Source organism: Cupriavidus taiwanensis, from assembly GCF_900250075.1.
Lineage (GTDB): Bacteria > Pseudomonadota > Gammaproteobacteria > Burkholderiales > Burkholderiaceae > Cupriavidus > Cupriavidus taiwanensis_C.
Map to the genome: position 1 here is coordinate 2,973,755 of NZ_LT977070.1, position 55,499 is coordinate 3,029,253.

Genomic DNA, 55,499 nt, shown 5'->3' on the forward strand with positions numbered 1-55,499 from the left:
GCCAAAGTCGGTGCCATACACGGTGGCGCGCCACGATGCCTCGATGCCCTGCACCTTGGCCTTGTTGACGTTCTGCGCCAGGAACATGCCGCTGGGCTGCTGCGCCGACACGATCAGGTCGTGGTAGCGCGTCTCGAACGCGGTCAGGCGCAGCAGGCCGGCACTGGCGGTGGCGTACTGCACGCCGGCCTCGACCGACTTGGCACGTTCCGGCTGCAGGTTGGGCTGGCCGAAGTTGGGGTAGTACAGCTCGTTGAAGGTCGGCGCGCGGAAGGCATTGCTGACGCTGGCGATCAGCTTGAGCGCGTCGGTCACGTAGTAGCCGTAGCCGGCGCGGAAGCTGCCCTGGTTGCCGAAGTCGGAATAGTGGTCGTTGCGCGCGTTGAGCTGCAGCTGGTGCTTGCCGATGCGCCCGTCATAGCCGCCGAACACCGAGAACACATTGCGCGTGGGCGCACCATAGGCGCTGGAGTCCAGCTCCTGCTGCAGGTAGTCGGTGCCGAACAGCAGCGTGTGGTTGGCGGCCAGCGCATACTCGTTCTGCCAGTTGAACTGGCGGTTGCGGGTATTGAAGGTGCCGTTGGGCCTGCCGTTGAGGAAGGTGTCGCTGCGGTCCTCGCTCTGCGACAGCTTGAAATGCGTGGTCCAGTCCGCGCCCAGCTTGCCGTTGACGAAGGCCGACAGCGTGTACAGCTCGCTGTTGGTGCGGTTTTCGTCAGTGGGACGGCCGAAGGCGCTGTCGAACGACAGCTTGCTCTTCGAGTAGTAGCCGGTGATGCCGGCATCCCAGTTGGGCGTGAAGCGGTGCTTCACCTGCCCCGACACGCTCTGGTTCTCGTACGGGTTGTCGTTGGGGTTGGCGCGCGGCGCCTGCTTGGTATTGATCGACGAGAAGCCGTCGGTCTTGAACGCCGAGCCGGTCAGGTTGAACGAGGTGTCGCCGACCTGGCCGCCATAGCCGACCGTGCCCTGGCGCGTATTGTTGCTGCCGTACTCCACCGCCGCGTTGACCGCCGGCGCCTGGCCCGCGCCGCTCTTGGTGAAGATCTGCACCACGCCGCCGATCGCGTCCGAGCCGTACAGCGCCGAGACGTTGCCGCGCACCACCTCGATGCGGTCGATCTGGTCGGGCAGGATATTGGCAAGCTGCGCGGTGCCGCTGCTGGCCGACGACACCCGTACGCCGTCGATCAGGATCAGGGTCTGGTTGGAGTTGGCGCCGCGCATGAACAGCGAGGTATTGCTGCCCATGCCGCCGTTGGTCGCGAACTCGACGCCGGCCTGGCTGCGCAGCAGCGTGCGCAGGTCCGGCGCCTGCGCATTGGCGATGTCCTGCTGCGTGACCACCGTGGTATGCGGCAGCGCCTCGGTGATCGACTGCGCGGTGCGGGTGGAAGTGACCACCACCGGCGCGAGCAGCGCGGTGCGGCTGTCCGCCGCCTGTGCGGAAGCGGTACCGGGAACCAGGGTGAACGAGGCCATGGCCGCCAGGATGGCGGGCACGGACGGACGCACCGCCGGGCTTGCCGGGCGGGTCGACCTGTGAAGCGATGAACGCATGATGCAGGACTGGATAGGAACGGCCGGGCCCGTTCCCCCGCGGGCCATATGGCGATGAGGCGTGCCGCGCACGGGCGGCAGCCCGCGTTCAGGCCGGTATCCGGGCTGGCGACACGGAACCGGCGCCTTCCCGAACCTGCGGTTCAGTGGCGTGTGGCCGGTCCTGCGGGCATGTGGCCTGGCATCCGATGACGGATCGGGCCTTGCCAGCGATGTGGCTGGCGCATGCGCACCGCGGTCGCTTACCGTTGCGGGGGCAGCACAGGTTGGCCTGTCCGGCGCGCAGCCGGCCCGGCTCCCTGTTTCCCGTTGAACTGCCCCTTCGCCAGGGACGAAAAGGGCGAGCACCTGGAACGTGCGCGAGTCTATGGCGTTTCGCCCCCCGCGTCAACGCGACGACCCCACTGCCGCCATGGCCCGCCTGGTAGCGTTTTGTCACACTCTCGCGGCGTCTTGGGTGCAGAAGCCTGCAACTTCCATGCGGGCGGCCGGTCACAAACCTTTCCTCCGCATTGTGCATGCCGGCGCATCGGCTAGAATCGCGATACCTGACACTACTCCCATCATGACAGGCCCTATGCTCACCGAACTCGAACAACTGGCCGCCAAGATCGGGCGCGTGCTGCATCATGCGGACACCCTGGCGGCGGAGAACCAGCGGCTGCGCGACGAAATCGCGCGGCTGGAGGGCGAAGCCGCGCAGTTGCGCGGCGAGCGCGAGGCCATGGCCGCCGACCGCGAACTGCTCAATATCAAGATCGAGGAAGCGCAGCTGCGCATCCAGTCCATCCTTGACAAGCTGCCGACCGCCAGCGACACGCGCCAGCTCGACCTGCTCGGCGAAGAGGCCGTGGCGCAGGGCGCCGAAGCGCACAAGGCCCCCGGAGAACACGCATGAGCAACAAGCAAGTCGAAGTCAACATCGCCGGCCAGGCCTACCGCTTCGCCATCGCGCCCGAGAACGAGGCCGCACTGCTCGAGGCCGTGGCCCTGGTCGACACGCAGATGAACAAGCTGCGCAGCGGCAGCGCGGCCAAGGGTGTCGAGCGCGTGGCGGTGATGGCCGCGATCAGCATCGCCTCGGACCTGCTGTCGCTGCAGCGCAAGCAGCAGGCGGAGGGCGCGATCCCGGTCGACGCCATCCGCGCGCGCATCCGCGAACTGAACGACCGCGCCGACGAAGCGCTGCGGCAATATGCCCACGTGGGCACCGGTACGCGCGGCTGAGCAGCACGGGTGGGATGTGCTGCGGATGCCGCGCTGCCGCGCAAAATGTAACGACACGCGCGAGCGCACTTGGTATGGCCTGCAACGCGGTGTATAGTGTAGCCAGACTGCACGAGGCACCACAGAAGTGCAGCTGACAGGTCAGGTTATCGCGCCTGGCCGCCGTTTTCATCCCATCCTTGTTAGAAACGGCAAACGTCTGACATCCGGCACGTGGACAGTCAGACGTTTGACAGTTTCCCTGCCTGGTTCGTGAGGGTCATAAACTCCTTGAACCGATATGCATTGCATGGTGCGGGATTATGTCGCGTGGGCGAGCGCGTCGTCGCATTCATAGTCCGGGCCTGGCCTGGACTCCCTGAGTGGATGATGTACCCGAAATGCGACTTCCGCAGCCACTCTGAACCTCACTTGGGTTCAGGATGCCGACCCAGCGGCCGAGGCGGGGACCCCCTAAAAAGGCGGTGGTTTTCTGAACCATCGCCTTTTTTCTTGCCTGCATGCTTGCCCGTGTTTTCCCGCGCGGGCCTTCCTTTCCTGAGCAGCGCCGTGAGCCCTAACCAGAACCAACGCGCCCGCCAGTACTGGCTGATGAAATCGGAACCCGACGAGGCCAGCATCGACGACTTGGCCCGCGAACGGACGCTGCCGTGGACCGGCGTGCGCAACTACCAGGCGCGCAACTTCATGCGCGACGCCATGCAGGTAGGAGACGGCGTGCTGTTCTACCACTCGTCGTGCCCCGAGCCCGGCATCGCCGGAGTGGCCGAGGTCTGCTCCGCGCCCTATCCCGACCCCACGCAGTTCGACCGCAAGAGCCCGTATTTCGACGCCGCCTCCAAGGCCGACGCACCGCGCTGGCTGCTGGTCGACGTGCGCTTCGAACGCAAGAGCCGCCTGATCCCGCTGGCCGAGCTGCGCGAGCATGAAGCGCTGGCCGACATGGTGGTGCTCCGGCGCGGCAACCGGCTCTCGATCACGCCGGTGACGCCGGCGGAATGGCGCTATATCACCGGCAAGCTGATGGGCTGACGGGCCTGGCGTTGCCACGCCGCACCAGGCCTTGCGCGGCAAGGCTGACGACAATAACAACCACCTTGCTGACACGATGCCGTTCGACAACCTGCCGGTGCTGATCCCCGCCCTGCTCGCACTGGGCGCCTTCACCGGCTTCTGCGCCGGCCTGCTCGGCGTGGGCGGCGGCATGATGATGGTGCCGTTCCTGACGCTGCTGTTCACCAGCCTGGGCTTTGCCGGCGAAGCCATCGTCCATATGGCGATCGCCACCTCGATGGGCACCATCCTGTTCACCTCGCTGTCGTCCGTGCGCGCGCACCACAAGCGCGGCGCGGTGTGCTGGCCGATCGTGCTGGCGCTGGCGCCCGGCATCGTGATCGGCGGCATGGTCGGCGGCGGCAAGGTCTTCGCGGCGCTGAAGACCAGCTGGCTGTCGCTGGCGTTCGCGGGCTTCGTCGGCTTCTCGGCGCTGCAGATGCTGCGCAACCGCCGGCCCAAGCCGGGGCGCCAGCTCCCGGGCTTCGCCGGCATGGCCGGCGCGGGCGGCGTGATCGGCTTCCTGTCTAGCCTGGTGGGCGCGGGCGGCGCCTTTGTCTCGGTGCCGTTCATGACCTGGTGCAATGTGCCGATCCACAACGCGGTGGCGACCTCGGCCGCGCTCGGCTTCCCGATCGCCATGGCCAGCGTGGCGGGCTACATCTGGAGCGGCTGGCACGCGCCCGGACTGCCGGCGGCCTCGCTCGGCTATCTCTACCTGCCCGCGCTGCTGGTTATCGCCGCGGCCAGCGTGCTGACCGCGCCGCTGGGCGCGCGCACCGCGCACCGCATGGATGTGGGCCAGCTGCGCAAGGTCTTCGCCGTGCTGCTGCTGTGCCTGGCCACGTATATGTTGTGGAAGGCCTGGCAGGCATTCTGACGATCCGCTTCCCCCGCACGGGGGAAGCAAGACCACTCGCGCGACGCCACCGCAACAATCGTTTGCAATGTCGCGGAACGATCGCCCTCGCGGCCACGTCTGATACCCATCACGTTTTGATTGGGAGAACCACATGAAGCAATGGCTCGCCGCCACCCTCCTCGGCACCACCGCCGTCGTCGCCTCGGCCCACGGCGGTCCCACCGAAACGCCGTCGGGCGTGCTGTCGCTGACCGCGCAGGCCGTCACCGAGGTGCCGACCGATATCGTGCACCTGACGCTGGCCGCGGAGCAGGAAGGCGCGGAACCGGCCGCGATCTCCTCGGGCCTGTCGACCCGGACCCAGGCCGTCATCACGCAGGCGCGCCGCGTGCAGGGCGTGACCGCCGAATCCGGCGGCTTCACCATCCACCCCAGCACCGACCGCAACGGCCGCATCAGCACCTGGCGCGGACGCTCCGAGGTCATCCTGAAATCGCGCGATTTCTCGGCGGTTTCCAAGCTCGCGGGCGAGCTGGCGAGCCAGATGCAGGTGCAGAACATCGCCTTCTCGCTGTCGCGCGAAGCACGCGAGGCCGCCGAGGCCAAGCTCGCCGAGCAGGCCATCGCCTCGTTCCGCAACAAGGCGCAGGCCACCACCAAACTGTTCGGCTACAACAGCTACACCATCCGTGAAGTCAACGTGAACGAGACCGGCATGGTGCCGCCGGTGCCGCGCATGTACGGCGCCGCCAAGGCCATGATGGCCGACGCCGCGGTACCGGTGCCGGTTGAGGGCGGCAAGACGCAGGTGACGGTGTCGGTGAACGGGTCAGTGCAGATGCTGAAGTAAGCTCTCATTCGATCGACCGCTGGTGTGCTCCCCTCTCCCGCAAGCGGGAGAGGAAGCAAACCCGCCGGCGTTTCGCTACCTTCCTCACAGCGCCGCAAACTTCTCCCGCAGCACGTTCTTCTGCACCTTGCCCATAGTGTTGCGCGGCAGCTCGTCCACCACGTGCACGCGCTTGGGCACCTTGAAATTGGCGATGCGGCCCTTGAGCGTGCCGATCAGCGCGCCCTCGTCGATGTCGGCACCGGGCTTGCGCACCACCACCGCCACCACCGCCTCACCGAAATCCGCGTGCGGCACGCCGATCACGGCGCTCTCGGCCACGCCCGGCATCTCGTCGATAAAGCTCTCGATTTCCTTCGGGTAGACGTTGTAGCCGCCCGAGATGATCAGGTCCTTGCTGCGCCCGACGATGGTCAGGTAGTGGTCCGGCACGGCGCGCTCGCCGGCCTGGCTGACGATGGCGCCGCCGAAGCGGCCGACGTCGCCGGTCTTGAACCAGCCATCGTCGGTGAACTCTTCGCGGGTCTTTTCCGGCATGCGCCAGTAGCCCTGGAACACGTTCGGGCCCTGCACCTCGACGTTGCCGATCTCGCCTGGCGCGCAGCGCTTGCCGTCGCCGTCGACCACGCGCACCGACACCCCCGGCAGCGGCATGCCGACGGTGCCGCCGATGCGCTCGCCCAGCGCCGGGTCATAGGGGTTGGACACCAGCATCACGGTCTCGCTCATGCCGTAGCGTTCCAGGATGGTATGGCCGGTGCGCTCGCGGAAGGCGTCGAAGGTTTCCAGCAGCAGCGGCGCCGAACCCGACACGAACAGGCGCATGCGGCGGCAGGTGTCGTCGTCGAAGCGCGGCTCCTGCAGCATGCGCACGTAGTAGGTCGGCACGCCCATCATCACGGTGCAGCGCGGCAGGAATTTCAGCACTTGCGCCATGTCGAGCCTGGGCGCCCAGATCATCTTGGCGCCGGCCAGCAGCGCGCCATGCGAGGCGACGAACAGGCCGTGCACATGGAAGATCGGCAGCATGTGCAGCAGCACGTCGTCGCTGCGCCAGCCCCAGAACTCGTGCAGCGTCTGCGCATTGGAGGCCAGGTTGCGATGGCTCAGCATCGCGCCCTTGCTGCGGCCGGTGGTGCCCGATGTATAGAGGATGGCGGCGAGGTCATCGTCGGCGCGCGCCACCGTCTCGAAGGTGTCGGCCTTGCCCGCCGCGCGCGACAGCAGCGAGCCGCTGCGATCGTCGTCCAGCGTAAACACATGGTTCACGCCGTGGCGGAACGCCACCTTGGAGACCCAGCCGAAGTTCTTGCTGCTGCAGACCACCACCGACGGCTCGGCATTGCCGACGAAGTAGTCGATCTCGGCCTCCTGGTAGGCCGTGTTCAGCGGCAGGTAGACATAGCCGGCGCGCAGCGTGGCCAGGTACAGGAACAGCGCTTCGGGCGATTTTTCCACCTGCACCGCCACGCGCGCGCCTTCGGGCAGGTGCAGCGAGGCCAGCAGGTTGGCCAGCTTGGCGGTGGCGCGGTCAAGGTCGTCCCAGCTGTAGTACAGGCCGTCGTGCGTCTCGATGCAGCAGGCGGTACGGTCAGCGGGGAAGCGGGATTCGAACAGGGCGAACAGGTTGGCGTTCATGGCAGGGAGCGAACCAAAGACTGAGGAAGCAAAGACAACGAGGATAGGAAGCAGTGGGGAAGCAGTGCCGACGGCGCGCCCTACTCCCCGCGAAAATGTGGTGGCCGGCGCGCCAGGAAGGCGGCGACGCCTTCGGCGTGGTCCGCGCCTTCGGCATAGGCGAAATGCGCGTCCAGGTCGGCCGGCGACAGCGGTGCCGGCGACGGCGCCAGCCGGTGGATGGTGGCCTTGTTGATGCGTGCCGCGGCGGGCGCGCCGGCGGCGATGCGGCGCACCGTGGCGTCGACTTCCGCGGCCAGCGCGGCAGGCTCGACCACGCGGGTCAGCAGGCCTTTTTCACGCGCCTCGGCGGCATCGAAGACGCGGCCCTCGAGCAGGATCTCCAGCGTCGCGGCGCGACCCGCCAGCGCCAGCAGGCCTTGCAGCTCGCCAGGCGCCATCGGGAAGCCGAGCCGATTGATCGGCACGCCGAAGCGGCTGTCCGAAGCGGCGATACGCAGGTCGCAATGGCAGGCGATTTCCAGCCCGCCGCCCACGCACACGCCTTCGATCATCGCCACGGTGGGATGCGTGCATTGCGCCACCGCCGCCAGCGCGGGCGCGATGGTGGCCATGTGGTAGTGGCGCACGGCGGCCTCGTCGCCGCGCTCGGCGGGAAACTCGGCAATGTCGGCGCCGGCGGCAAAGTTGCCGTCGGCACCGCGCACCACCACGCAGCGCAGCGAGTTATCCGCCGACAGGCGCGCAAACCCCGCCGCCAGCTCGCGCCACATCTGCGCGGAAATGGCGTTGAGCTTGCCCGCGTGCGCAAGCGTTACGGTGGCGGTGGTGCCCTGCGCGGCAAATCGCACGGTGCCGCTCATGGGCGCATCCCCCGGCTTCGGATCGGCATGGGCATGGGCATGGCGTCAGTCCATCTTGGCGCCGGACTGCTGCACCACCTGGGCCCAGCGGCGGATCTCGGCGTGCTGGAACTGGCCGAACTGCTCCGGCGTGAACGCCGGCGTTTCCGAGCCGTTGTTCAGCCAGACCTGCTTCAGCTCCGGCGTGTTCAGCGCCTTCTCGGTTTCGGCGTAGAGGCGGTCGACAATGTCTTTCGGCGTGCCCTTGGGCACCCACATCGCGTACCACGTCGACACCTCGTAGTTGGGCACCCCAGCCTCGGCCGCGGTCGGCACGTTGGGGAAGGCGGGCGAGCGCTTGTTCGACGCCACCGCCAGCGCCTTGATGCGGCCCGCGCGGATATGCTGCGCCGACGAGCCGAGCCCGTCGAACATCAGGTCGACCTGGCCCGCGATCAGGTCGGACAGTGCCGGGCCGGCGCCCTTGTACGGGATATGGGTGATAAAGGTCTTGGTCTGGATCTTGAACAGCTCGCCCGCCAGGTGATGCGACGAGCCGTTGCCGGCCGAGCCGTAGTTGAGCTTGCCGGGGTTGGCGCGGGCGTAGGCGATCAGCTCCTGCAGCGTACTGGCCTTGACGCGATTGGGATTGACCACCACCACCTGCGGCGGCTGCGCGATCACCGTGACCGGAATGAAGTCCTTCTCGATGTCGTAGTCCAGCTTCTTGTAGAACGACGGCGCGATGGCGTGGTGGGCGCCGCCGATAAACACGGTGTAGCCGTCCGGCGCAGCCTTGGACGCGAGGCTGGCGCCGACCGTGCCGCCGGCGCCGCCGCGGTTGTCGATCACGAACTGCTTGCCCAGCTGCTTGGACAGCTGCGCGGTGAGCGGGCGCGCGAAGGCGTCGGTGCCGCCGCCGGCGGGGAACGGCACGATCACGGTGACCGGCTTGGACGGCCAGGTATCTGCGTGCGCGGGGGCGGCAAGCATGGCGCCGGCACCGATGCCGGCCACGCCAAGGACCAGGCTCGCTGCGCGCGCGCAGGCGGCCAGGCTGAACTGACGACGATTCATCTTTGTCTCCTCTCTCTTCTGGAAAGTCAATCTGATGGCCGCGCGCGCCCGCATGGGCACTGCGCGGCTGGCTTTGCTGCTACGACATGGCTCCCGACAAAACGTCGCGGCGCGCCAGGCGCCGCGGGTGCAAGGGCAAGGACAATCCCCGTGACCGGACCAGGATCACAGCAGCTTGCCGACGCTGCGGCTGATGCGCGGGTTGCCTGCGCCCAGGCGTGCCAGATTGTCATCCAGCGCCTCGGGCACGTAAAGGTAATTGACCATCATGCCGCAGCTCTGGCTGCGGCCCTTGCGCGACAGGTCGGCGCCCCAGTTGAGCCGTTCCACGCAGGCGCCGTTGCCGAGGTGGAAACGCGCCACCGGGTCGGCCGGCATCGACTGGTTGCGTTCGCGCACCAGGAAATGCGCGGCCAGGGTCAGCGCGGTGTCGCGCACCACGGCATCGGTGGCATCCGGCGCCAGCGCCTCCAGCCAGGCCGCGCCGTCGGCGGGCGCGTTGCCGTGGCGTTCGCTCCAGCGCGCCAGCCGCTTGTCGCCCAGCACGCGCGCCACGGCCTCGCCGTCCTGCTTGCGCAGCCAGTCCGCGAACCCGGGGATCGGCGACAGCGTGGCGAACTGCTTCACCTTGGGGAATTCGCGCTGCACTTCCTCGATCACGCGCTTGAGCAGGAAGTTGCCGAAGCTGACGCCGCGCAGCCCCGCCTGGGTGTTGCTGATCGAATAGAAGATCGCCCACTTGACGCGGCGCAGGTCTTCCAGCGGCGCGGCTTCGTCCAGCAGGGTATGGACGTCGGCGGCCATCTCGGGGGCAAAGGCCACCTCGACGAAGATCAGCGGCTCGCGCGGGATGCGCGGGTGGAAGAAGGCGTAGCAGCGGCGGTCGGAATCGAGCCGGTTGCGCAGGTCGGTCCACGAGGCGATCTCGTGCACGGCCTCGTAGCGGATCAGCTTTTCCAGCAGCGACGCGGGCGAGTCCCAGGTGATCGGCTGCAGCTCGAGCAGGCCGACGTCGAACCAGTTGGAGAACAAGCCCTCGAGGTCGTCGTCGAGGGGTCGCAGCCCGGGCATGCGGCGCTGCCAGCGCAGCATGTCGGCGCGCAGCTGGATCAGGAAATGCAACCCGCAGGCGCTGTTGCCGCGCTGGCCATGCAGCGCGGCCAGCCGCTTGAAGAAACGGATGCGGGCGTTGGACTGGACCTGGCCCGCGCGCGCGCCCTTGTCGCCATCGGCCGCGGCCTCTTCGCTGCCGTTGCTGGCCACTTCGGCCAGCACCGCCAGCATGCCGCGCCGCGTGGCCTCGCCGGCGGCTTCGTATTCGGCCTGCCAGGCCTGCGCGGCGGCATTGGCGGCGCCGTCGGTCAGGCGCGCATCGAAGCACAGGCGCAATTGCTCGCGCTGGCGGCGCACCACCCGCGCCGGCAGCGGCGCCTCGCCATCGGCCGGCGTGGCGGCCCTGGCATCGCCATTGGCCTTGGCGTCGGCCTCGCCCTTGCGCCCCCACCAGCGGCCCAGCCGCGACAGGATATTGGAGCTGGACGGCTCGTTCTCGCCCAGCGGCGCGCTGATCTTCTGGTCACCCGTATCGAAGGAGTTCATGCGGTACCTGCCTTTGATGCATCGATGTGAACGTGGGGGAAACTGTGGCTGGCGTGGCGGTGCGCGGGAGTCAGTCTTCGGCGCCCGCCACGCGCAAGGCCGGCGGGGCGCGCACGGCCGTCTTTACCTCGGCTAGGTCGGTGACGTCCTGCGTCATTGCGGCGCCGCCGGCATCGAGCGCCTGCAGCGCGCCGCGCTGGCGCAGCAAGTGGGTCTTCATCATGGCTTCGGCGCCTTCCGGGTCGCGCGCCTTGAGCGCGGCAAACACGCTCAGGTGCTCGGCGCAGGATTCATGGATCCGCCCCGGCAGCTTAAGGCTCTTGTGGCGCGACAGCCGCAGCACCTTGCGCAGGTCGCTGATCAGCCCGCTCAGCCAGCGGTTGCCCGCCAGCCGCTGGATCGCTTCATGGATCTGGGCGTTGGTCTCGTAGTAGGCGTCGATATCGCCGGCCTGGGCATAGCGCGCCAGGTCGGCGTGCAGGCCGTCGAGCGCGTCGAGGTCGGCGCGGGTGGCGTTGCGCGCGGCCTCATAGGCGCAACGCCCTTCGAGCAGCGCCATCAGCGGGAAGATCTCGTCGAGGTCCTGCTCGGACAGTTCATTGACGAAACAGCCACGGCGCGGCTCCAGCCGCACCAGGCCTTCGGCGGCAAGCACCTTGAGCGCCTCGCGCAGCGGCGTGCGCGAGATGCCCAGCGTTTCCGCCATCGCGCTTTCGTCGATCCATGCGCCCGGCACCAGCGTATGCGCGTCGATCATGGCGCGCAGCCGGTCTGCCACTTCCAGGTACAGCGCCTGCTGGACGATGCGCATGCCATCTCCTGTATCGCACGGGGAATCCAATGGCGTGTGCATCGGATCCCATAATTCATAATTATGGATTAGGGCGCGAGCGATACAAGGACTTTCGATGGTGCACTGCAAGGTCGTGCGTGCAGGTCCAGCGGGAAATGATGTGGTGAGGTGCGGCGGGCGTCCCTTGCCTCCCCGCAAGGAAACGCCCGCGCCTGAAAAGAACTGCTGAACTGCGTGATTCATCGCTGGCGGATACGAATGCATCCGTCGCGTGGGTCCATGGATTGACCTGGCGCTGGCCCCGCGCCACCCCTGTTGCAAACGCGCCAAAGCGCGTGGATTTTCCCGTGCCCTTTGATCCGTGCAGCGCGGCTAGCGTAACTCTCGACCCGAAGAGCCGTACTCCCCCCTGGCACTGCCGTTGGCGGCTGTGGCTCGCCGCTCATCTTGTAACAGTAGTACTAGCGATTTACGTGCCAGTCGGGCTAAGCCCTTGATTTTATGGATGGCACCCAACCGCAACTTGTTACAGGATGAGATCAGTGTAACAGGATGTTTCCAAAGTGTTACGAGGGTTTTCCATGGTGAGGACGATACGGCATGGGCTGGCGGCGCGCGGCCATACAAATTGTGCCGTCGGCGATATTTATCAGTGTCAGAATGTGAGGCCGTCGCCGCAATCGCCTCGCCTGGCATCGTTGCGTTTTTGAAACAGGCGCCGGCCGCGGCGGATATCCCCCGCCGGTTTCTGTAGTCATCGCACATCACCCTGGAGGTCATGCCATGCAAGCTGGCAGCAGCGATTTCACCCTGGCCGCCACCCCGGCCGAACCGGCATCGCCCGCCGGCCCTGGCGCCGCCGCGCTGCGGCCGCTGGGCCTGAGCTTCACCGGGTCGGGCTCGGAATATTTCCGAATCTGGATCGTCAATGCGCTGCTGACCATCGTCACCCTGGGCATCTATTCCGCCTGGGCCAAGGTGCGCACGCTGCAGTACTTCTACCGCAATACGCGGCTGGACGGCGCCAGCTTCGACTATCACGGCAAGCCGTCGGCAATCCTGAAAGGCCGGGCCATCGTGTTCGGGCTGGTGCTGGCGTTCCAGTTCGCGTCGACCTTCTCGCCGTTCCTGGCGCTGGCGATGCTGCTGGTGCTGCTGGCGGTGTTTCCGTTGCTGCTGGTGCGTTCGCTGCGCTTCCGCATGGCCAACTCCAGCTACCGCGGCCTGCGCTTCGGCTTCACCGGCGGCGATGCCGAGGCCTACCGGGTGTTCGTGCTGTGGCCGCTGGCCGCGGTGGCCACGCTGGGCCTGCTGGGGCCGCTGGCGCACCAGCGCTTCAAGCGCTACCAGCACAACCACACCCGCTTCGGCACGGCACCGTTCGGCTTCCACGCCGGCGCGGGCGATTTCTACCGGGCCTACCTGCGCGCCTTCGGCGTGGTGCTGGCGGGCACGCTGGTGATGGCCGCGGCCGGCTTCCTGATGGCGCCGGGGATCGGCAATTTCGGCGCGGCGGCGCTGCTTGGCTTCGGCATCGCCGGCTTCTACCTGGGCATGCTGTCGGTCAGCCCTTACCTGATGGCGCGGCTGCAGAATGTGGTGTGGAGCCACACCACGCTGGCGCCGCACGCGTTCCGCAGCCAGGTCAGCGCCGCGCGCATGGTCTTTATCTTTGTCACCAACCTGATTGCGATCGCACTGACGCTCGGCCTGTTCCTGCCGTTCGCGCGCGTGCGCGCCACGCGCTACCGGCTGCAATGCGTGACCATGCTAGCGGCCGGTCCGCTCGACAGCTTCGTCGCCGGCGAAGCGCAGCAGGTGGGCGCGCTGGGCGACGCGGCGGTAGACTGGTACGACATCGACATCGCGCTCTGACGCGCCATGATCCCGGTCACCTTCTTCGACGGCCGCTCGTCGCGCGCGCATCCTGCCACGCTGGCCGTGGAGGCGCAGCAGGCCGTGCTGCGCGACGCAGACGGCACCGAATTGCGGCGCGCGCCGCTGTCGCAGCTGCGCGTGTCTGAGCGCGTGCGCCGCGCGCCGCGGCTGGTCACCTTCGTCGACGGCGCCTTCTGCGAGGTCACCGACCATGCCGCCTTCGACCGGTTGCTGGCCTCCACAGGCCACCGCGACGGCCTGGTGACGCGCGCGCAGAACAGCTGGCGCCTCGCCGGCCTGGCCGTGGCGGCGCTGGTGGCGGTGCTGGTGCTGGGCTACTACGTCTTGCTGCCGTGGGGTGCGGGCATGATGGCACGCGCGGTGCCGGCCGAACTGGAGGCCCGGCTCGGCCAGCTGACGCTGGAGAGCCTGGACCACGGCATGCTCGCGCCGACGCAGCTGCCGGCCGCCGAGCAGGCCCGCATCCGCGCCGGCTTCGCGGCGCTGCGGCGCCCGCGCGACGCCGCGCACGACTACCAGGTGGTGTTCCGCCAGGGCGGCGAAATCGGTGCCAATGCGCTGGCCCTGCCGGGGGGCATCATCATCGTCACCGACGAGCTGGTCGGCCTGGCGGGCAGCGGCGCCGGCCTGATGGGCGTGCTGGCCCACGAGGCAGGCCACGTGGCGCGCCGCCACGGGCTGCAGCAAGTGATCCAGGGCTCGGCCCTGGCCGCGCTGTCGGCCTACCTGTTCGGCGATATCTCGTCGGTGCTGGCGGGCGTGCCGGCCGCCATGCTGACCTTGCGCTATTCGCGCGACCACGAGCGCGAGGCCGACGCCTATGCCATCGACGTGATGCAGCGCAACGGCCTGCCGCCGGCGGCGCTGGCCGACGTGCTGGTGGCGCTGGAGCAGCGCGAGGGCAAGCCCGACGAAGCGCAGGCCGGGCGTGGCGAAGACTTCCTGTCGACGCACCCGCACACGCAGGCGCGCATCGACGCGCTGCGCCGTGCCGGCCGCTAGCGCGCGCTGGGCAGGCGGGGCTCAGGCCGCCGGCTGCGGGGCGCCGGCGCCGGGCTGGCGGCGGTAGGCCCAGATCACCATGGCGATGCCCGCCAGGATCATCGGCAGGCTCAGCCACTGGCCCATCGACAGCTTCAGCGCCAGCAGGCCCAGGAAGGTGTCGGGCTCGCGCGCGAATTCCGCGGCGAAGCGGAACGCGCCATAGCCGATCAGAAACACGCCCGAGACCGCGCCCATCGGCCGCGGCTTGCGCGCGAACAGCCACAGGATGACGAACAGCGCCACGCCCTCGCCGGCAAACTGGTAGAGCTGCGACGGATGGCGCGGGATGTTGTCGCCGGCCTGCGGGAAGATCATGCCCCACGGCAGGTCGGTGGCGCGCCCCCACAGCTCGCCGTTGATGAAGTTGCCGATGCGTCCGGCGGCCAGCCCGCAGGGAATCATCGGCGCGATGAAGTCGGTCACTTCCATCCAGTGGCGCCGGCGCAGCCGGCCGAACAGCCACATCGCCACCACCACGCCAAGGAAGCCGCCATGGAAGGCCATGCCGCCCTCCCACACCTTGAAGATCTCGATCGGATGCGCCAGGTAGTACGTCGGCTTGTAGAACAGCACGTAGCCCAGCCGCCCGCCCAGGATCACGCCCAGCACGCCGAAGAACAGCATGTCGTCCAGGTCGCGCGTGGTCCAGCCCTTGGCGGCGATATGCGGCTGGCGGATGCGCAGGCGCCCGAACCACAGGAACATGACGAAGCCGGCCAGGTACATCAGCCCGTACCAGCGGATCGCAAGCGGGCCCAGGTGGATGGCAACCGGGTCGAACTGGGGATGAATCAGCATGTTGGCGTGAATGGTGGTTGTGGGGCAGCGGCGACGCCGGCCGTGCGGCGCCAGGTATGACGCGCGGGTGCGGCGAAGGTTGCACGGCAATGCCAACGCGTGGCCCGCGCACGCATCGTAGCCCGTAATGATGTCACAAATCCCCGCGGCGCCCCGCTAGGCGGGCGGCGCACTCCGGCGCCCCAACAATCCATTTGACACGCCAAAACGCACGCGTCATTCTTGCCCCATCGCAGCGCCCGCCGCGCGCGCGGCGGCATAGAACAAGGATTCCGGAGACCCCCACCATGGCATTCAACAAGCGCTCCCGGCACATCACGCAAGGCGTGGCGCGCTCCCCCAACCGCTCGATGTACTACGCGCTCGGCTACCAGAAGGAGGACTTCGACAAGCCGATGGTGGGCATCGCCAACGGGCATTCGACCATCACGCCGTGCAATGCCGGCCTGCAGCGCCTGGCCGATGCGGCCATCGACGCGATCCGGGCCGCCGGCGCCAACCCGCAGGTGTTCGGCACGCCCACCATCTCCGACGGCATGTCGATGGGCACCGAGGGCATGAAGTACTCGCTGATTTCGCGCGAGGTCATCGCCGACTGCATCGAGACCGCGGCCCAGGGCCAGTGGATGGACGGCGTGGTGGTGATCGGCGGCTGCGACAAGAACATGCCGGGCGGCATGATCGCGCTGGCGCGCACCAACGTGCCGGGCATCTACGTCTACGGCGGAACCATCAAGCCCGGCCACTGGAAGGGCAAGGACCTGACCATCGTGTCGTCGTTCGAGGCGGTCGGCGAGTTCACCGCCGGGCGCATGAGCGAGGAAGACTTCGAAGGGGTGGAACGGAACGCATGCCCGTCCACCGGCTCGTGCGGCGGCATGTACACCGCCAACACCATGAGCAGCTCGTTCGAGGCGCTGGGCATGTCGCTGCTGTACTCGTCGACCATGGCCAACCCGGACCAGGAAAAGGTCGACAGCGCCGCCGAATCGGCGCGCGTGCTGGTCGAGGCCGTCAAGCGCGACCTCAAGCCGCGCGACATCATCACGCGCGAGTCGATCGAGAACGCGGTGGCGCTGATCATGGCCACCGGCGGCTCCACCAACGCGGTGCTGCACTACCTGGCGATCGCGCATGCCGCCGAGGTGGAATGGACCATCGACGACTTCGAGCGCATCCGCCGCAAGGTGCCGGTACTCTGCAACCTCAAGCCGTCGGGCCAGTACGTGGCAACCGACCTGCACCGCGCCGGCGGCATCCCGCAGGTGATGAAGATCCTGCTCAAGGCCGGACTGCTGCACGGCGACTGCATCACCATCACCGGCCGCACCCTGGCCGAGGAACTCGAACACGTGCCCGACGCCCCGCGCGCCGACCAGGACGTGATCCTGCCGATCGAGCGCGCGCTCTACGCCGAGGGCCACCTGGCCATCCTCAAGGGCAACCTCGCCGAGGAAGGCGCGGTCGCCAAGATCACCGGCCTGAAGAACCCGGTCATCACCGGCCCGGCGCGCGTGTTCGAGGACGAGCAGAGCGCGATGGACGCGATCCTGGCCGACCGCATCAACCCCGGCGACATCCTGGTGCTGCGCTACCTGGGGCCCAAGGGCGGCCCCGGCATGCCGGAAATGCTGGCCCCGACCTCGGCCATCATCGGCAAGGGCCTGGGCGAGTCGGTCGGCTTTATCACCGACGGCCGCTTCTCGGGCGGCACCTGGGGCATGGTGGTCGGCCACGTCGCGCCGGAGGCGTACGTCGGCGGCACCATCGCGCTGGTGCAGGAGGGCGACTCGATCACCATCGACGCGCACCAGTTGCTGCTGCAGCTGAACGTAGCGGAAGAAGAACTGGCCCGGCGCCGCGCCCACTGGAAGGCACCGGCGCCGCGCTATACGCGCGGGGTGCTGGCGAAGTTCGCGCGGCTGGCATCGACGGCGAGCAAGGGGGCGGTGACGGACTGAGAGCGGTCCGGTGGATGGCAAAAAGCCTGCGATCCCTCGCAGGCTTTTTCGTTTGCAGAGCGCTTGCAGTACCGTCGCCCCTGGCAGGCGCTCCCCTCTCCCGCAAGCGGGAGAGGGGAGAAAACCCTCAATCCTCCCCCGGCGCCTTCTCCATTTCCTCCAGCGTCGCGTCCAGCCACTCGACCAGCCGTGCTTCCAGCGACTGCGTCAGCTCGCTGGCCAGCTGCGCCGTCAGCGGCGCGAGCCGCGACTGCAGCGTGGCTTCGGTGTGGGCCGCGACCACCTGCGGCCATTCGGTGCGAAAGCGCATCATCACGCGGCTCAGCAGCTCGGTGCGCACCGCGCGCAAGTCGTCGTCGCCGGTGTCGGTGGCGGCGTCCGTCTGCACGGCGGGCTGGGCCGGCACGATCGCGTCGTCCAGCGCGGCGTCGCCGGTGTCACCCACCTGCATCACCATGCCGGCATCGTCCATGCCGAAGGTGTCGATCACCCCGTCGTCCGCCGCGGCGCCCGCCTGCGCCGGCGCTTCGGTGTCGGCTTCAGTGTCGGCTTCGGTGTCGACATCCGGCAGGTCGACCACCTCGGTCAGCAGCGGGATGCTGTCGTGCGGTTCCGGCCGCGGGATCACCCGCGAGGTGGTGCGTTCGCTCATGCGGCGTCTCCCTTGGGCTGGCCGATGTCGTGGTGCGTCAGCGGATACCCGCGTTCGCGGTAGAAGCGGTAGCGCTGGCGGCCGGCTTCGCGCGCGGCATCGCCGGCGCCGACCACCTCGATCAGCCGCTCGAAGCTAGCGAACTGCGCCGGGGCTTCGTCAGCCAGGTTGATCAGCAGCTGGTGGTGCGGCACGCCCTCGGTGGTGGCAGCCAGCAGGATCGGCGTGACCGCCGCGTTGGGGCTTTCCAGCCCGCAATGCGGCAGGAAGTCCAGCGGGGAGAAGGTCCACAGGCGCGCGTCGAGGTCAGCCAGCTGCGCCGGGGCGCCGTGGATCACCACCTTCTGCCCGGCGCCGTAGGCCTTGCGGACCAGCCGGCAGACATAGCCGAGCACGTCCGGCACGTTGCTATGGAAGTCGATGCGCGTCATGGACGGTTGCCGCTCCTGCTCCGTTGCGCCGCGCTCAGGCCGCGCGGTCCATCAGGAACTGCGTCAGCAGCGGCACCGGACGGCCGGTGGCGCCCTTGGCCGCGCCGCTCTTCCACGCGGTGCCGGCGATGTCCAGGTGGGCCCAGTCGTACTTCTCGGTGAAGCGCGCCAGGAAGCAGGCGGCGGTGACGCTGCCGGCCGGGCGGCCGCCGATATTGCCCATGTCGGCAAAGTTGGACTTGAGCTGGTCCTGGTATTCGTCGTCCAGCGGCATGCGCCAGGCGCTGTCCATGGCGCGGCGGCCAGCCTGCAGCAGCGCGTCGGCGAGCGCGTCGGAGCGCGCGTACAGGCCGCTGTTGACATGGCCGAGCGCGATGATGCAGGCGCCGGTCAGGGTGGCGACGTCGATCACCGCGGCCGGCTTGAAGCGCTCGACATAGGTCAGCGCATCGCACAGGATCAGGCGGCCCTCGGCGTCGGTGTTCAGGATCTCGATGGTCTGGCCCGACATGCTGGTGACCACGTCGCCCGGCTTGGTGGCGATGCCGCTGGGCATGTTCTCGCAGGTGGGCACCACCGCGACCACGTTGAGTTTCAGGCCCATCTCGGCCACGGCCTGGATCGTGCCCAGCACCGAGGCGGCGCCGCACATGTCGTACTTCATCTCGTCCATGCCCTCGCCGGGCTTGAGCGAGATGCCGCCGGTATCGAAGGTGATGCCCTTGCCCACCAGCACCACCGGCGCCTGCTTGGCGCCGGCGCCGTCGTAGCGCAGCACGATGAACTGGGGCGGCTCCTCGCTGCCCTTGGTCACGGCCAGGAACGCGCCCATGTTGAGCGCCTCGATCTGCTTGCGCCCGAGGATCTCGGCCTTGAGCTTGTGGCGCTTGGCGATGGTGCGCGCGGTATTGGCCAGGTAGGTCGGTGTGCAGATATTGGACGGCAGGTTGCCGAGGTCGCGCGTCAGCTCCATGCCGTTGGCGATGGCGGTGCCGCGCACCGCGGCCTGGGTCGCGGCACGGGCGTCGCCGCTGTCGACCGCGATCACGACCTTGCGCAGCGAGGACTTGTCATTGGCGTTGGGCTTGCCGCTGGCCGCATTCTGGGCGTTGGCGCGCTTCAGTCCGGGATGGCGCTCGAGCAGGCGGTAGCCGGCTTCGCGCACCAGCGTGATGGTGGTGATCACGGCCCACGATACGTCGCGCTGCTGCGGCGCCTGTTGCGCCAGGCACCACAGCGCCGAGGTCGCACGCGTGGACGACAAGGCACGCACCGCGGTGCGCACCGCATCGGCGAAGGCCTTGTCGGTAAAGTCGGCTTCCTTGCCCAGGCCCACCAGCAGCACGCGCGCGGCGCCCACGCCGGCCACTTCGTGCAGCATCAGGTGCGTCCCGCGCTTGCCTTCGAAGTCGCCCTGCTTGACCAGCCGTCCCACCAAGCCCTTGGTGGCCACATCGAGGGCCTTGGCTACGCCGCCGAGATTCTGGCCTTCGAACAGGCCGACCACCAGGCAGTCGGTCTTGGTCGCCAGGAAACCATTTTGGCCGGCTTTGCTCCAATCCAGGGCTTTTGTGCTAAATTCCATCGCGCTTCCTTCCAGGGGCTCGTTAGACACGAAAGCCTCCATTATCCGCGATTTTTACCCCGCGACCTGCCGCCGCTGATACGCCCCGGTCACGTTGACAGCACGCTGTGCCGTCAGCCAGCTGTTCTGCCAGGCACCTCGCACGGCACATCGCCCGCTCCGGCCGGCAGCCCGGAACCGAACCCGCATGATCCTTCAACAAGCCCTGCGACGCGAGCTTGCCTACACCGCCGGGGCGGTGTTCCTGGTGATGCTGACTTTCATGCTCACCTCGCTCGTGATCCGCATCCTGGGGATGGCCGCCAACGGCAAGGCCAGCCCCAACGACGTGCTGATGCTGATCGGCCTGGCCACCATCGGCTACCTGTCGATCCTGCTGTCGGCGACGCTGTTCATTTCCACCCTGATCGTGCTGACGCGCTGGTACAAGGATTCGGAAATGGTGGTGTGGTTCTCGGCCGGCATCTCGCTGCGCGACCTGGTCAAGCCGGTGCTGCAGTTCGCCGCGCCCTTCATCGTGCTGGCGCTGCTGCTGGGCCTGTTCGCGTGGCCGTGGGCCAACCAGCAGAGCGCGCTGTTCCGCGACCGCTTCGAGCAGCGCGGGGTGATGTCGATGATCGCCGCCGGCCGCTTCATCGAGCCGGCCAAGGCCAACTACGTGCTGTTCATCGAAGGCATCGACGCCGACATGAAGCATGCGCGCAATGTCTTCGTCGCCAATGCCGAGGCCGACAAGATCGGCGTGGCGCTGGCGCACCAGGGCAAGTTCGAGACCATGCCCAACGGCGACCGGCTGGTGGTGATGGAGAATGGCCGCCGCTACTCAGGCACGCCCGGCCAGATCGACTACCGCATCGTCGAGTTCGAGCGCTATGCGGTCAAGGTGGACAACAAGCCGCCCGAGTCCGAGGCCAAGCTGCCGCCCAAGAGCCGCGACACCATCGAGCTGATCCGCAACCCCACGCGCGAGAACCTGGGCGAGCTGATCTGGCGCATCTCGCTGCCGATCCTGGCCTTCAACTTCGTCATGATCGCGATCCCGCTGGCCTACGTTAACCCGCGCCTGGGCCGCTACACGCCGCTGGTGTTCGCGGTGCTGATCTACCTGACCTACAGCAACCTGATCAACCTGTCGCAGTCCTGGGTGCGCAACGGCTCGATTCCGTTCTGGCTGGCCTGGTGGCCGATCCACCTGGCCGTGTTCCTGGGCGCGCTGGTGCTGTTCCGCTACCGCCAGAACCGCAGCCTGGGAGGCTGGCGCGCCGTGTTCGGGCTGCGCAAGCGCGATGCCGCGACCGCTGCCGGAGGCCGGGCATGAGAATCCTGCGCGTCTACGAACGCTATTTCGGCCGGCTGGTCTATGGCGTGTTCGCCTTCATCCTGTTCGCGGTGCTGTCGCTGTTCGTGTTCTTCGACATGCTCAACGAGCTGGAGAACGTCAACGCCCAGTACACCTCGCTGGTGGCGCTGTTCCACGTCCTGCTGCAGGCACCCACGCGGGTGTACGAGGTGCTGCCGATCGCGGTGCTGATCAGCGCGATCTATGTGTTCTCGCAGCTGGCCAGCCAGTCCGAGTACACCATCTTCCGCGTGGCCGGCCTGAACACCCGCCAGGCGCTGTTCTCGCTGTTCAAGCTGGCGGTGCCGCTGGCGCTCGTGACCTTTCTGTTCGGCGAGTTCATCGGCCCGCGCGCCGAGCAGTATGCGCAGAAGGTCAAGCTGGAGGCGATCGGCGCGACGGTGTCGTCGGGCTTCCGCTCCGGGGTCTGGGTCAAGGACCGCGACAAGGATGCCGCCGGCGAGGGCGAGATCACCCGCTTCGTCAACGTGGCGGGGCTGCGGCCGGACCAGACCATCACCGGCATCACCATGTACGAGTTCGACCCCCAGTACCGGCTGCGCGTGATCCGCGTGGCGCAGGAGGGGCGCTACCAGGGCGGCCAGTCGTGGGAGCTGCAGAACGTCAGCGAGACCCGCTTCGTCGAACTGGCGCCGCAGGCCCAGGGCGCCCAACCCGCGCCTGCCGCGCCCGGCGCGCCGGCACGCGACGCGCTCGCGCCGGACTTCCGCGCCGAGCAGGTCAAGTTCCCGCGCGTGGCCATGCATTCGGAGCTGACCCCGCAGATCCTGTCAGTGCTGCTGGTGACGCCGGAGCGGATGTCGACGCTGGACCTGTTCCGCTATATCCGCCACCTGCGCGACAACAAGCAGGACACCCAGCGCTACGAGATCGCGTTCTGGAAGAAGGTGATCTACCCGCTGACGCTGTTCGTGATGGTGGCGCTGGCCCTGCCCTTCGCCTACCTGCACGCGCGCGCCGGCGCGGTCGGCGTGAAGGTATTCGGCGGCATCATGCTGGGGCTGTCGTTCCACCTGTCGAATACGCTGTTCTCGCACGTGGGCCTGCTGCATACGTGGCCGCCGATCATTTCCGCGCTGGTGCCAGGCACGCTTTACCTGACGTTGGCGCTGCTGGCGCTGCGCTGGGTGGACCGGCACTGAGGACGGCCATGGCAGCCTCCGATCGCGCCCTGGTCCTGTTCGCGCATGGCGCGCGCGATGCGCGCTGGCGCGAGCCGTTCGAGCGGCTGCAGCAGAAGCTGGTGGCCGCCCTGCCCGGCTGCGAGGTGCGGCTGGCATTTCTGGAACTGATGTCGCCGCTGCTGGCGGAAACGCTGGCGGAACTCGCCGCGGACGGCGTCGCCGAGGTTACCGTGGTGCCGGTGTTCTTTGGTCAGGGCGGGCATATCCGGCGCGATTTGCCTGCCTTGCTCGACCAGTGCCGGCAGGCCCATCCCGGCATGCGGCTGCATTGCGCGGCCGCGGTCGGCGAGTCCGATGCGGTGCTGGATGCGATCGCGGCCTACTGCATGGCGTCGCTGCCCGGCGCGGGCCGCGCCCAGCCCTGAGCGGCAGCCCCAGCCCTGAGCGGCAGCTTGCCCCGGCCATGAAAAAAGCCCCGTGCCGGCGTACCGGCACGGGGCTTTGTCGTTCTGGCGTGCGCTTGCGGCTCAGGCAGCGCGCGGCGTACGCACTTCAGTCACGCCCAAATCCTCGCGCGGCGCCTCCGTCGCGCGCGCGGCCAGCGCGGCGCCGATCATCAGCAGGCTGGGCTGCACCGGGTCGATCCATGCCGCCGCTTCCCCGGCCGCCATCTGGCCGAGCGTGAATTCGCGGCTGCGCTGTTGCGGCGTGGTGGCGGCTTCCACCACCCAGGCCGGGGTCGACGCGGGCTTGCCGTGCGCGATCAGTTGCGCGGCAATCGAAGCGGCCTGGTCGCGGCCCATGTAGTAGACCAGGGTGTCGGCCTTGACCGCGGCTTCGATATCGGGCGAGCCCTCGCCATCCGCTGCCTTGGCCTGCGTGGCAAACGCCACGCTGCGCGACACGCCGCGCTTGGTCAGCGGCTTGCCAATGGCCGACGCGGCCGCCAGCGCGGCGGTGATGCCGGGCACCACCTCATACTCGATGCCGGCCGCTTCCAGCGCCTGCAATTCCTCGTCGGCGCGGCCGAACAGCATCGGGTCGCCGCCCTTGAGGCGCACCACGCGTTCGTATTTGCTGGCGAGGTCGACGATCTGCCGGTTGATGAACAGCTGCGCGGTGGAGCGCTGGCCGCAGCGCTTGCCGACTTCGACCAGCTCAGCCTGCGGACACCAGGCCAGCATCTCCGGCGACACCAGCGCATCGTGCAGCACCACCTGGGCTTCGCCCAAAAGCCGTGCACCACGCACCGTAATGAGGTCTGCCGCACCGGGGCCTGCCCCGATGAGGAACACCTTGCCGTAGGTCTTCTGCGCCTGCTTGTCCATCTGTTGCCCCTTGTCCGCTCGTTCCTGTGTTACCGATCAGGAAAACGCACGGATCATGCCTGCGGCCACCGTGTGGTTGGTGGCCTCGTCGATCAGCACGAAGGCGCCGGTGGCCGGATTATCGCCGTAGGCATCGCACACGATCGGCTTCTGCAGCGAGATCTGCACCGAACCGATGTCGTTCAGGCGGATCTCGTGGCGGCCGGTCTCGTGCGACAGCGTGTGCACGTCCAGCACGCGGTCCACCGCCGACACGCGCGCGAACACGCTGGCCGTGGTGTGCTTGAGCACGTACTTGCGCGACGGGTTCAGCGACTCGTCGTCGAACCAGCACAGGTCGGCCTGCAGCTTCCTGGCGGAAGCCGCGGTCGCATCGGCGGCAACGAACATGTCACCGCGTGATACATCGACGTCCTCGGCCAGGCGCACGGTGACGGTGTCGCCGACGTTGGCCGATTCCGCGGCGCCGTTCGGGGTCAGCACTTCGGCCACCACCGCTTCGCGGTTGGCGGGCAGCACGCGCAGCTTCTGGCCGACGCGCACGGTGCCGGCTTCGACGCGGCCGGCATAGCCGCGGAAATCGTCCGACTGCGAACCGTCCTGGCGGATCACCAGCTGCACCGGGAAGCGCAGCGCGGCATCGTCCTCGGGCGCGGCTTCTTCCACCGGCAGCTGTTCCAGCAGCGGCAGCAGCGGCTCGCCCTGGTACCACGGCATGGCATCGCTCTCATGCACGATGTTGTCGCCGCGCAGCGCGGACACCGGCACGTAGCGCACGTCCTTCAGGCCCAGCTGCTCGGCCAGTTCGGCGTAGGCGGCGCGGATCTCGTCGAAGGTCTGCTCGCTGAAGTCGACCAGGTCCATCTTGTTGACGGCGACGATCACGTGCTGGATCTCCAGCAGCTTCAGGATGGCCGAGTGGCGCTTGGTCTGTGCCAGCAGTTCGGCACGGCCGTCCTTGACGGTCACGCGGGTGGCATCGACCAGCACGATGGCCGCGTGCGCGGTCGACGCACCGGTGACCATGTTGCGGGTGTACTGCTCGTGGCCCGGCGTATCCGCGATGATGAACTTGCGGCGCGCGGTCGAGAAGTAACGGTAGGCCACGTCGATGGTGATGCCCTGCTCGCGTTCGGCTTCGAGGCCGTCGGTCAGCAGCGAGAAGTCGATCTGCTCGCCGGCGGTGCGCTTGTTCTTGGCATTGGCCAGCGCGGTCAGCTGGTCGGACAGCACGGCCTTGCTGTCGTACAGCAGGCGGCCGATCAGCGTGCTCTTGCCGTCGTCGACCGAGCCGGCGGTGATGAAGCGCAGCAGGCCTTGGTGGGTTGCTTGGTGAGTCATGTCTGGATCCTTTGCTGCGTGCGGCTTAGAAGTAGCCTTCCTTCTTGCGGCGCTCCATCGAGGCTTCGCTGGTCTGGTCGTCCATGCGGGTGGCGCCGCGCTCGGTGATCTCGGTCACCGCGGTTTCGGCGATGATCGCTTGCGGCGAATCGGCAACGCTGGCCACCGGGCAGGTGCAGCTGATGTCGCCGACGGTGCGGAAGCGGACCGACAGCACTTCGCTGACGTCGCCGTCCTGCTTGGGCGTGATCGGCGTGACCGGCACCAGCAGGCCGTTCTTGCGCACCACTTCGCGCTGGTGGGCGTAGTAGATCGGCGGCAGCGCCAGGTTTTCGCGGGCGATGTACTGCCATACGTCCAGCTCGGTCCAGTTCGAGATCGGGAACACGCGCATCTGCTCGCCCTGCGCCATGCGGGCGTTGTACAGGCTCCACAGCTCGGGGCGCTGGGCCTTGGGGTCCCACTGGCCGAACTCGTCGCGGAACGAGAAGATGCGCTCCTTGGCGCGGGCCTTCTCTTCGTCGCGGCGGGCGCCGCCCATCAGCGCGTCGAACTTGTGCGCCTCGATGGTTTCCAGCAGCGTCACGGCCTGCGCGGCGTTGCGCGAATCGGTTTCCTTGCGCAGGCGCACGGTGCCGCGCTGGATCGAGTCTTCCACATGGCCCACCACCAGGCGCGCGCCCAGTTCGGCCACGCGCTGGTCGCGGAACGCGATCACTTCCGGGTAGTTGTGGCCGGTGTCGATATGCACCAGCGGGAACGGCAGCTCGATCTTGCGGTCACCCAGGCGGAAGGCCTTCAGCGCCAGGTGCAGCATCACGATCGAATCCTTGCCGCCGGAGAACAGCAGCGCCGGGTTGCGGCACTCGGCCACCACCTCGCGGATGATGTAGATCGACTCGGCTTCGAGGCGGTCGAGGTGATCGTTCTGTACCTGCAACAGGTGCGCCACGCTGCTGGTGGCTTCTGCGATGTCGTTCATGATGCCCATTTTCTTACGGCCTCAATGCTTGATGTTCTGTTCGTGGAGCCCGCACTCTTTCGAGTCCTTGCTCTCCCACCACCAACGTCCCGCACGGACATCCTCGCCCGCGCGCACGGCACGCGTACACGGCTCGCAGCCGATGCTCGGGTAGCCCTTGGCGTGCAGGTCGTTGATGGGCACGTTGTGGCGCTTCAGGTAGGCCCATACTTCGGCCTCGCTCCAGTCCGCCAGCGGGTTGAATTTGGGGATGCCGCGGGCTTCGTCCATTTCCTCGAACGGCAGCTCGGCGCGCGTCACGGCCTGCTCGCGGCGCTGGCCGGTCAGCCAGGCGTCGGCGTGCGACAGCGCGCGGTTGAGCGGCTCGACCTTGCGGATGCCGCAGCATTCCTTGCGCAGGTCGATGCTGTCGTAGAAGGCGTTCAGGCCGTGCTTCTTCAGGTAGTTCTCGACCGCCTCGGCGTCCGGCGTGTACTGCTCGATGCTGTAGCCGTAGTGCGACTGCACCTTGTCGAGCACCGCCAGGGTCTCGGCGTGCAGGCGCCCGGTCTGCAGCGTGAAGACGCGGATGCCGGCGCGCACGGCGGGGGTACCGCGCAGGATGGCATCGGTCAGCACCATGTCTTCGGCCGCCAGGCTGGAGGCAAAGCGCGCGCGGTAGAAACGCGCGGCAATGCCGGCCAGGCGCTCGCCCAGCTCGCGTTCCTTCTGTGCCAGCGCTTCGATGCTGCCGGTGTACTCCGGCGCCACCCACAGCGCGGGCGGCCGCAGCCCCGACACCGCGCCGGCGCCGGTCTCCGCCACCACCGCGATATCGCTCAGCACCGTGCTCATGCCGTTTCCTTCGGCTGCGCACCGACTTCGGCGCGCGCGCGGCGGAACAGCGGCAGCGGCTCGTCGACCGACGCCTGGTAGGTCACGGTGAACTCGGTGAAGCCCTTGATGGCGTCCTCGATGTTCTTGTCGGCACGGACCGCGAAGGCATCGAAGCCGCAGCGCTTCATGAAGTTGAGCTGGTCGCGCAGCACGTCGCCGATGGCGCGCAGCTGCCCTTCCCACTTGTAGCGGGTGCGCAGCAGGTAAGCCGTGGAAAAGCCGCGGCCATCGCGGAACACCGGGAAGTCCACCGCGACCAGCGCCACGCGCTCGAAGTACGCGGCGGCATCGCCCGGTTCGTCTTCCGGCGCCAGCCACACGCCGGTGCGGGCCGCGTCGCGGCCGGCCAGCAGCGCTTCATTGGCCTTCCAGACCGACAGCGGGAACAGCACGGCGTCCTGGCCTTGCGCGGCGGCAGCGATGCGCTCCTCGGTCAGCGGCTGTTCTTCGGTGGCGCGCAGCACGGTCCAGTTGTCTTCGACGATCACCGGGGTGACGTTCGCCCCGTCACGTTGCAGTTGAATGATCTTTGCCATGTTCAGTCTCTCCGGTCCTCAGGCTTCGGCGCGCTCGCGCGGCTGCTTGTCGGCATAGACGCGCTCCTTGAACGGGGCGATGCCGATGCGGGACAGGGTTTCGATAAAGCGCTCGTCTTCGATGCGGTTGGCCACGAAGGTGTCGATGATGCGGCTCACCACGTCGGGCATTTCCTCGGCGCTGAACGACGGGCCGATCACCTTGCCCAGCGCCGTCTGGTTGCCCTGCGCGCCGCCCAGCGTGACCTGGTACCACTCGGAACCATCCTTGTCGACGCCCAGCACGCCGATATTGCCGACGTGGTGGTGGCCGCAGGCGTTGATGCAGCCCGAGATGTTCAGCGAGATCTCGCCCAGGTCATAGACATAGTCCAGGTCGTCGAAACGCTCCTGGATCGCCTGCGCGATGGGGATCGACTTGGCATTGGCCAGCGAGCAGAAATCGCCGCCCGGGCAGGCGATGATGTCGGTCAGCAGGCCGATGTTCGGCGTGGCCAGGCCGGCCTTCTTCGCCAGCTGCCACAGCGCGTACAGGTCCTGCTTCTTCACGTCCGGCAGCACCAGGTTCTGCTCGTGCGCGACGCGCAGCTCGCCGAAGCCGAACTGGTCGGCCAGGTCCGCCGCGGTTTCCATCTGCGCGTCGGTAGCGTCGCCCGGGGGCGAGGCCAGGCCCGGCTTGGTCGACAGCGTCACCGCGGCGTAACCCGGCACCTTGTGGCCGTGCACGCTGCGGCTGACCCAACGCGCGAACGCCTTGTCTTCCAGCAGGTGGTTTTCGTACGAAGCGTCGGTGTCGGCCAGCTTTTCATACGCGGGCGGCGTGAAGTACTGCGCCACGCGGTCGAACTCGACCTGCGTCAGCGTGGCCGGACCGTCCTTGCTGTGCTGCCATTCTTCCTCGACTTCCTGGGCGAACTTGTCGGCGCCGATCGCCTTCACCAGGATCTTGATGCGGGCCTTGTACTTGTTGTCGCGGCGTCCGTAGCGGTTGTACACGCGAATGGCCGACTCGATGTAGGTCAGCATGTGCTGCCACGGCAGGTCGTCCTTGATGATCGTGCCCAGGATCGGGGTACGGCCCAGGCCGCCGCCGGCGAGGATGCGCAGGCGCGTTTCGCCGTCGGCATTCTTGTAGGCGTAGACGCCGATGTCGTGCATCTGCACCACGGCGCGATCGTCCTTCGACGCCGAGATCGCGATCTTGAACTTGCGCGGCAGGAAGGCGAATTCCGGCTGGAACGTGCTCCACTGGCGCAGCAGCTCGGCCAGCACGCGCGGATCCACCGACTCGTCCGGCGCCACGCCGGCGAAGTGGTCGGTGGTGATGTTGCGCACGCAGTTGCCCGAGGTCTGGATCGCGTGCATCTCGACGCTGGCCAGCTCGGCCAGCACGTCGGGCACGCGCTCCAGCTCCATCCAGTTGTACTGGATGTTCTGGCGGGTCGAGAAGTGGCCGTAGCCGCGGTCGTATTCGCGCGCGATATGGGCCAGCTTGCGCATCTGCTTCGACGACAGCAGGCCGTACGGGATCGCCACGCGCAGCATGTAGGCGTGGCGCTGCATGTACAGGCCGTTCTGCAGCCGCAGCGGCAGGAATTCTTCCTCGGTCAGCTCGCCCGACAGGCGGCGGCGCACCTGGTCACGGAACTGGGCGACGCGCTCGGCGACGATGCGCTGGTCATATTGGTCGTACTGATACATGGCGGGGTCCGTTCAGTATTCGTTGAATTCAGGAAACGAGCTTGATGGCGACCAGCGTCAGCGTGGTCGCCAGGGCGGCACGCACCAGCCGCTCGGGCAGCGCCCGCGACAGTTGCGCGCCCAGCCAGATGCCGGGGATCGAACCCACCAGCAGCGCCAGCAGCAAATTCCAGTCGACCGTGCCAAGCCATACGTGGCCCAGCCCGGCCAGCGCCGTCAGCGGGACGGCGTAGGCAATGTCGGTGCCGGCCACTTCGGCCGGCTTCATGTGGGGATACAGCAGCAGGATCAGCGTGGCGCCGACGGCGCCGGCGCCGATCGACGAGACTGTGACCAGCACGCCGATCACCACGCCGACGATGACGGTGGCAACCACCTGCCTGCGGCCATGCAGCTGGAAGCGCGGGTTGCGTTCCAGCCAGGCCAGCATCTGGCGGCGGAACAGCAGCGACAGCACCGTCAGCAGCACCGACACGCCGATGGTCACGCGGATCGCATGCAGCCACCGGCCGTCGAGTTCGCCGGCGCTCTTCAGCACCAGGATGGCGGCCACCGCCGCCGGCAGGCTGCCGATGCACAGGCGCCGCACCACCTGCCACTGCACGTGGCCGTGGGCGCGATGCGCGATGGTGCCGAAACCCTTGGTGATGGACGCGAAGGCCAGGTCGGTGCCGACCGCGGTGGCGGGCGAGAAGCCGAACAGCAGCGTCAGCAGCGGCGTCATCAGCGAGCCCCCTCCCACGCCGGTCAGTCCGACGAGGACGCCTACGAACAGACCGGAAAAGGTATAGGCCAGGGACATGGGGGACTCGGTGTGGCGTGGCCCGCGGATCTCGCCGTGGAACTGTCCGCGGCGAGAAGGCGCACCGAGGGCAGGCCGTTCATTAACAAAGTTCGAGAATCGTAATAAACTGGCCTCATACCTCAAACTAATAAGAAGTTGTTTGTTTATACGAACGCAGATATATGAACTTGCACCAGTTTCGCTTCGTGCGGGAAGCCGTCCGGCAGAACTACAACCTGACCGAGGCAGCTAAAGCGCTATATACGTCACAACCCGGCGTATCCAAGGCCATCATCGAGCTGGAAGAAGAACTCGGCGTCGACATCTTCACGCGCCACGGCAAGCGCATCCGCAGCCTGACCGAGCCCGGGCGCCGCATCCTCAGCTCGGTCGAGAAGATCCTGCAGGAGGTGGAAAGCCTGAAGCGCGTTGGCATGGACTATGCGGCACAGGACCAGGGCAACTTCACCATTGCCACCACGCACACCCAGGCGCGCTATGCGCTGCCGCGCGTGATCAGCGAGTTCACCAAGCGCTACCCCAAGGTGCGGCTGTCGATCCAGCAGGGCAACCCGGCCCAGATCGCCGACATGCTGCTGCATGACCAGGCCGACATCGGCATCGCCACTGAAGGCATCTCCAGCGACAAGAACCTGGTGTCGCTGCCGGGCTATCAGTGGACCCATATGGTGATTACGCCGCCCGAGCACCCTCTGCTGGAAAAGAAGCACCTGGCGCTGGAAGACCTGATGGGATACCCGCTGATCACCTACGATGCCAACTTCGCCGGGCGCACCAAGATCGACAAGGCCTTCGCGCTGCGCCACCTGGCGCCGGACATCGTGCTCGAGGCCATTGACGCGGACGTGATCAAGACCTATGTGGAGATCGGGCTGGGCGTGGGCATCGTCGCCGGCGTCGCCTATGATGCCGAGCGCGACCGCAACCTGCGCGGCATTGCCGCCGGGCACTTGTTCGGCAGCAACGTGACCCACCTGGCCGTCAAGCAGGGGGCCTACCTGCGCAGCTTTGTCTACACCTTCATCGAACTGTTCTCGCCGACGCTCAACCGCAAGCTGGTCGAGCAGGCCATGTCCGGCGAACACGAAGCCTACGAACTCTGAGGCGGCCACCGCTGCCGCCCCACTCTAATAAGAAGTCAATCCACGATGCCTGCCCTGCACATCCCAACCTGCCGTCCGGAGGTCCTGTGAGCGACCTGCCCCGCATCCACTGGACCGAAAACGGCGTCGAGCACAGCGCCGCCTGGCGCTCCGAGGCCGGCCTGCCGCCGCCGCGGCGCGTGGTCGTCGCCGACGACACCACCAGCGCCGATACCGCCTACCGCCTTGCCTGCGAAGGCACCGCACTGCTGTGGCGGGGCGATTTCCAGAACGCGCGCCAGTTGTTGAACGCGCTGGCGCGCCGCACCGAGCGCAAGCCCAAGAAGGCCAGCCGCCCCGGCCACAAGGCCCGGGACAAGAGCCAGGCCGCGTCGCCCACCGAGGCCTTCCACCTGCACCGGCTGGCGCAGTCGCAGCGCGCGCGCACGCTGGGCATGCTGCTGCTGCCGTTCGAGGCCGGCCACCAGATCCCGCTGCGCCGCGCGCCCGATGTGCAGGAAGCGTGCGAACAGGTCTACGGCCCGGCGGGCGAGCCCTACGTGGCCTCGCTGCGCGAGCTGCTGGGCATGATCGGCGCGTTCGAGTGGCGCAGGAAGGGCGTGGAGATCCCGGCGCTGGAAGACCGCATCCACCCGTGGTACGGCGTGTTTTCGCCGGTGCGCGGCGAGTACATCGACCTGGTCGCGGCCGAGCCGCTGCCTGCCACGACGCTGGCCTTCGATATCGGCACCGGCACCGGCGTGCTGGCCGCGGTGCTGGCCCGCCGCGGCGTGCAGCGCGTGGTGGCCACCGACCAGGACGCGCGCGCGCTGGCCTGCGCGCGCGAGAACATCGCCAGGCTCGGCTACACCGGGCAGGTCGAGGTGATCGAGGCCGACCTGTTTCCCGCCGGCCGCGCGCCGCTGGTGGTATGCAACCCGCCGTGGGTGCCGGCACGGCCCAGTTCGCCGGTCGAGCGCGCCGTCTATGACCCCGACAGCGCCATGCTGCGCGGCTTCCTGCAAGGGCTGGCCGAGCACCTGGAACCGGGCGGCGAGGGCTGGCTGCTGCTGTCCGACCTGGCCGAGCACCTGGGCCTGCGCCAACGCGACGAACTGACGGGCTGGATCGAGGCGGCCGGGCTGAAGGTGCTGGGCCGTTCCGACATCCGCCCGCGCCACCCGCGCGCGGCCGATGCGGCCGACCCGCTGCACGCGGCGCGCTCGGCAGAAGTGACCTCGCTCTGGCGCCTGGGCGTGCGCTAAGGCTGCTAAAGCCGCTGCCGCCGGGCCACGGTGCCCCGCCGGCCGAGTTCGGCTATCCTTTCCCGTCACATATAAGAACGGAGGAGACCATGCTGAAGCTGCCCCTGCGCCCCCTGCTGCTTGCCGGCGCGCTGTTCGTCGCCGGCGCCGCGCATGCCGACATCCGCGTCGGCATCGATGTGTCCACCACCGGGCCGGCCGCCTCGATCGGCATCCCGTCCAAGAACACCGTGCTGATGTGGCCGCAGACGCTGGGCGGCCAGAAGGCGCACTACATCATCCTGGACGACGGCACCGACCCGGCCGCCGCAGTGCGCAACGTGCGCAAGCTGATCTCCGAGGAAAAGGTCGACGTGATCGTCGGCCCCAACATCACGCCCACCGCGATCGCCGCGCTCGACGCCGTGGCCGAGGGCGAGACCCCGATGGTGGCGCTGGCCGCCTCGGCCGCCATCGTCGAGCCGCAGACCGACGCCAAGCGCCGATGGGCCTTCAAGATGCCGCAGAACGACTCGCACATGGCCACCGTGCTGACCGAGTACATGAGCAACCGCGGCGTGCGCACGGTCGGCTTTATCGGCTTTGCCGACGCCTATGGCGAAAGCTGGTGGCGGGAGTTCTCGAAGCTGGCCGAGCTGCGCAAGATCCGGGTGGTGGCCAACGAGCGCTTCTCGCGCAACGACACCTCGGTCACCGGGCAGGTGCTCAAGCTGATGGCGGCCAACCCGGACGCGATCCTGATCGCCGGCGCCGGCACGCCGTCGGTGCTGCCGCAGAAGACGCTGGGCGAGCGCGGCTACAAGGGCAAGGTCTACCAGACCCATGGCATCGCCACCTGGGACTTCCTGCGCATGGGCGGCAAGGACGTCGAAGGCACGCTGTTCCCGACCGGGCCGGTGGTGGTCGCGCGCCAGCTGCCCGAGAGCCATCCGGTGCGCAAGGTGGCGCTGGACTTCGTCAATCGCTACGAAGCAAAGTACGGCGCCGACAGCGTGACGCAGTTCGCCGGAGATGCCTGGGGCGCATGGATGCTGCTCGACGACGCCGCCCGCCGCGCGCTGAAGACCGGCGCCCAGCCCGGCACGCGCGAGTTCCGCGCGGCCATGCGCGACGCGCTGGAGACCACCACCAATCTCACCATCCCCAACGGCGTGATGAACCTGAACCCGAAGGACCACCAGGGCTTCGACCAGCGTTCGCGCGTGATGGGGGTGATCCGCAACGGCAAGTTCGCCTATGCGGGCGACAAGTAGCCCGCCGCATCAATGCAACAACGCATCAGGAAAGGAAGCATGGCATGAGCACCACTCCCACCCCCGTCACCGTCGCCTTTATCGGCGTGGGCGCCATGGGCTCGCACATGGTGCGCCACCTGCTGGCCGCCGGCCACACCGTGCGCGCCTTCGTGCGCCGCCCGGAAGCCGCCGAGGCCGCGCGCGCGCTGGGGGCAGAACCGTTCTTCACGCCCGCCGAGGCGGCGCGCGGCGCCAGCGTGGTCTTCACCAACGTGACCTCGTCCGAAGACGTGCGCGAGGTGCTGCTGGGCGCGCAGGGCGTGATCCACGGGGCCGCGCCCGGCACCATCTGCGTCGACCACAGCACCATCTCGCCCATCGTCACGCGCGAAATCGCCGCGGCGCTGGCCGCGCGCGGCATCGAGGCGCTGGACTGCCCGGTCTCGGGCGGCACCATGGGCGCCGAGGCCGGCACGCTGACCATCATGGTCGGCGGCAAGGCCGAGATGCTGGAACGCGTGCGCCCGCTGCTCGAGCTGCTCGGCAAGACCATCACCCATATCGGCGACCACGGCGCGGGCCAGGTCGCCAAGCTGTGCAACCAGATTGCCCAGGTGGTCAATATCGAAGGCATTGCCGAAGCGATGCGCTTTGCCGCCGCGCAGCAGGTCGATACCGGCCGCGTGTTCGAAGCCATGGCGACCGGCATGGCCGGCAGCCGCATGCTCGACCTGATGGGTCCCAAGATGGTGGCGCGCAACTTTGCCGCGGGCATCGAGGCGCGGCTGCACGACAAGGACTTCGGTCTGGCGCGCGACATCGCCGAGGAAATCGGCCTGGAACTGCCGGCGATGCAGGCCACCTCGGCGCAACTGCGCGCCCTGATGGCCAGGGGCTGGGGCAAGGACGATACCTCGTCGCTGCTGCGCGTGCTGGAGGACTGAGGCGCTGGCGCGCGCCGGGGCTCAGCGCTCCACCAGCCGCAGCACCGCTTGCGTCAGCGCGCCGTCCGCGCTGGCCAGGCTGTCCAGCACGTTGAAATGATGGCAGTCCGGCAGCACCAGGTCGCTCGCCGCCGGATGCGCCACCTTGGCCGGCCACGCCGCGCGGATCAGCGCATGCTGGCGGTGGTATTCGGCCGCCTCCAGCTCGCCCACGGCGATCGCCAGTGGCGCATCGCCGGCGGGGGCCATGTACGCGGGCGACAGCCGCGCGACATCGGCTTCCGATAACTTCAGGTCGCACTGCAGGAAGGCCGCGCGTCGCAGCGGCTCCAGGTCGTACAGCCCGCTGACCGAGAGCCCGCCCCGGATCAGCCCTGCAGGCAGGTCGGCTCCGAACTGCGGCCAGCGCGCGGCCATCAGCATCGCCACCAGGTGGCCGCCCACCGAATGCCCCGCCACGAACAGCCGCTGCGGGTCATGGCCGAGACGGTCCGCCTGCCGATACAGCCAGGCCACGCTGCGCAGCACCTGCTGCACGATCTCCGGCACCGTCGCCGCCGGCACCAGCGTGTAGTTGACCACGGCCACCGACACCCCCAGCGCCGGCAGCGCGCCGGCGACGAAGCTGTGGTCGTGCTTGTCCAGCGCGCGGTAATAGCCGCCGTGCACGAACACCAGCAGCGGCGGCAAGGCGCCGTTGGCGCGCTGCGCGGGAAAGTAGTCCAGGGTCTCGCCCGACGCATGGCGCGAGTCCGCGCCGGCATAGCTCAGGTCCGCCAGGAACGCCCTGCGCCCGCGCACCTGCGCGGACCACTGCGCCCAGCGCGCAAGATGGGCCGGGTTGTCCGGCACATTGGCGCGGTTGTTGTACTCGCGGTCATAGAAGGCGGGGTCCTGCGAAGGCAGGCTGGCAAGGCGCGCAAGCAAGTCTGGGTCGGTCATGGCGGTCGGGATCGGCGCAATCGGTACGGTTGGCGGGCGCAGGACTGGTCGCCATGCTACCGGATTTGCGAGGCCCGGGACCGGCCCGGCGCCGGTTGTCCGGGAGCAGGATTTCCGGCATAATCCCGGGCTCAGCCCGGCATCGGTTCCGATGCCGTCACACCTGCCCGGGTGGTGAAACAGGTAGACGCAGGGGACTCAAAATCCCCCGCCGCAAGGCGTGTCGGTTCGAGTCCGACCCCGGGCACCAGACTCCTTCCCTGCCAAAGCTCGCAGCCAAAAAGCCGTCCACCTCAGGCCGGCTCCTGCCCGGGCTCAGACCTCGATTTCCTCTAGCTTGTGCGTCTTCAGCCAGTCGCGCACCAGGACATTGAGCCTCGTTTGCCAGCGCGGTCCGCTTGCCTTCAACGCCTCGAGAACATCGTCATCGAGGCGTACCGCCGTGGCAGTCTTCAGGTCGCGTGAGCAGATGTGTTCAATGGCTGCACCGCCAGCCGCATTCCCATCGCCTCGAGAATGGCCGACAGGCTGCTGAGCGCCGGATTGCCCTTTGGCGACAGCGTGCGATAGAGCTGGGTAGGATTCAGGTGCGCCCGCTCGGCCACGGCCTGAACACCGCCAAAGGCCTGCGCCATCTGGCGCAGCACGACCAGCAACTCTGCCTGGTCACCATCGGCCAGGATGCCATTGATGACCTCCAGCGCCAGAGCCGGATCGCTGTGGTACAGCTCGGCCATCGCCTCGTCATGGGGCCTGCTTCTCATCATCCGATCTCCGTTGCCAGTCCTGCCAACAGCCCACCGCTCGGGCGATATCCGCGTCCTGCGTCCGCTTGTCGCCACCACACAGGAGCAGCACCACGCGATGACCGGACACGGAGCAATAAACCCGATAGCCCGGCCCGACGTCGATGCGCAACTCCCACACGCCGTCACGGCAGAACTTGTGATCGCCGAAATTGCCCAACTCGACCCGGGCCACCCGGCGAATCACCGCCACCTTGGCCTGGCTGTCACGCAGCCGCCGAAGCCAGTCCAGGTAGAGATCCTGATGCTCGCCCGGCGTCAAGTAGTGCTCGATTCGGTAGAGATTCATTTTCGTCTATAAACGAATAAAGATCAAGCCACCGACTCGGGCATTGCTGAGGCCCGCTTTGGATATTCGCCCTGTCACCAGCCGGTTCGGTCACATCGCTTATACCTCCAATGCCTTCCGACCGACGTTTCAAGGTGTGTCGGACAGCGCCCACTGGTGCCCCGGGGCGTGGCTTCCTATCCTATGGCATTGCCCTCCCATCAACCCCGGAGCGACCATGAGCCGACTGACCCTATCCGCCCTCGCCTGCGCCACGCTGCTGGCCGGCTGTGCCGGCGCCAACATGGAAAGCCTGACCCAGGCGGGCGGCAGCCTGTTCACCGCCGCCACGCTGTCGGACAGCAACGTGAAAACACTGTCGGACCAGTCCTGCGCCGAGATGGACAAGAAGAACACCATCGCGCCGGCCGGCAGCACCTATGCGCGGCGGCTGGCCACCGTGATGAGCGGCCTGGGCAATACCGGGCTGCCGCTCGATGCCAAGGTCTACATGACCAAGGACATCAATGCCTGGGCCATGGCCAACGGCTGCGTGCGCGTCTACAGCGGGCTGATGGACCTGCTCAGCGACGACGAGGTGCGTGGCGTGGTCGGCCACGAGATCGGCCATGTGGCGCTGGGCCACACCAAGGCGGCGATGCAGGTGGCCTACACCGCGGCCGCGGCGCGCGGCTTGCTGGGGTCGACTGGCATCGCTTCGCTGACGGCGCTGTCGTCGTCGCAGATCGGCGCGCTGGCCGAGCAGTTCGTCAATGCACAGTTCTCGCAGCGCCAGGAAACCGCGGCCGACGATTACTCCTTCGACCTGCTGACGAAGAACGGCGCCAACCGCCAGGCGCTGGCATCGGCGTTCCGCAAGATGTCGCAACTCGATGGCGGGCAATCGAGCATGCTGAGTTCGCACCCCGGTTCGCTCGAGCGCGCCAAGCATATCGAAGCACGCCTGGCCGGCGGGCGCTGAGCGCGGCGCATTCCTCGCTGCCGCCGCACCCGTACGGGTGAGGCGGCACCCTCCCTAAGGCGGGTGCGCGCCGTGCTTTGGCGCGCCGCCATCGAGTCCGCTACCGCGAGCCGCGCGACCCCGCGCGCGCATTGTTGACCGCGTTTAATTCGCCGACAAAAGCTTTCACTACGCCGCCCCCGGAGCGGCAGAGATAATCCTTTCGCTGCCTCGACACGGCCATGCCGTCGCACGTGCTGCCTGCGTGCCGACACCGCAAACGGCCAGCGTCGCCACGCTCGCCCTCGCCCGGGCCGGTATGCCGCGCCACGCACCGCGGCCCCTGCGCGCGCGCCGCCTGCGAGGCCGAGCCCCAGCGCCCCCACGCCCGGATGCCACAACTCGCCCAACCTGCCTCACTCGTTCAGGAGCCTTCGATGGACTGGTTGCACGTGATTTTCCAGAAGTCGCCCGAATCCGCGCTGTTCCTGTCGCTGGCGGTTGGCTACGCGATCGGCAAGATCACGTTCGGGCGTTTCCAGCTGGGCGGCGTGGCCGGCTCGCTGCTGGCCGCGGTGGTGATCAGCCAGGTCGGCGTCGAGATCGACAACGGCGTCAAGGCGGTGATGTTCGCGGTCTTCATCTACGCGGTGGGCTATGAAAGCGGCCCGCAGTTCTTCAACTCGCTGAACCGCAGCTCGCTGCGCGAGATCGCCATGGCGGTGTTCATGGCGGTGTGCGGCCTGGTCACGGTGGTGGTGCTGGCCAAGCTGTTCCATCTCGACAAGGGCCTGGCCGCGGGCCTCGCCGCCGGCGGCATGACGCAGTCGGCCATCATCGGCACCGCGGGCGATGCCATCACCAAGCTGGGCCTGCCGCCCGACCAGGTCAAGACCCTGCAGGCCAACGTCGCCATCGGCTATGCGGTGACCTATGTGTTCGGCTCGCTCGGCGCGATCATCGTCTGCGTCAACATCCTGCCGCGCTTCATGAAGGCGGACCTGAAGGCGGATGCCAAGAAGGTCGAGGCCAAGCTCAACGGTGGCCTGCCCCAGTACGGTCCGGGCCAGCGCGGCGCGCTGCCGCGGCTGGTCGGCCGGCTGTATCGCGTGAATGACGCATCCGGACAGACCGTCGCGCAGCTCGAGATGGGCGGCGAGGACCTGGTCACCGTGGAAAAGGTGCAGCGCGCGGGCAAGCAGCTCGACGTCACGCAGGACCTGGTGCTGCAGCACGACGACCTGGTGCTGCTGGTCGGCCGCCGCGATGCCATCGTGCCGGCCGCCGCGCAAATCGGCGAGGAAGTGGCCGATGCCGACGGCATGGGCGCGGTGATGCAGTCGCGCAACGTGGTGTTCACCGCCAAGGGCATGAACAACAAGACCGTGGCCGAGATCGTCGACATGGTCGGGCGCGACATGCGCCATGGCGTCTATATCGAGCGCATCGAGCGCTATGATCACCCGCTGCCGCTGCTGCCTGAACTGAAGCTGCAGCATGGCGACATCCTCACGCTGTATGGCACGCCCGCCGACACCAAGCGCGCGGCGGGGATGGCCGGCTACGAGCTGGTGCCCAGCGAGAAGACGGACTTCGTCTACTTCGGCGCCGGCGTGCTGGTGGGCCTGCTGATCGGCCTGCTGGTCTGGCGCGTCGGCTCGATCCCGCTGACACTGGGCGCGGGCGGCGGCGCGCTGCTGTCGGGGCTGGTGTTCGGCTGGGCACGGTCCAAGCACAAGATGTTCGGCGCCATGCCGACCGCCGCGTGCCAGCTGCTGAAGGATTTTGGGCTGGCCGCGTTCGTCGCCATCGTCGGCATCAATTCCGGCCTGCAGGCAGTGACCACGCTGCGTCAGAGCGGCCTGACCATCTTCCTCCTGGGCGCGGTGGTGACGCTGCTGCCGCTGTTCCTGACCATGCTGTTCGGCCGCTACGTGCTGAAGTACGACAACGCCGCGCTGCTGGCCGGCGCGCTGTCGGGCTCGCGCAGCGCCAACCCGGCCTTCGGCGGCATCCTCGACAAGGCCGAAAGCCCGGTGCCCACGGTGCCGTTCGCCATCACCTACGCGCTCGCCAACGTGCTGCTGACGCTGCTGGGCCCGCTGGTGGTGGGCCTGGTCTAGCGCGTTTCCCTTTGCCCTCTCCGCTGCTGCGCGGGCCGTGCCGCCGGTGCCGGCCCGCCAATCCAACAACAAGCGTCTACACAGGAGCAAGCCATGAGCAAGCTCGATATCTCCAAGCTGTCCAGCCTCTCGCCGTTCGAACTGAAGGATGAACTGATCAAGCTGGCCAGCAGTGACGCCGAGCGTCTCATGCTGAACGCCGGCCGCGGCAACCCCAATTTCCTGGCGACGGTGCCGCGCCACGGCTTCTGGCAACTCGGCCTGTTCGCGATGCGCGAATCGGAGCGCTCTTTCTCGTACATGCCGGAGGGCGTCGGCGGCTTTCCGCGCCGCGAAGGTATCGAGGAGCGCTTCGATCTGTTTGCGCGAGAGTTCGCCGATACTCCGGGCGTGAAGTTCCTGGCCGGCGCGGTGTCGTACGTGCGCGACCAGCTGGGGCTGAGCGCGACCGATTTCCTCTATGAAATGTGCGAAGGCATCCTCGCCTGCAACTATCCGGTGCCGGACCGCATGCTCAAGCTGTCGGAGAAGATCGTCGGCCAGTACATCCGCAAGGAGATGATCGGCAACCACCCGTTCATCGGCGAGTTCGACCTGTTCGCGGTCGAAGGCGGCACCGCCGCCATGACCTACCTGTTCAACTCCATCCGCGAGAACCGCCTGCTCAAGCCCGGCGACACCATTGCGCTGGGCATGCCGATCTTCACGCCGTATATCGAGATCCCCGAGCTGAACGACTACCAGCTGGAAGAGCTCTCGATCGACGCCGATCCCGACTCGCGCTGGCAGTATTCGAAAAAGGAGCTCGACAAGCTGCGCGACCCCAAGGTCAAGGCCTTCTTCCTGGTCAACCCGAGCAACCCGCCGTCGGTGCGCATGAGCGACGAGAGCCTTGAATACCTGGCCTCGATCATCGAAGAGCGCCCCGACCTGATCATCCTGACCGACGATGTATACGGCACCTTTGCCGACAACTTTGTCTCGCTGTTCGCGATGTGCCCGAAGAACACCATCCTGGTGTACTCGTTCTCGAAGTACTTCGGCGCTACCGGCTGGCGCCTGGGCGTGATCGCCACGCATCGCGACAATATCTTCGACCTGCAGATCGGCAAGCTGCCAGACGCGGATCGCCGGGAACTGAACCAGCGCTACAGCTCGATCACCACCGAGCCGGAGCAGCTCAGGTTCATCGACCGCCTGGTGGCCGACAGCCGCACCGTGGCGCTGAACCATACTGCCGGCCTGTCCACGCCGCAGCAGGTGCAGATGGTGCTGTTCTCGCTGTTCTCGCTGATGGACACGCCGGACAACTACAAGAACGCGATGAAGCGGCTGATCCGCAGCCGCAAGGCGTCGCTGTATCGCGAGATCGGCATCGCGCCGGAAAGCGATGATCCGAACGCGGTCGACTACTACACCCTGCTGGATATCGAGCAGCTGGGCGGCAAGGCAATCGGGCCGGACTTCGTCAAGTGGATCATGAACTCGGTCGAGCCGAACGAGCTGCTGTTCCAGCTGGCCGACGAAGCCGGCGTGGTGCTGCTGCCGGGCCGCGGCTTCGGCACGCGCCACCCGTCAGGGCGGGTGTCATTGGCCAACCTGAACGAAGCCGACTACGCCAAGATCGGGCGCTCGATCCGCAAGCTGTTCGAGGCCTATGTCGAGAAGTACAACGCGGCGACGGGGAGCAAGGCCGACAAGAATGTCGTGAAGAAATAAGCCTTCGTTGACGTGTTCACGCCCGGCATTGCCGGGCTTTTTCTTTTGCTGTCGGCGGCACCCCGCCCGATTCACCGCGATTCCACAAACTCCAGCACCGTCGCCAGCATGCCGCGCAGCGCCGGCTGCAGCGCCGTGGCCCGCGCCTCGTCATAGGCGAACGGATACACCTCGCTCATGTAGGCGCACTGCGACAGCTCCAGCTGCACCGCGTGCACGCCCTCGGCCGGCTTGCCGTATTGCCGCGTGATGTAGCCACCCTTGAAGCGGCCGTTGAGCACCGCGGTATGGCCCGGTACCGCGCTGGCCTGTTCCAGCAGCTGGCCGGCGAGCGCGGCGTCGCAGCTGTCGCCGTTGGCGGTGCCGAGGTTGAAGTCGGGCAGCTTGCCGTCGAAGAAGCGCGGCAGCACCGAACGGATCGAATGCGCATCCCACAGCGCGATCGTGCCATGCTCGGCCTTCAGGCGTGCCAGCTCGTCGGCCAGTGCCTGGTGGTACGGGCGCCAGATCGCATCGCGGCGCGCGGCGATCTCGGCGTCGTCGGGACCGTTGCCGTCGGCATAAAGCGGCGTCTTGTCGAAGGTGTCGACCGGGCACAGGCCGGTGGTGTCCTGGCCGGGATACAGGTTGGCGTTGTCGGGCGGGCGGTTCAGGTCGACCACGTAGCGCGAGTGCGTGGCCGCCAGCACCGACGCGCCCAGTTCGCGCGCGAAGTCGTACAGGCGCTCCAGGTGCCAGTCGGTGTCGGGCACGGTGCGGGCCTCGGCGCTCAGGCGCTCCGAGACCGATGCGGGCAGGTGCGTGCCGACATGCGGCATCGATACCAGCAGCGGGCGCGTGCCACGGTGCAGGGTGAAGGCGGGGGTATCGGTGGAAAAGGACATGGTGGTTCGATGCAGTGGGCGTGTGCCCGGTTTCAGTCGGCCAGCAGGCTGGCGCGCGCCGCGATAAACAGGCGCCCGGCCTCCGCCTGCAGCGGATGCGCGCCATGCTGCACGCGGCTGCGGCCGGCAGTGCGGACTTCCGCTAGTGTCTCATGGCCGTGGCAGGCAAACACATGCGTGGCCAGCGCCTGCGGCCCGTCGAGTCCCGCCAGGGTCGGATGCGCGCCGTCCAGCACGACGAAGTCGGCCTGCTGGCCCGCTGCCAGACCGGCCACCGCGCGGCCCGCTGCACGTGCGCCGCCGGCCACCGCTTCCAGGTACAGGCGGTCGGCCACCTGCGCGTGCGTGTCGGATGCCAGCACGTTGCGCCGCTGCAGGCCGAGCCGCTGGCCGTACTCGAACAGCCGCAGCTCCTCCGCCACGCTGACGCTGGCATGGCTGTCCGAGCCGATGCCCCATGCGCCCTGCTGCGCCAGGTAGGGCGCTGCCTCGAACACGCCGTCGCCCAGGTTGGCCTCGGTGGTCGGGCAGATGCCGGCCACCGCGCCGCTGTGCGCCAGGCGCCGGCGCTCGTCCCAGTCCATATGGGTGGCGTGCACCAGGCACCAGCGCGCATCGACGTCGACATGGTCGAACAGCCACGTCACCGGGCGCGTGCCCGACCACGCGATGCAGTCGTCGACCTCTTTCTGCTGCTCGGCGATATGGATGTGCACCGGCGCCTGCGCGTCGATCGCGCGCAGGCCCGCCAGCGCATGCAGCAGGCTTGCCTCGGGCACCGCGCGCAGCGAGTGCGGTGCCAGTCCGAGGCGCGCGCCGGATTGCGCGCACGCGGGGCGCAGCCGTTCCAGCAGCCTCAGCATCGCATCGGTGTCGTGCAGGAAGCGCCGCTGCCCTTCCAGCGGCGGCTTGCCGCCAAAGCCCGCGCTCTGGTACAGCACCGGCAGCAGCGTCATGCCGATGCCGGCGCGCTGCGCCGCGCGCAGCAGCCGCAGCGACATCTCGGCGGCGTCGGCATAGGGCCTGCCGCCTTCGTCGTGATGCACGTAGTGGAACTCGCACACGCTGGTGTAGCCCGCGCGCAGCATCTCGATATAGAGCTGGGTGGCGATGGCTTCGAGCGTGTCGGGCGAGAGCCGCTGCGCGAAGCGGTACATCAGCGTGCGCCAGCTCCAGAACGAATCGGCGCCGGCCGGATCGTCGCCCTGCGGGCGGCTGCGGAATTCAGTCAGGCCGGCAAAGCCGCGCTGGAACGCATGCGAATGCAGGTTGGGCATGCCCGGCAACACCGGGCCCGCCGCACGCGGCACGCCGGCGGCTGGCGCCGCCCCCGCCTGCACGGCGGTGAAGCGGCCGTGCTCGTCCCAGGCCAGCAGCACGTCGCGGGCCCAGCCGTCCGGCAGCAGCGCAAACGGCGCGAACAGTTGCGTGCCGCTCATGCCATGGCTCCCGCGCAGGCATGGACCCGACCCTGGCGCACCACCGTCGCGACCGGATTGCGGCCGAACCAGTACGCCAGCTCGGCGGGCGAATCGATGCGCCACAGCGCGAAATCGGCAGCCCGGCCCGCGGCCAGCCGCCCATGGCGATCGGCGGCGCCCAGCGCTTGCGCCGCGTGCGCAGTCACGCCGGCGAGCGCCTCCGGCACCGTCAGCCGGAACAGCGTGCAAGCCATATTCATCATCAGCAGCAGCGAAGTCACCGGCGAGGTGCCGGGGTTGTGGTCGGTCGAGATCGCCATCGGCACGCCGTACTGGCGCAGCAGCGCGATCGGCGGCAGGTTGGTGTCGCGCAGGAAGTAGTAGGCGCCCGGCAGCAGCACCGCCACCGTGCCGGCTTCGGCCATCGCGGCCACGCCCGCTTCGTCGAGATGCTCGAGATGGTCGGCCGAGAGCGCGCGATGGCGTGCCGCCAGCGCGGCGCCGCCCAGGTTGCTGAGCTGCTCGGCATGCAGCTTGACGCGCAGCCCGTGGCGCGCGGCGGCGTCGAACACGCGTTCGGTCTGGGCGATCGAGAAACCGATCGACTCGCAGAAGGCGTCGACGGCATCGACCAGGCCCTCGTCGGCCAGCGCCGGCAGCATGGTGTTGCAGACCAGCTCGATATAGTCGTCGGCACGGCCCGCGTATTCCGGCGGCAGCGCGTGCGCGCCGAGGAAGGTGGTGTAGACCGAGATGCCGAAATGCTCGCCCAGCCGGCGCGCCACGCGCAGCTGCTTGCGTTCGGATTCCAGGTTCAGGCCATAGCCGGACTTGATCTCGATGGCGGTGACGCCCTCGGCCAGCAGCGGCTGCAGGCGCGCGGCGGCCTGCGCGAACAGCGTGTCTTCGTCGGCGCCGCGCGTGGCGCGCACCGTCGAGACGATGCCGCCGCCGGCGCGCGCGATCTCTTCATAGCCGGCACCGGCCAGGCGCATGGCGAACTCGTCGGCGCGCTGGCCGCCGTAGACCAGGTGCGTGTGGCAATCGACCAGCCCCGGCGTGATCCAGGCACCGTTGGCATCATGGCGCGGCGCGCCGCGCCAGGCTTCGGGCAAATCCGCTGTCGCGCCAAGCCAGGCGATGCGTCCGTGCTCGACCACCAGCGCGGCATCGCGGATCGCCTGCGCGGGATCGGCGTCGGGCAGCAGGTGGCAGTTGTGCCAGACACCGTCCGCGCTGGGCACGGCGGATGCATAGGTCAGCGTCATTGAGCGGGCTCCATTTCCAGGGTGACGCACAGGCACAGCGCCGCGTCACCGGCGGGTTCAAACGCAAGGCTCGATGCGGCCGCGGCCGCGCCAGCCAGCAGGCCGTCGCCCGCTTGCAGCAGCGTGGCGCCGTCCTGCGCCTGCCAGGCACCGTTGACGGCGAGCAAGCACAGCGTGTGGCTGCCGGTGCTGACCGCAAATCCGGCGCGGAACGCTTCGACGCGCGCACGGCAGTGTCCGCGCCGCGTCATCACGTTGAAGTCGCGCGTGGCGCCGTCGAGCAGCGTCGCCTGCAAGCTGGTATCGCCGGAAAACGCGAACGGCTCGCCAACGCCGGCCAGGCGATGGCTGAAGCTGCCGTCGTCCGCGCGCAGCGTCACGCCCGCGCCGTCGAGCAGCACGATCTGGCGGTCGATGCCCGGGAACGCCGAGAACGGTCCATCGCTTTCGATATCGGCCACGCTCAGGCGCCAGACAAAGTCATCCATGCCCGCACCCGGCGGCCACACCGCGATCTCGCGCGTGTTACCGCCGCCATTCTTCCAGCGCGTGGGCGCGATCTCGGCCAGCGCGAAGGATTCAATCAGCGCCGGGCTCATACGCCCTTCACCATCGGCAGGTCCAGGCCCTTCTCGTGCGCGCAGGCGATGGCAAGGTCATAGCCCGCATCCGCATGGCGCATCACGCCGGTGGCCGGATCGTTCCACAGCACGCGCTCGATGCGCTTTGCCGCCGCGTCGGTGCCGTCGCACACGATCACCACGCCGGAATGCTGAGAGAACCCCATGCCGACGCCACCACCGTGGTGCAGGCTGACCCAGGTGGCACCGCCGGCGGTATTCAGCAGCGCGTTCAGCAGCGGCCAGTCGGATACAGCGTCGGAACCGTCGCGCATCGCCTCGGTCTCGCGGTTCGGCGACGCCACCGAGCCGCAGTCGAGGTGGTCGCGCCCGATCACCACCGGTGCCTTCAGTTCGCCCGACTTCACCATCTCGTTGAAGGCCAGCCCGGCGCGATGGCGCTCGTCCAGACCCACCCAGCAGATCCGCGCCGGCAGGCCCTGGAAGGCAATGCGGTCGTGCGCCATGTCTAGCCAGCGATGCAGGGCTTTGTCCTCGGGGAACAGCTCCTTCATCTTGGCGTCGGTCTTGTAGATATCCTCGGGATCGCCCGACAGCGCGACCCAGCGGAACGGCCCCTTGCCGCGGCAGAACAGCGGACGGATATAGGCGGGCACGAAGCCCGGGAAATCGAAGGCGTTCTGCACGCCTTCGTCGAACGCGACCTGGCGGATGTTGTTGCCGTAGTCGACCGTCGGCACGCCCATCTTCTGGAAGTCGAGCATGGCCTGCACGTGCTTGACGATCGACGGGCGCGCGGCGGCTTCCACCGACTTGGGATCGCGCTTGCGTGCGTCTTCCCATTGCTCGACGGTCCAGCCTTGCGGCAGGTAGCCGTTGACCAGGTCGTGCGCGGAGGTCTGGTCGGTGACGATATGCGGGCGCATGCCGCCGCCCTGCGCGCGCTTGGCCAGCTCCGGCACGATGTCGGCGGCGTTGCCGAGCAGGCCGACCGAGATCGCCTCCTTCTTTGCCGTGGCCTCGGCGATCATCGCCAGTGCTTCGTCGAGCGTGGTGGCCTTCTTGTCGAGGTAGCGAGTGCGAATGCGGAAGTCGATGCGCGATTCCTGGCATTCGATCGCCAGCACGCACGCACCCGCGAGCACGCCCGCCAGCGGCTGCGCGCCGCCCATGCCGCCGAGGCCCGCAGTCAGGATCCACTTGCCCGACAGGTCGCCGTCGTAGTGCTGGCGGCCCGCTTCGACAAAGGTCTCGTAGGTGCCTTGCACGATGCCCTGGGTGCCGATGTAGATCCACGAGCCCGCGGTCATCTGGCCGTACATCATCAGGCCGGCGCGGTCCAGCTCATTGAACTTGTCCCATGTGGCCCAGTGCGGCACCAGGTTGGAGTTGGCGATCAGCACGCGCGGCGCGTCGGGATGCGTGCGGAACACGCCGACCGGCTTGCCCGACTGCACCAGCAGCGACTCGTCTTCACCTAGCCGGCGCAGGCTGTCCAGGATCGCGTCGAAGCATTCCCAGTTGCGCGCGGCCTTGCCGATGCCGCCGTACACCACCAGGTCCTGCGGACGCTCGGCCACGTCGGGGTCCAGGTTGTTCTGGATCATGCGGTAGGCGGCTTCGATCAGCCAGTTCTTGCAGTGCAGCTGGGTGCCTCGCGGCGCGCGGATCTCGCGCTGGCCGCGTTGCAGGGATTGGGATTCGGGAGCGTTCATGTGTTGTTCTCCTTATGGGATGGCGCTGGTGGCGCGATCGGTTTCTGATGCGCTTGGTGCGTGACTGGGACCGGCTCAACCCGCGTTGGTCGGCAAAATTTCCCTCACCGCAGCAGGCCATCCCGCCCCCGCATCGCCCTGCACCACCCACTGCTTCATCGCCTCGATATCCGGCGCCAGATAGCGGTCGCCCTCGACAAAATCCACCCGCGCACGGATACGTGCCAGCTCCTGTTCCACCAGCGGCGACGACTTCAGCGGGCGGTGGAACTCGATGCCCTGTGCCGCGGCCATGGCCTCGATGCCGACCACCACCGCGGTGTTGGCCGCCATCTCGCCCAGCCGGCGCGCGCCGTAGGTGGCCATCGACACATGGTCTTCCTGGTTGGCCGAGGTCGGCAGGCTGTCCACGCTGGACGGATGCGCCAGCGACTTGTTCTCCGACGCCAGCGCGGCGGCCGTCACCTGCGCGATCATGAAGCCCGAGTTCAGGCCGCCATCGCGCACCAGGAACGGCGGCAGGCCGGACAGGCCGGTATCGAGCAGCAGCGCCAGCCGGCGCTCGGAAATCGCACCGATCTCGGCGATCGCCAGCGCAATGATGTCGGCGGCAAAGGCCACCGGCTCGGCGTGGAAGTTGCCGCCGGAGACCACGTCGCCCTGCTCGGAAAACACCAGCGGGTTGTCCGACGCGGCATTGGCCTCGATCTGCAGGATGCGCGCGGCGTGCTGCAGGTTGTCCAGGCAAGCGCCCATCACCTGCGGCTGGCAGCGGATCGAATACGGGTCCTGCACGCGGCCGCAGGCCTTGTGCGAATCGACGATCTCGCTGCCATCGAGCATGGCGCGCACGGCGCCGGCCACGGCGATCTGGCCGGCCTGGCCGCGGGCTGCATGGATGCGGGCGTCGAACGGCTTGACCGAGCCCTTGATCGCCTCCAGCGACAGCGCGCCGGCGACCAGGCCCGCCGCGAACGCGTCCTCGGCGGCGAACAGGCCGGCCAGCGCCAGCGCGGTCGACACCTGGGTGCCATTGAGCAGCGCCAGGCCTTCCTTCGGGCCCAGTTCGAACGCCTTCAGGCCGGCATGGGCCAGGCCTTCGGCGGCCGGCACGCGCCTGCCGCCGACCATCACCTCGCCCACGCCGATCAGCGTGCACGACATATGCGCCAGCGGCGCCAGGTCGCCCGAGGCGCCGACCGAGCCCTTGGCCGGGATGCACGGCGTGACGCCGTGGTTGACCAGCGCCAGCAAGGCCTCGATCAGTTCCGGACGCACGCCGGAATGGCCGCGCGCCAGGCTGACCGCCTTGGTCGCCAGGATCAGCCGCACCGTGTCCTCGGCCAGGTCCGGGCCGGTGCCGACGCTGTGCGACAGCACCAGGTTGCGCTGCAGCTGCGCCAGCTTGTCGTTGGGGATGCGGGTCTGCGCCAGCTTGCCGAACCCGGTGTTGATGCCGTAGACCACGGCGTCGGCGTCGATGATGTCCTGCACCGTGGCCTGCGCGGCGCGCACGCCGGCCCAGGCGGAATCGGCCATGGCCAGGCGCACCTCGCCGCGGTAGACACGGCGCAGGTCGGCCAGGGTGACTTGGCCCGGCTGCAGGGTCAGCAGCGGATGGGAGGCTTGGTCATGTGGGCTGGCAGTCATTTGTATGTTCCTGTCTATACAGCTTAGGTAAAAATTTGAGGTAACAGGCGGATTCTCGTGGAATCAGCCGAAAGCGGGGTTGCCGTCGGCACGGAAGCGACTGCCGAGGCGATAGCGGTTGCCCGGATGCAGGCAGCGCACGAAAGTCACCGGCACGCCGTTGGTCCAGGTGCGGCGGGTCAGCATCAGGCAGGCCTGCGTGGGCGCCATTTCCAGCTGCGCGGCCTGCTCCGGCGTGGCGGCGATGGCGTCGACCACATGCTCGACCTGGTCGTAGGGCACGTGGCGCAGCAGGTATTCGCCGGGCTGGGTCTCGCGGAAATCCTGCGTGATGAAATCGGGCGCCACGCGCGGGTTGACGTAGCGGTCCTCCAGCTGCACCGGCACGCCGTCCTCGCGGTGCACGCACACGGAGTGGAACACCGACTCGCCGGTGCGCAGCTCCAGCGCCGCGGCCACCTCGATCGATGCCGAGACACGCTCCACCAGGATCACGTCGCAGGCGTAGTCGTGCCCGCGCATGCGGATCTCGTCCTGCAGGTTGACCACCGACAGCAGCGTCGACTGCGGCTTGTGCTCGGCGACGAAGGTACCCACGCCGGCCACGCGCACTACCCGGCCCTGCTCCTGCAGTTCGCGCAGCGCCCGGTTGACGGTCATGCGCGAGACCCCGAAGCGGTTCACCAGCTCCTGCTCCGACGGCACCCGGTCGCCCGGCTGCCACGCGCCGCTCTGGATCTGGCGGGCGATGTACTCCTTCACCTGCTGGTAGAGCGCGGTGGGAGAGGCAGAAGCGGATGTCGGGGTACCGGCGGCGTGGTTCATAAGGTCTTAGTGCTCGGCCGCGGCCATGGCCTCGGCGCGGATTTCCTCGGTCAGCCGCGCCTTGAGCGCGGAGAACTCCGGCGTAGTCTTGATCGTGTAATGGCGCGGATGCGGAAAATCGACCGCGATCTCGCTCTTGATCCGACCCGGCCTGGCTGAAAACACCGCCACCCGGTTGGCCATGAAGATGGCCTCGTCGATATCGTGGGTCACGAATAATACCGTCTTGCGCGACGCCTCCCAGATGCCCAGCAGCAGCTCCTGCATCAGCACGCGGGTCTGGTTGTCGAGCGCGCCGAACGGTTCGTCGAGCAGCAGGATCTTGGGATCGTTGGCCAGCGCGCGCGCAATTGCGGTGCGCTGCTGCATGCCGCCGGACAGCTGCTTGGGAAAATGGTGCTCGAAGCCGCGCAGCCCCACGCGCTGGATGAAGAAGTCGCTGCGCTCCTTCTGCTCGGCCGCGCTCATGCCGCGCTCGCGCAGGCCGAAGCGCACGTTCTGCTCGATCGTCAGCCACGGGAACAGCGTGTACGACTGGAACACCATGCCGCGGTCCGCGCCGGGCGCGAACACCGGCTGGCCGTCGAGCAGCACGCGCCCGCTGGTCGGGGTATCCAGCCCCGCGACGATGCGCAGCAGCGTGGACTTGCCGCAGCCCGACGGGCCCAGGATGGTGACGAAGTCGTTGTCGCGCACCTCGAAATCGACCGGCTGCAGCGCCAGGGTCTGGCCGCCGCGCGGGTTGGAGAAGGTCCGCGAGACCTGCTGGATGGACAGTGCGCTCATTGGATCGAACTCCACGGGAACAGGCGCTGGTTGGCGCGCTTGAAGACAAGGTCCGAGACCAGGCCGATGCAGCCGATCACGATGATGCCGAAGATGATCTGCCCGGTATTGAGCAGCGCCTGGCTGTCGGTGATCATGTGCCCGATGCCCGACGACGAGCCGATCAGCTCGGCCACGATCACGTAGGTCCAGGCCCAGCCCAGCACCAGCCGCAGGATCTCGGCGATTTCCGGCGCCGCGCCCGGGATCAGCACGCGGCGCACGATGCCGGCACTGTTGGCGCCCAGCGTGTAGGCCGCCTCGACCAGGTCCTTGCGCGCGCCGCCGACCGCCACCGCCACCATCAGCACGATCTGGAAGAACGAGCCGATGAAGATCACCAGCAGCTTCTGGGTCTCGCCGATGCCGGCCCACAGGATCAGCAGCGGGATGAAGGCCGACGCGGGCAGGTAGCGGCAGAACGACACGAACGGCTCGAAGAACGCTTCGGCCGCCTTGTACGCGCCCATGAAGATGCCCAGCGGCACAGCGATCACAGCCGCCAGCACGAAGCCGCCGACCACCCGCCACACCGTCATGCCGATGTCGCCGATGAAGTTGTACTCGGTGAACAGGGTCATGCCCTCCCTGGCCATCGTCAGCGGATCGGCCAGGAACGTGCGCGGCACGAAGCCGCCCAGCGTCACCACGGCCCACACGCCGAAGAACAGCACGAAGAAGGACAGGCCCAGCATCCAGCGGGTGTTGGGCGCCACCGGCACCAGCGGTGCCAGCCACGGATGGCGCCGGCGCAGCGGCGCTTCCCCGCTAGCGGGGGCCGCCACGGCGGCAGCCGGGGCGGGTGAACCAATACGGGCTTGCGTCATGACGTCACGCCTCCTGAAAGCTGCCGGGTTACTTGAGGAAACGCGCGTCGTACAGCTTGGTCACGTCGGGCACCTGGCGGATCACGCCGATGTCCAGCAGCACCGCGGCGGCTTCCTTGCTGAAGCTGGCGAGCTCGCCCTCGAAGAATTTCTTGTTGGCCTCGCGGTCCTGCCAGCGCAGGTAGGCCGACGACTTGGCGAACTGCTCGCCGGTCTGCTTGACCGCCGCGCCCATGATGTCGTTGGCCTTGGCCGGCTCCTTGCGGATCATCTCGAGCGCCTCGAAGTAGCTGTCGACCAGCGCCTGCGCGGCCTTGGGATTGTCCTTGAGCCACTTGGGGGCGCAGCCGAGCGTGTCGGTCACCATCGGATAGTCGAGCGTGGTGGCCAGGATCTTGCCCTTGTCCGGGTTCTGGCGCACCGTCGACAGATACGGCTCGTAAGTCATGGCGCCATCGTTCTGGCCCGCGACGAAGGCCTGCGCCGCCGCCTGCGGCGACAACGTGGTGGTCTTGACGTCCTTGAGCGACATGCCGTTCTTCTTGAGCATCCAGGCCAGGCCGAAGTACGGCGCGGTGCCCGGCGCATCGACGCCGATGGTCTTGCCCTTCAGGTCGGCAAAGCTCTTCACGTCGGCGCGCACGGCCAGGCCGTCGGCGCCGTAGGACTTGTCGAGCTGCACGATCTGGGTGATGGGCACGCCATTGGCATTCCAGGCCACGTGGGTTTCCACGGTGGTGGCCGCGCACTGGATCGCGCCGGAGGCCAGCGCCAGGTGGCGGTCCTTCTGCGGGATCATCTTGATCTCGACGTCGACGCCGTTCTTCTTGAAGATGCCGGCCTTGTCGGCCAGCGTCAGCGGCGCAAAACCGGTCCAGCCGCTCATGCCCAGCGTCACCGGCGTGTTCTGCGCCTGCGCCGCGCCGGCTGCCAGGGCCGCAGCCAGCACCGCCACCTGCCCTGCCACCCGACCGCGAAACCTGCTTGGATTCCTCATCTGTACGCTCCTTTGGTGTGTCCGTCGACGGCAGGCCATGCGTGTGGCCGTGCTCGTTTTCGGGCATTAAACAATGCCTGTATATACAAGTCAACGTAGGGCTTCCACCAAGCAACCAGGCGGATAATCGCCTTAAAAAGCGCATTCTGGCGCGGAACCCGCAACCAGGCGCTGCACCGTCCTGGATCCGGCCGCAAGTGCCGGCACCAGTCAGGCGCGTGGAAAGTGTTGCTGTATAGACAGGATCGAGACGACGCTGTGGGGTAGCAAGCCTCGTGCCAGCGGCACGAGGAGCCGGGTGGAGGTATCAGGCGCCGAAGAAGTCGGCGACGGTGGGATAGCGCAGCCGCAGGCGCAGTTCGCGCTTGAGCCGCCGGTTGTCGAGCCGGCGCGACTCGCTCATGAAGCTCAGCAGGGTCTTGTCGATCACCTGCAGCGCCTCGCCGCGCGTGATGCGCGGCGGCCGCGGCAAACCGCGGCGCTCGGCCACGAGGTCGAAGTAGTCGGCCATGCGCAGCTCGGTATCGTCGCTGGCGTGGACAACGCGCTGCGGGCGGCCGCGGAACAGCGCCGCCACCATGATGCGGGCGAGGTCGTCGGCATGGATGTGGCTGGTGTAGACGTCGTCCTGCGGCACCAGCGCCGGCGTGCCGCGCTTGAGCCGCGCGAGCGGCAGGCGATCCTCGGCGTAGATGCCGGGGATGCGCACCACGCTGGCGCGCCAGCCGGCGTCGCGGCCGAAGGCGCGCACCGCCTGCTCGGCGGCGACGCGGCGGCGCGCGCGGGCGGTCTGCGGCCGCACCGCATGGAATTCGGCCACGCGCGCGCCCTGGCGGTCGCCGTAGACGCCGGTAGTACTGGCGTAGACAAACGTAGCGCGGGGCCGGGGACGGTCGGGTAGAATGGCGGGCTCGCCGGGCAGCATGCCGGCAGCCGTCCTGGCGCGGCGCCCCGTAGTCCGGCGCCATGCCGTCCGGCGCAATGCGGCGAGCAGCGCACGCGTGCGCGGATCGCCTTCGCCCTGCCCGGGTGGCGGCGCCAGGTCCAGCACCCGCGTGGCCAGCCCGCGCAGCCGTGCCAGCGTGGCCGGCCGGTCCAGGTCCGCCACCAGCGGCACAGAGCCGGCGGCGCGCAGTTCGGCGCGGCGTGCCGGCTGCGAGGTCACGGCGAAGACACGCATGCGCGACGACAGGATTCGCAGGCAGCGCGTCCCCACATCCCCGCAGCCGACGATCAGCAGGCGCGGGCGGCCCAGCCGGCGCGATGGCGCCGGCAGTTGCGGCGGTTGTGAAAGGCGCGGGGCCTGCAGCTTCGACAGAATTTGGCTCATAGACCGATTATGGCTTATCAAGTAACCGTCATGCCCAGCGGCCACAAGTTTGAAGTGGCCGCGGACGAAACCATCCTCGGCGCGGCCCTGCGCCACAGCATCGGGCTGCCCTACGGCTGCAAGAACGGCGCCTGCGGGTCGTGCAAGGGCCGCGTGCTCGAAGGCAGCATCGTGCAGGGCGACCATGCCCCGTCGGCGCTGACCGCGCAGGAAAAAACCGAGGGCCGCGCGCTGTTCTGCTGCGCCAATGCGACCTCGGACATCACCATCGAATGCCGCGAAGTCCACGGCGCCGGCGACATCCCGATCAAGAAGGTGCCGTGCCGCGTGACCTCGCTGGAACGCCTGGCCGACGACGTGATCGCGATCAAGCTGCAGCTGCCGGCAACCGAGCGCATGCAGTACCTGGCCGGGCAATACGTCGAATTTCTGCTGCGCGACGGCAAGCGCCGCAGCTATTCGATCGCCACGCCGCCGCACGAGGACGGCCCGATCGAACTGCATATCCGCCATATGCCGGGCGGCGCCTTCACCGACTACGTGTTCGGCGCGAAGGAAGGCCAGCCGGCGATGAAGGAGCGCGACATCCTGCGCTTCGAGGGCCCGCTGGGCAGCTTCTTCCTGCGCGAGGAATCGGACGCGCCGATCATCCTGCTGGCTTCCGGCACCGGCTTCGCTCCCATCAAGGCCATCGTCGAGCATGCCGCCTACACCGGCATCCAGCGTCCGATGACGCTGTACTGGGGCGGCCGCCGGCCCAAGGACCTGTACATGCATGCGCTGGCCGAGCAGTGGGCGCGCGACCTGCCCAGCTTCAGCTACGTGCCGGTGGTCTCCGACGCGCTGCCGGAAGACAACTGGCAGGGCCGCACCGGCTTCGTCCACCAGGCGGTGATGGCCGACTTCCCCGACCTGTCGGGCCACGAGGTCTACGCCTGCGGCGCGCCGGTGATGATCAACGCCGCGCGCGGCGACTTCACCCGCCAGTGCAAGCTGCACGAAGACGCGTTCTTCGCCGACTCGTTCACCTCCGAGGCCGACCTGCACGCGGCCCCGCCGGCGGCCTGAGGGCCGCCCGCGCGCCGTTCCGCCAGCGCAACAATGCCCGGGCTCGCCAAAATTGGTTTTGACACCCGGGCCCGTGCGCCTTATATTTGCCCGCATGCACACGACCTTCAACCGACGCCGCAGCTTCCGTACGTCGCTCCCCGCTGGGGTGCCGCGCGGCTGACCGTCGACTGCGTCTGTTCATGTCAACGAGCCACGGGCAACCCCCGTGGCTTTTTGTTTTGGTTGCGTCTTGCGCGCCCGTCCGTCCATCGTTACACGCCGACCCCTGGAGTCCGCCATGGCTTTTGCTGAGTATCCCGTCCAATCCCTGATGTACATCACCAACCGCCCCGAACTCGTGTTCACCGAAGGCAAGGGCTCCTGGCTGACGGATCACAACGGCAAGCGCTACCTCGACTTCGTGCAGGGCTGGGCGGTGAACTGCCTGGGCCATTCCAACCAGGGCATGATCGACGCGCTGGTGGCCCAGTCGCACAAGCTGATCAACCCGAGCCCGGCCTTCTACAACGAGCCGATGCTGAAGCTGGCCAAGCAGCTGACCGACCACAGCTGCTTCGACAAGGTCTTCTTCGCCAACAGCGGCGCCGAGGCCAACGAAGGCGCGATCAAGCTGGCGCGCAAATGGGGCCGCAAGCACAAGGATGGCGCCTTCGAGATCATCACCATGGACCACAGCTTCCATGGCCGCACGCTCGCCACCATGAGCGCGTCGGGCAAGGCCGGCTGGGACACCATCTTCGCGCCGCAGGTGCCGGGCTTCCCCCGCGCCGAACTGAACGACCTGGCCTCGGTCGAGCAGCTGATCACCGACAAGACCGTCGGCATCATGCTGGAGC

52 protein-coding genes, 1 tRNA gene, 1 other RNA gene and 1 riboswitch (2 of these 55 running past the window's edge) are annotated in these 55,499 nt (G+C 68.0%); of the genes, 22 read left to right on the plus strand and 32 right to left on the minus strand.

What is annotated here, in order from left to right:
* On the minus strand, nt 1-1,560 hold the 5' portion of the coding sequence (locus tag CBM2588_RS13860; RefSeq protein WP_115680982.1) for a TonB-dependent receptor domain-containing protein. 333 nt of this gene lie to the left of the window's left edge; 1,560 of the gene's 1,893 nt are visible here — the first part of the coding sequence; the start codon lies at nt 1,558-1,560; its stop codon lies off the left edge, out of view.
* A 74-nt stretch (nt 1,561-1,634) separates the two neighbouring features.
* Nucleotides 1,635-1,927: riboswitch (cobalamin riboswitch) on the minus strand.
* A gap of 210 nt (nt 1,928-2,137) precedes the next feature.
* On the opposite strand from CBM2588_RS13860, the gene CBM2588_RS13865 reads away from it, so the two are divergent.
* The 6 genes from CBM2588_RS13865 (at nt 2,138) to CBM2588_RS13890 (ending at nt 5,552) form a co-directional block, all read left to right on the plus strand.
* Complete coding sequence (locus CBM2588_RS13865) at nt 2,138-2,458, plus strand: hypothetical protein (protein WP_012353681.1); 321 nt, start codon at nt 2,138-2,140, stop codon at nt 2,456-2,458.
* The gene (locus tag CBM2588_RS13870) at nt 2,455-2,787 is read left to right on the plus strand and encodes a cell division protein ZapA (protein WP_062801552.1); all 333 of its coding nucleotides are present in this window, start codon (nt 2,455-2,457) and stop codon (nt 2,785-2,787) included. Before CBM2588_RS13865 ends, CBM2588_RS13870 begins: the two co-directional genes overlap by 4 nt.
* Nucleotides 2,788-3,022: 235 nt before the next feature.
* Nucleotides 3,023-3,240, plus strand: a non-coding RNA gene (ssrS, locus tag CBM2588_RS13875) — 6S RNA.
* Nucleotides 3,241-3,336: 96 nt separating this feature from the next.
* Complete coding sequence (locus CBM2588_RS13880) at nt 3,337-3,819, plus strand: EVE domain-containing protein (protein WP_306437243.1); 483 nt, start codon at nt 3,337-3,339, stop codon at nt 3,817-3,819.
* A 76-nt stretch (nt 3,820-3,895) separates the two neighbouring features.
* The gene (locus CBM2588_RS13885) at nt 3,896-4,720 is read left to right on the plus strand and encodes a sulfite exporter TauE/SafE family protein (RefSeq protein WP_115680983.1); all 825 of its coding nucleotides are present in this window, start codon (nt 3,896-3,898) and stop codon (nt 4,718-4,720) included.
* 133 nt (nt 4,721-4,853) lie between these two features.
* Nucleotides 4,854-5,552: an SIMPL domain-containing protein gene (locus tag CBM2588_RS13890; protein WP_115680984.1), complete on the plus strand. Its 699-nt coding sequence runs from the start codon at nt 4,854-4,856 to the stop codon at nt 5,550-5,552.
* An 84-nt stretch (nt 5,553-5,636) separates the two neighbouring features.
* On the opposite strand, the gene CBM2588_RS13895 is transcribed toward CBM2588_RS13890, so the two are convergent.
* The 5 genes from CBM2588_RS13895 to CBM2588_RS13915 form a co-directional block, all read right to left on the minus strand.
* On the minus strand, nt 5,637-7,190 hold the full coding sequence (locus CBM2588_RS13895) for a malonate--CoA ligase (RefSeq protein ID WP_115680985.1): 1,554 nt from the start codon (nt 7,188-7,190) through the stop codon (nt 5,637-5,639).
* A gap of 80 nt (nt 7,191-7,270) precedes the next feature.
* Nucleotides 7,271-8,053 carry an enoyl-CoA hydratase/isomerase family protein gene (locus tag CBM2588_RS13900; protein ID WP_115680986.1) on the minus strand — a complete coding sequence of 261 codons (783 nt, stop codon included), beginning with the start codon at nt 8,051-8,053 and terminating at the stop codon, nt 7,271-7,273.
* Between the two features lie 45 nt (nt 8,054-8,098).
* Complete coding sequence (locus CBM2588_RS13905) at nt 8,099-9,109, minus strand: Bug family tripartite tricarboxylate transporter substrate binding protein (protein WP_115680987.1); 1,011 nt, start codon at nt 9,107-9,109, stop codon at nt 8,099-8,101.
* Between the two features lie 165 nt (nt 9,110-9,274).
* Nucleotides 9,275-10,708 (minus strand): malonyl-CoA decarboxylase domain-containing protein, encoded by a 1,434-nt coding sequence (locus tag CBM2588_RS13910; protein ID WP_115680988.1) that lies wholly within the window; start codon nt 10,706-10,708, stop codon nt 9,275-9,277.
* 70 nt (nt 10,709-10,778) lie between these two features.
* Nucleotides 10,779-11,519, minus strand: a complete 741-nt coding sequence (locus CBM2588_RS13915; RefSeq protein WP_115680989.1) for a GntR family transcriptional regulator — start codon at nt 11,517-11,519, stop codon at nt 10,779-10,781.
* Between the two features lie 765 nt (nt 11,520-12,284).
* Between CBM2588_RS13915 and CBM2588_RS13920 the strand changes: the two genes are divergently transcribed.
* Nucleotides 12,285-13,376, plus strand: coding sequence for a YjgN family protein (locus tag CBM2588_RS13920; RefSeq protein WP_115680990.1), 1,092 nt, complete (start codon nt 12,285-12,287; stop codon nt 13,374-13,376).
* A 6-nt stretch (nt 13,377-13,382) separates the two neighbouring features.
* On the plus strand, nt 13,383-14,402 hold the full coding sequence (locus CBM2588_RS13925) for a M48 family metallopeptidase (RefSeq protein WP_115680991.1): 1,020 nt from the start codon (nt 13,383-13,385) through the stop codon (nt 14,400-14,402).
* Nucleotides 14,403-14,423: 21 nt separating this feature from the next.
* Here the strand turns inward: CBM2588_RS13925 and lgt are convergent, their stop codons facing one another.
* A complete protein-coding gene (gene lgt, locus CBM2588_RS13930) occupies nt 14,424-15,242 on the minus strand; it encodes a prolipoprotein diacylglyceryl transferase (RefSeq protein WP_115680992.1) in 819 nt (272 codons plus the stop codon).
* A gap of 287 nt (nt 15,243-15,529) precedes the next feature.
* Between lgt and ilvD the strand changes: the two genes are divergently transcribed.
* A complete protein-coding gene (gene ilvD, locus CBM2588_RS13935) occupies nt 15,530-17,203 on the plus strand; it encodes a dihydroxy-acid dehydratase (protein WP_115680993.1) in 1,674 nt (557 codons plus the stop codon).
* A gap of 127 nt (nt 17,204-17,330) precedes the next feature.
* Here the strand turns inward: ilvD and CBM2588_RS13940 are convergent, their stop codons facing one another.
* Genes CBM2588_RS13940 through CBM2588_RS13950 form a run of 3 tightly spaced genes read right to left on the minus strand, consistent with a single transcriptional unit; the run spans nt 17,331 to nt 19,871 of the window.
* On the minus strand, nt 17,331-17,855 hold the full coding sequence (locus CBM2588_RS13940) for a hypothetical protein (protein ID WP_115680994.1): 525 nt from the start codon (nt 17,853-17,855) through the stop codon (nt 17,331-17,333).
* Nucleotides 17,852-18,286, minus strand: coding sequence for a DNA polymerase III subunit chi (locus CBM2588_RS13945; protein WP_115680995.1), 435 nt, complete (start codon nt 18,284-18,286; stop codon nt 17,852-17,854). Before CBM2588_RS13945 ends, CBM2588_RS13940 begins: the two co-directional genes overlap by 4 nt.
* A gap of 34 nt (nt 18,287-18,320) precedes the next feature.
* A complete protein-coding gene (locus CBM2588_RS13950) occupies nt 18,321-19,871 on the minus strand; it encodes a leucyl aminopeptidase (protein WP_115680996.1) in 1,551 nt (516 codons plus the stop codon).
* A gap of 187 nt (nt 19,872-20,058) precedes the next feature.
* On the opposite strand from CBM2588_RS13950, the gene lptF reads away from it, so the two are divergent.
* The 3 genes from lptF to CBM2588_RS13965 are packed head-to-tail and all read left to right on the plus strand — an operon-like array spanning nt 20,059 to nt 22,780.
* Nucleotides 20,059-21,189, plus strand: a complete 1,131-nt coding sequence (gene lptF / locus CBM2588_RS13955) for an LPS export ABC transporter permease LptF (protein WP_115680997.1) — start codon at nt 20,059-20,061, stop codon at nt 21,187-21,189.
* A complete protein-coding gene (lptG, locus tag CBM2588_RS13960) occupies nt 21,186-22,373 on the plus strand; it encodes an LPS export ABC transporter permease LptG (RefSeq protein WP_115680998.1) in 1,188 nt (395 codons plus the stop codon). The genes lptF and lptG overlap by 4 nt, the downstream gene beginning before the upstream one ends.
* Before the next feature lie 8 nt (nt 22,374-22,381).
* Nucleotides 22,382-22,780 carry a sirohydrochlorin chelatase gene (locus tag CBM2588_RS13965; protein ID WP_115680999.1) on the plus strand — a complete coding sequence of 133 codons (399 nt, stop codon included), beginning with the start codon at nt 22,382-22,384 and terminating at the stop codon, nt 22,778-22,780.
* A gap of 102 nt (nt 22,781-22,882) precedes the next feature.
* Here CBM2588_RS13965 and cobA read toward each other — a convergent pair whose 3' ends face one another.
* From cobA to CBM2588_RS14000, 7 genes are read right to left on the minus strand one after another with little or no spacing between them, the layout of a single operon-like run.
* Nucleotides 22,883-23,683 (minus strand): uroporphyrinogen-III C-methyltransferase, encoded by an 801-nt coding sequence (gene cobA, locus CBM2588_RS13970; protein ID WP_115681000.1) that lies wholly within the window; start codon nt 23,681-23,683, stop codon nt 22,883-22,885.
* A gap of 36 nt (nt 23,684-23,719) precedes the next feature.
* Nucleotides 23,720-25,024 (minus strand): sulfate adenylyltransferase subunit 1, encoded by a 1,305-nt coding sequence (locus tag CBM2588_RS13975; protein WP_115681001.1) that lies wholly within the window; start codon nt 25,022-25,024, stop codon nt 23,720-23,722.
* Between the two features lie 25 nt (nt 25,025-25,049).
* Complete coding sequence (gene cysD, locus CBM2588_RS13980; RefSeq protein ID WP_115681002.1) at nt 25,050-26,015, minus strand: sulfate adenylyltransferase subunit CysD; 966 nt, start codon at nt 26,013-26,015, stop codon at nt 25,050-25,052.
* Between the two features lie 12 nt (nt 26,016-26,027).
* A complete protein-coding gene (locus tag CBM2588_RS13985; RefSeq protein ID WP_115681003.1) occupies nt 26,028-26,840 on the minus strand; it encodes a phosphoadenylyl-sulfate reductase in 813 nt (270 codons plus the stop codon).
* Nucleotides 26,837-27,418, minus strand: coding sequence for a DUF934 domain-containing protein (locus tag CBM2588_RS13990; protein WP_115681004.1), 582 nt, complete (start codon nt 27,416-27,418; stop codon nt 26,837-26,839). Before CBM2588_RS13990 ends, CBM2588_RS13985 begins: the two co-directional genes overlap by 4 nt.
* A gap of 18 nt (nt 27,419-27,436) precedes the next feature.
* The gene (locus tag CBM2588_RS13995) at nt 27,437-29,119 is read right to left on the minus strand and encodes a nitrite/sulfite reductase (RefSeq protein ID WP_115681005.1); all 1,683 of its coding nucleotides are present in this window, start codon (nt 29,117-29,119) and stop codon (nt 27,437-27,439) included.
* A 28-nt stretch (nt 29,120-29,147) separates the two neighbouring features.
* Nucleotides 29,148-29,921, minus strand: coding sequence for a sulfite exporter TauE/SafE family protein (locus tag CBM2588_RS14000; RefSeq protein WP_115681006.1), 774 nt, complete (start codon nt 29,919-29,921; stop codon nt 29,148-29,150).
* Nucleotides 29,922-30,085: 164 nt separating this feature from the next.
* Here CBM2588_RS14000 and CBM2588_RS14005 point away from each other — a divergent pair, with 164 nt between their 5' ends.
* The 4 genes from CBM2588_RS14005 (at nt 30,086) to CBM2588_RS14020 (ending at nt 34,450) form a co-directional block, all read left to right on the plus strand.
* The gene (locus tag CBM2588_RS14005) at nt 30,086-31,027 is read left to right on the plus strand and encodes a CysB family HTH-type transcriptional regulator (RefSeq protein ID WP_018008018.1); all 942 of its coding nucleotides are present in this window, start codon (nt 30,086-30,088) and stop codon (nt 31,025-31,027) included.
* Between the two features lie 86 nt (nt 31,028-31,113).
* A complete protein-coding gene (locus tag CBM2588_RS14010) occupies nt 31,114-32,271 on the plus strand; it encodes a methyltransferase (RefSeq protein WP_115681007.1) in 1,158 nt (385 codons plus the stop codon).
* A gap of 89 nt (nt 32,272-32,360) precedes the next feature.
* Nucleotides 32,361-33,524 carry an ABC transporter substrate-binding protein gene (locus CBM2588_RS14015; RefSeq protein ID WP_115681008.1) on the plus strand — a complete coding sequence of 388 codons (1,164 nt, stop codon included), beginning with the start codon at nt 32,361-32,363 and terminating at the stop codon, nt 33,522-33,524.
* A 44-nt stretch (nt 33,525-33,568) separates the two neighbouring features.
* Nucleotides 33,569-34,450, plus strand: coding sequence for an NAD(P)-dependent oxidoreductase (locus CBM2588_RS14020; protein ID WP_115681009.1), 882 nt, complete (start codon nt 33,569-33,571; stop codon nt 34,448-34,450).
* 21 nt (nt 34,451-34,471) lie between these two features.
* Here the strand turns inward: CBM2588_RS14020 and CBM2588_RS14025 are convergent, their stop codons facing one another.
* On the minus strand, nt 34,472-35,392 hold the full coding sequence (locus CBM2588_RS14025; protein ID WP_115681010.1) for an alpha/beta hydrolase: 921 nt from the start codon (nt 35,390-35,392) through the stop codon (nt 34,472-34,474).
* A 165-nt stretch (nt 35,393-35,557) separates the two neighbouring features.
* Between CBM2588_RS14025 and CBM2588_RS14030 the strand changes: the two genes are divergently transcribed.
* Nucleotides 35,558-35,642: transfer RNA gene (locus CBM2588_RS14030), tRNA-Leu, on the plus strand.
* A 65-nt stretch (nt 35,643-35,707) separates the two neighbouring features.
* Here CBM2588_RS14030 and CBM2588_RS31050 read toward each other — a convergent pair.
* From CBM2588_RS31050 to CBM2588_RS14045, 3 genes are read right to left on the minus strand one after another with little or no spacing between them, the layout of a single operon-like run.
* A complete protein-coding gene (locus CBM2588_RS31050; protein WP_231942145.1) occupies nt 35,708-35,800 on the minus strand; it encodes a hypothetical protein in 93 nt (30 codons plus the stop codon).
* Between the two features lie 44 nt (nt 35,801-35,844).
* Nucleotides 35,845-36,156 (minus strand): helix-turn-helix domain-containing transcriptional regulator, encoded by a 312-nt coding sequence (locus CBM2588_RS14040; protein ID WP_115681494.1) that lies wholly within the window; start codon nt 36,154-36,156, stop codon nt 35,845-35,847.
* Complete coding sequence (locus CBM2588_RS14045) at nt 36,137-36,487, minus strand: type II toxin-antitoxin system RelE/ParE family toxin (RefSeq protein WP_115681012.1); 351 nt, start codon at nt 36,485-36,487, stop codon at nt 36,137-36,139. Before CBM2588_RS14045 ends, CBM2588_RS14040 begins: the two co-directional genes overlap by 20 nt.
* Nucleotides 36,488-36,704: 217 nt before the next feature.
* On the opposite strand from CBM2588_RS14045, the gene CBM2588_RS14050 reads away from it, so the two are divergent.
* The 3 genes from CBM2588_RS14050 (at nt 36,705) to CBM2588_RS14060 (ending at nt 41,269) form a co-directional block, all read left to right on the plus strand.
* Nucleotides 36,705-37,448, plus strand: a complete 744-nt coding sequence (locus tag CBM2588_RS14050) for a M48 family metallopeptidase (protein ID WP_115681013.1) — start codon at nt 36,705-36,707, stop codon at nt 37,446-37,448.
* Nucleotides 37,449-37,864: 416 nt separating this feature from the next.
* Nucleotides 37,865-39,550, plus strand: coding sequence for an aspartate-alanine antiporter (gene aspT / locus CBM2588_RS14055; RefSeq protein WP_115681014.1), 1,686 nt, complete (start codon nt 37,865-37,867; stop codon nt 39,548-39,550).
* A gap of 93 nt (nt 39,551-39,643) precedes the next feature.
* Nucleotides 39,644-41,269, plus strand: a complete 1,626-nt coding sequence (locus CBM2588_RS14060) for a bifunctional aspartate transaminase/aspartate 4-decarboxylase (RefSeq protein WP_115681015.1) — start codon at nt 39,644-39,646, stop codon at nt 41,267-41,269.
* A 71-nt stretch (nt 41,270-41,340) separates the two neighbouring features.
* Here CBM2588_RS14060 and hutG read toward each other — a convergent pair whose 3' ends face one another.
* The 11 genes from hutG to CBM2588_RS14115 all read right to left on the minus strand — a co-directional run bounded on the left by hutG (nt 41,341) and on the right by CBM2588_RS14115 (nt 53,592).
* Nucleotides 41,341-42,153, minus strand: coding sequence for an N-formylglutamate deformylase (gene hutG / locus CBM2588_RS14065; RefSeq protein WP_115681016.1), 813 nt, complete (start codon nt 42,151-42,153; stop codon nt 41,341-41,343).
* Between the two features lie 32 nt (nt 42,154-42,185).
* On the minus strand, nt 42,186-43,592 hold the full coding sequence (locus CBM2588_RS14070; protein WP_115681017.1) for a formimidoylglutamate deiminase: 1,407 nt from the start codon (nt 43,590-43,592) through the stop codon (nt 42,186-42,188).
* Nucleotides 43,589-44,842 (minus strand): imidazolonepropionase, encoded by a 1,254-nt coding sequence (gene hutI, locus CBM2588_RS14075; RefSeq protein ID WP_115681018.1) that lies wholly within the window; start codon nt 44,840-44,842, stop codon nt 43,589-43,591. The genes CBM2588_RS14070 and hutI overlap by 4 nt, the downstream gene beginning before the upstream one ends.
* The gene (locus CBM2588_RS14080; RefSeq protein WP_115681019.1) at nt 44,839-45,441 is read right to left on the minus strand and encodes a HutD/Ves family protein; all 603 of its coding nucleotides are present in this window, start codon (nt 45,439-45,441) and stop codon (nt 44,839-44,841) included. The genes hutI and CBM2588_RS14080 overlap by 4 nt, the downstream gene beginning before the upstream one ends.
* Nucleotides 45,438-47,138, minus strand: a complete 1,701-nt coding sequence (gene hutU, locus CBM2588_RS14085; protein WP_115681020.1) for a urocanate hydratase — start codon at nt 47,136-47,138, stop codon at nt 45,438-45,440. The genes CBM2588_RS14080 and hutU overlap by 4 nt, the downstream gene beginning before the upstream one ends.
* A gap of 75 nt (nt 47,139-47,213) precedes the next feature.
* Nucleotides 47,214-48,788 (minus strand): histidine ammonia-lyase, encoded by a 1,575-nt coding sequence (gene hutH / locus CBM2588_RS14090; protein WP_115681021.1) that lies wholly within the window; start codon nt 48,786-48,788, stop codon nt 47,214-47,216.
* A 63-nt stretch (nt 48,789-48,851) separates the two neighbouring features.
* Nucleotides 48,852-49,613, minus strand: coding sequence for a histidine utilization repressor (hutC, locus tag CBM2588_RS14095; protein ID WP_115681022.1), 762 nt, complete (start codon nt 49,611-49,613; stop codon nt 48,852-48,854).
* 6 nt (nt 49,614-49,619) lie between these two features.
* Nucleotides 49,620-50,399, minus strand: coding sequence for an ABC transporter ATP-binding protein (locus CBM2588_RS14100; protein WP_012353726.1), 780 nt, complete (start codon nt 50,397-50,399; stop codon nt 49,620-49,622).
* On the minus strand, nt 50,396-51,265 hold the full coding sequence (locus tag CBM2588_RS14105) for an ABC transporter permease (RefSeq protein WP_115681023.1): 870 nt from the start codon (nt 51,263-51,265) through the stop codon (nt 50,396-50,398). Before CBM2588_RS14105 ends, CBM2588_RS14100 begins: the two co-directional genes overlap by 4 nt.
* Nucleotides 51,266-51,293: 28 nt before the next feature.
* Nucleotides 51,294-52,262, minus strand: a complete 969-nt coding sequence (locus CBM2588_RS14110) for an ABC transporter substrate-binding protein (protein ID WP_115681024.1) — start codon at nt 52,260-52,262, stop codon at nt 51,294-51,296.
* Between the two features lie 307 nt (nt 52,263-52,569).
* Nucleotides 52,570-53,592, minus strand: coding sequence for an NAD-dependent epimerase/dehydratase family protein (locus tag CBM2588_RS14115; RefSeq protein WP_115681025.1), 1,023 nt, complete (start codon nt 53,590-53,592; stop codon nt 52,570-52,572).
* Nucleotides 53,593-53,601: 9 nt separating this feature from the next.
* Here CBM2588_RS14115 and CBM2588_RS14120 point away from each other — a divergent pair, with 9 nt between their 5' ends.
* Nucleotides 53,602-54,660, plus strand: a complete 1,059-nt coding sequence (locus CBM2588_RS14120) for a CDP-6-deoxy-delta-3,4-glucoseen reductase (RefSeq protein WP_115681026.1) — start codon at nt 53,602-53,604, stop codon at nt 54,658-54,660.
* A 280-nt stretch (nt 54,661-54,940) separates the two neighbouring features.
* Nucleotides 54,941-55,499, plus strand: partial view of an acetylornithine transaminase gene (locus CBM2588_RS14125; protein WP_115681027.1) — the beginning only. Its footprint extends 629 nt past the window's final position; only the first 559 of its 1,188 coding nucleotides appear in the window; its start codon is at nt 54,941-54,943; its stop codon lies off the right edge, out of view.

Excerpts from the sequence above, each read along its gene's own strand:
- CBM2588_RS13865 (WP_012353681.1), top strand. The coding sequence starts at position 2,138 with ATGCTCACCGAACTCGAACAACTGGCCGCCAAGATCGGGCGCGTGCTG.
- CBM2588_RS13870 (WP_062801552.1), top strand. The coding sequence starts at position 2,455 with ATGAGCAACAAGCAAGTCGAAGTCAACATCGCCGGCCAGGCCTACCGC.
- CBM2588_RS13885 (WP_115680983.1), top strand. The coding sequence starts at position 3,896 with ATGCCGTTCGACAACCTGCCGGTGCTGATCCCCGCCCTGCTCGCACTG.
- CBM2588_RS13890 (WP_115680984.1), top strand. The coding sequence starts at position 4,854 with ATGAAGCAATGGCTCGCCGCCACCCTCCTCGGCACCACCGCCGTCGTC.
- CBM2588_RS13895 (WP_115680985.1), bottom strand. The coding sequence starts at position 7,190 with ATGAACGCCAACCTGTTCGCCCTGTTCGAATCCCGCTTCCCCGCTGAC.
- CBM2588_RS13900 (WP_115680986.1), bottom strand. The coding sequence starts at position 8,053 with ATGAGCGGCACCGTGCGATTTGCCGCGCAGGGCACCACCGCCACCGTA.
- CBM2588_RS13905 (WP_115680987.1), bottom strand. The coding sequence starts at position 9,109 with ATGAATCGTCGTCAGTTCAGCCTGGCCGCCTGCGCGCGCGCAGCGAGC.
- CBM2588_RS13910 (WP_115680988.1), bottom strand. The coding sequence starts at position 10,708 with ATGAACTCCTTCGATACGGGTGACCAGAAGATCAGCGCGCCGCTGGGC.
- CBM2588_RS13915 (WP_115680989.1), bottom strand. The coding sequence starts at position 11,519 with ATGCGCATCGTCCAGCAGGCGCTGTACCTGGAAGTGGCAGACCGGCTG.
- CBM2588_RS13920 (WP_115680990.1), top strand. The coding sequence starts at position 12,285 with ATGCAAGCTGGCAGCAGCGATTTCACCCTGGCCGCCACCCCGGCCGAA.
- CBM2588_RS13925 (WP_115680991.1), top strand. The coding sequence starts at position 13,383 with ATGATCCCGGTCACCTTCTTCGACGGCCGCTCGTCGCGCGCGCATCCT.
- lgt (WP_115680992.1), bottom strand. The coding sequence starts at position 15,242 with ATGCTGATTCATCCCCAGTTCGACCCGGTTGCCATCCACCTGGGCCCG.
- ilvD (WP_115680993.1), top strand. The coding sequence starts at position 15,530 with ATGGCATTCAACAAGCGCTCCCGGCACATCACGCAAGGCGTGGCGCGC.
- CBM2588_RS13940 (WP_115680994.1), bottom strand. The coding sequence starts at position 17,855 with ATGAGCGAACGCACCACCTCGCGGGTGATCCCGCGGCCGGAACCGCAC.
- CBM2588_RS13945 (WP_115680995.1), bottom strand. The coding sequence starts at position 18,286 with ATGACGCGCATCGACTTCCATAGCAACGTGCCGGACGTGCTCGGCTAT.
- CBM2588_RS13950 (WP_115680996.1), bottom strand. The coding sequence starts at position 19,871 with ATGGAATTTAGCACAAAAGCCCTGGATTGGAGCAAAGCCGGCCAAAAT.
- lptF (WP_115680997.1), top strand. The coding sequence starts at position 20,059 with ATGATCCTTCAACAAGCCCTGCGACGCGAGCTTGCCTACACCGCCGGG.
- lptG (WP_115680998.1), top strand. The coding sequence starts at position 21,186 with ATGAGAATCCTGCGCGTCTACGAACGCTATTTCGGCCGGCTGGTCTAT.
- CBM2588_RS13965 (WP_115680999.1), top strand. The coding sequence starts at position 22,382 with ATGGCAGCCTCCGATCGCGCCCTGGTCCTGTTCGCGCATGGCGCGCGC.
- cobA (WP_115681000.1), bottom strand. The coding sequence starts at position 23,683 with ATGGACAAGCAGGCGCAGAAGACCTACGGCAAGGTGTTCCTCATCGGG.
- CBM2588_RS13975 (WP_115681001.1), bottom strand. The coding sequence starts at position 25,024 with ATGACTCACCAAGCAACCCACCAAGGCCTGCTGCGCTTCATCACCGCC.
- cysD (WP_115681002.1), bottom strand. The coding sequence starts at position 26,015 with ATGGGCATCATGAACGACATCGCAGAAGCCACCAGCAGCGTGGCGCAC.
- CBM2588_RS13985 (WP_115681003.1), bottom strand. The coding sequence starts at position 26,840 with ATGAGCACGGTGCTGAGCGATATCGCGGTGGTGGCGGAGACCGGCGCC.
- CBM2588_RS13990 (WP_115681004.1), bottom strand. The coding sequence starts at position 27,418 with ATGGCAAAGATCATTCAACTGCAACGTGACGGGGCGAACGTCACCCCG.
- CBM2588_RS13995 (WP_115681005.1), bottom strand. The coding sequence starts at position 29,119 with ATGTATCAGTACGACCAATATGACCAGCGCATCGTCGCCGAGCGCGTC.
- CBM2588_RS14000 (WP_115681006.1), bottom strand. The coding sequence starts at position 29,921 with ATGTCCCTGGCCTATACCTTTTCCGGTCTGTTCGTAGGCGTCCTCGTC.
- CBM2588_RS14005 (WP_018008018.1), top strand. The coding sequence starts at position 30,086 with ATGAACTTGCACCAGTTTCGCTTCGTGCGGGAAGCCGTCCGGCAGAAC.
- CBM2588_RS14015 (WP_115681008.1), top strand. The coding sequence starts at position 32,361 with ATGCTGAAGCTGCCCCTGCGCCCCCTGCTGCTTGCCGGCGCGCTGTTC.
- CBM2588_RS14020 (WP_115681009.1), top strand. The coding sequence starts at position 33,569 with ATGAGCACCACTCCCACCCCCGTCACCGTCGCCTTTATCGGCGTGGGC.
- CBM2588_RS14025 (WP_115681010.1), bottom strand. The coding sequence starts at position 35,392 with ATGACCGACCCAGACTTGCTTGCGCGCCTTGCCAGCCTGCCTTCGCAG.
- CBM2588_RS14040 (WP_115681494.1), bottom strand. The coding sequence starts at position 36,156 with ATGAGAAGCAGGCCCCATGACGAGGCGATGGCCGAGCTGTACCACAGC.
- CBM2588_RS14045 (WP_115681012.1), bottom strand. The coding sequence starts at position 36,487 with ATGAATCTCTACCGAATCGAGCACTACTTGACGCCGGGCGAGCATCAG.
- CBM2588_RS14050 (WP_115681013.1), top strand. The coding sequence starts at position 36,705 with ATGAGCCGACTGACCCTATCCGCCCTCGCCTGCGCCACGCTGCTGGCC.
- aspT (WP_115681014.1), top strand. The coding sequence starts at position 37,865 with ATGGACTGGTTGCACGTGATTTTCCAGAAGTCGCCCGAATCCGCGCTG.
- CBM2588_RS14060 (WP_115681015.1), top strand. The coding sequence starts at position 39,644 with ATGAGCAAGCTCGATATCTCCAAGCTGTCCAGCCTCTCGCCGTTCGAA.
- hutG (WP_115681016.1), bottom strand. The coding sequence starts at position 42,153 with ATGTCCTTTTCCACCGATACCCCCGCCTTCACCCTGCACCGTGGCACG.
- CBM2588_RS14070 (WP_115681017.1), bottom strand. The coding sequence starts at position 43,592 with ATGAGCGGCACGCAACTGTTCGCGCCGTTTGCGCTGCTGCCGGACGGC.
- hutI (WP_115681018.1), bottom strand. The coding sequence starts at position 44,842 with ATGACGCTGACCTATGCATCCGCCGTGCCCAGCGCGGACGGTGTCTGG.
- CBM2588_RS14080 (WP_115681019.1), bottom strand. The coding sequence starts at position 45,441 with ATGAGCCCGGCGCTGATTGAATCCTTCGCGCTGGCCGAGATCGCGCCC.
- hutU (WP_115681020.1), bottom strand. The coding sequence starts at position 47,138 with ATGAACGCTCCCGAATCCCAATCCCTGCAACGCGGCCAGCGCGAGATC.
- hutH (WP_115681021.1), bottom strand. The coding sequence starts at position 48,788 with ATGACTGCCAGCCCACATGACCAAGCCTCCCATCCGCTGCTGACCCTG.
- hutC (WP_115681022.1), bottom strand. The coding sequence starts at position 49,613 with ATGAACCACGCCGCCGGTACCCCGACATCCGCTTCTGCCTCTCCCACC.
- CBM2588_RS14100 (WP_012353726.1), bottom strand. The coding sequence starts at position 50,399 with ATGAGCGCACTGTCCATCCAGCAGGTCTCGCGGACCTTCTCCAACCCG.
- CBM2588_RS14105 (WP_115681023.1), bottom strand. The coding sequence starts at position 51,265 with ATGACGCAAGCCCGTATTGGTTCACCCGCCCCGGCTGCCGCCGTGGCG.
- CBM2588_RS14110 (WP_115681024.1), bottom strand. The coding sequence starts at position 52,262 with ATGAGGAATCCAAGCAGGTTTCGCGGTCGGGTGGCAGGGCAGGTGGCG.
- CBM2588_RS14115 (WP_115681025.1), bottom strand. The coding sequence starts at position 53,592 with ATGAGCCAAATTCTGTCGAAGCTGCAGGCCCCGCGCCTTTCACAACCG.
- CBM2588_RS14120 (WP_115681026.1), top strand. The coding sequence starts at position 53,602 with ATGGCTTATCAAGTAACCGTCATGCCCAGCGGCCACAAGTTTGAAGTG.